Source organism: Paenibacillus plantiphilus (assembly GCF_927798095.1).
GTDB classification, from domain to species: domain Bacteria; phylum Bacillota; class Bacilli; order Paenibacillales; family Paenibacillaceae; genus Paenibacillus_Z; species Paenibacillus_Z plantiphilus.
The window spans coordinates 1-50,286 of sequence record NZ_CAKMMF010000036.1 but is presented as its reverse complement, the minus strand read 5'-3'; the positions used below and the strand labels follow the sequence as shown (position 1 = coordinate 50,286).

Below are 50,286 nucleotides of genomic sequence, written 5' to 3'. Positions count from 1 at the left end.
CGCTTGAACTCTTCATCAAAATGCTGACGGATATCGCCCATGACACACCTCGACCTTTTCATTTGTTTTTATTGTAACAGGTCGCTGATACAGCGTGTCTACTTTCTAGTCTACAAGCAGAGTAGCGCTGTAAGGCTGAAAAATCCTCTTACAGATGACAAGCCGCCAGGGAAACCTCTTCGGCATTCGCTGTAAGGTGGAAAATTTCAGCGTTACAGCGCGAAAAAATGGATCGAGTAGCGCTGTAAGGCTGAAAAATCCTCTTACAGATGACAAGCCGCCAGGGAAACCTCTTCGGCATTCGCTGTAAGGCGGAAAAACCGCGTTACAGCGCGAAAAAATGGATCGAGTAGCGCTGTAAGGCTGAAAAATCCTCTTACAGATGACAAGCCGCCGGAGAAACCTCTTCGGCATTCGCTGTAAGGCGGAAAAACCGCGTTACAGCGCGAAAAAATGGATCGAGTAGCGCTGTAAGGCTGAAAAATCCTCTTACAGATGACAAGCCGCCGGAGAAACCTCTTCGGCATTCGCCGTTAGGCGGAAAAACCGCGTTACAGCAAGGAATGGTAAACATGAGGTTCGCAAGCTGTATTTATACGTAAATTTCAAATAAACCCCAAATCACGTTTTCATTCCGGAGGATGTAGTGGGGCTGTATGACCTAAAGAAGGAGAATAACATTGAAAAAATTAACGATATACGAATATCCCAAATGCGGAACATGCCGCAGCGCAGTAAAATCGCTCAAAAGCAAGGGCTATGAGCTTGAATCGCATAATGTGTTCGAAACCGCACCTTCCGTCGAAACGCTGACATCGATCATCGAACGGAGCGGATTGGAAATTAAGAAATTTTTTAATACCTCCGGTGAGGTTTACAAGGAAATGAATCTGAAGGACAAGCTGCCAGGCATGTCAGATTCGGAGAAGATCGCCCTGCTTGCTTCCAATGGCAGACTTATTAAGCGGCCAGTTGTTACTGATGGCAGCACTGTTACTGTTGGCTACAAAGAGGACGAGTATGTCCGAGTATGGGGCGAATAAGCGCATGGAAGGTGAAGCAACGGTGACTACGCGGTCATGGCGGGCGGATCGACTGAACAAGCTCGGTTCATCGATTTTTGCGGAAGTAGCGGAATGGCTGGAAGCAGCGCGAAAACAAGGGCAGGATGTTATCGATCTCAGCATTGGCAGCCCGGATATTCCGCCATCTGATGCGATCAGGAAGGCTCTCAGCGAAGCGGTGCTTCGAGAGGATGCCTATGGTTATCCCGGATCTAAAGGGAGCGCTGCGTTTCTGCAGCAAGCGGCCGATTGGCTACTGTATCGTTTCGGCATTGCAATGGATCCCAGTAGTGAGGTGCTGTCATTGATGGGCTCGCAGGATGGACTTGGTCACCTCGGGCTCTCCCTATGCAACCCTGGGGATGTTGCGCTTGTGCCGGACCCCGGCTATCCTGTCTATTCAGCAGGGCTTGCTCTTGCAGGAATCGAGCCCTACTATATGCCGCTCAGAGCAGAAAACAACTTTCTGCCTGATTTCGAGGACATCCCGCAGGAAGTATGGCAGAGGGCGAGGTTTATGCTTCTCAACTATCCGAGCAATCCGGTATCAGCCGTTGCGGATGAGGTATTCTACGCCAAGGCAATAGCAGCAGCGAAACAGCATCATGTGCTGATTGTTCATGATTTGGCTTATTCGGAGATGGCGTTCGACGGCTACCGGCCTCTCAGTATTTTTCAGATTGAGGGAGCTATCGATGTTGCCGTTGAATTCCACTCTCTTTCCAAAAGCTTCAATATGGCAGGATGTCGAATCGGTTTCCTGATCGGCAATAGGGAAGCGGTCGGCGCACTGCGTGAGTTGAAGGCCAATATCGACTACGGCGTGTTTCTTCCGATACAAGAAGCGGGAATTGTTGCGCTGCAGGAGGATATGAAGGGGAATAAGGGGTCCGTTGGTCCTGTGTACGAAAAAAGAAGAAATGTGCTGCTGGATGCGCTGCGAGACGAGGGATGGGATATCGCGAAGCCCAAAGCAACAATGTTCGTGTGGGCGCCGCTGCCGCCTATGAGATGGAATTTGTCGGAAAAATGGAATTCTCGTCGCATTTCCCGGGAAATGTTAACTCATGCAGGTGTGGCAGTAGTGCCAGGCGATGCGTTCGGAGCAGAGGGTGAAGGTTATGTGCGGATCGCTCTGGTTGAGGATGAGCAGAGATTGATAGAAGCTGCGCGGCGAATCGGGCATTTTATACGCGGGGAACAAATCATTAACAAATGACAAAGGGGAACGAGCAGATGGAGCTTCAGATGGAATTGGAGATGGATGGGGAGAAGGGGAATAGACTGCTGCTTGTCGACGGGATGGCGCTGCTGTTCCGGGCGTTCTTTGCCAACTCCTATGGCGGAAGCGTTCGTCGGACGAGTACGGGTGTACCTGTGAATGCGATATATGGATTCGTGAAATATTTTATGGATGCGGTGCAAAGGTTTCAGCCTACTCATGTGGTCTGCTGCTGGGATATGGGAAGTCAGACGTTCCGAACGACTCAATTCGAGGGCTATAAAGCGAATCGTCCTTCGGCGCCGGAGGATCTTGTTCCGCAATTCGACCTTGTGAAGGAGGTCGTTGAGAGCTTCGGTGTTCCCAATGTCGGCATTGTTGGCTATGAGGCGGACGATTGTATAGGCACACTGGCTAAACGCCATCGTGACGATGCTCATGTGTTCGTTCTGTCGGGAGATCATGATTTATTGCAGCTGGTAGATGACCGGATTACGGTCGTTATTATGAAAAAAGGGCAGGGCAACTACGCCATCTACACCCCTGAATTCCTGCTTGAAGAGCGGCAGTTGACGCCCCAGCAGGTTATCTGTGTGAAAGGGCTAATGGGAGATACGAGCGATAATTATCCAGGTGTTCGCGGTATCGGCGAGAAAACGGCTCATAAGCTTATACAAGAATTCGGCTCCGTTGATGGCGTGTTATCGAATCTGGACAGCCTGTCCAAAACCATTCGGGCGAAAATCGAAGCTGACCTCGACATGCTCCATTTATCTCGCGAGCTTGCTTGTATTCACTGTGAAGTACCGGTTGAGCTGGATTTCAGCGCGAGCAGTTGGGCAGTCAATCGTGCGCAAGTGGTCAGCAAGTTCGAGGAGCTGGAATTCCGTAGCTTAATGGCACTCATAAGTTAATTGCAGGACAGATCAATGACAGGAATTGAGCATAGGAATTGAACGTAGGAATTGATTATAGGAATTCAATATAGGAATTCAATATAGGAAATGAACATAGCAAATGAATATAGCAAATGAACATAGTAAATGAACATAGCAAATGAACATAGCAAATGAACATAGTAAATGAACATAGCAAATGAACATAGCAAATGACCATAGCAAATGAACATAGAGATTGATCATAGCAATCGAATACAGCAATCGAATACAGCAATCGATCATAGCAGTTGAACAAACCCGATGATAGTAGAATGACTACTATCATCGGGTTTTTTAATGCAGAATTTCATTGTATTTAATCGTTTGATAGCTCTACCAACAGCGGGCCGAAACGATCCTCACGTCCAGCAAGCCTGTCATTAAGCAGCAGCTCAAATTGATCTTCGTCAGCGACCGCGCCGACACCTTCGGGTGTGCCGGTATAGATAATATCTCCTTCTCCCAGTCCTAATCGTGTGCCAATGAAATCGACTAGCGTATCGAGAGTAAACAGCATGTCCGTTGGTGAGCCATGTTGAACGGTTTCGCCATTCTTAATGAGACTGAACTCCAACTGCTCCAAGCTTGAGCTGTCTGTAAAGGGGCGGAATTCGGTTAATACGGCTGAACCGATGAAGCCTTTGGCTAGCAGCCAGGGATGCGCTTTGTCTTTCAGCTTGGTCTGTACGTCTCTGGCTGTCCAATCAATGCCCAGCGCAATACCGTCGATCAATTGATCAAGCGGCATTCCTTTGTGAAAGGTCTTGGCGATTCTGACGACGACCTCTATTTCGTAATGGATTTCACCGATATCGCCTGGCAGCAGCAGCTTGCCAGTAGCCGGACTCAACGCATGAGTTGGCTTGCCGAAAATCATCGGCTCCTTAGGCGCTTCATTGCCCAATTCCTGAGCGTGCAGTGCATAGTTGCGTCCAACGCAATAAATATTGCGAATGGCTTCAAACGATTGCGGCATGATTCAATCCTCCAATTGTTACAGCAAAGTTTATTTTATCTCCTATCCATCGTATCGGATTCTTCGCCCCATTTCCATTGCTCTTCAACAATTCGAATATTTTTGCAGAAGGAGGGAGGGGAGCCGTTATAATGTTTCATCTACAAGCTGCTTCTATGAAAATTGAGACCAAAGTATTAATAATCCACGGAATATTTCCGAAAACATAACAATATAGGTCTAACAGCTGAGATGAGGAGAATGGAATATGGGTAGATGGAACTTTAAAATGTTTGCGATAAGCACGATAGCGGCAGCTTCGTTGGTAGGGACGACTGTAGGGGCGGACGTTGTTTTTTCTGGTGAAAGAGCGAAGTTTGCGAATAATGAGACACAGCGGGAAGCGGTCAAATTGTCCTATCCAGCTTCCAGTATCGAGCTATCGCTGGGATCGCGCCTGATGATCGGCAATAAATTGACTGCATCTGTGCCGGTATTGCTCAAATATGAGGTTGGCAATCCTGCGGTTGTCAAAGTGAATCAACAAGGTGTGCTTCTTCCGGCCACTGCCGGTAAAACAACAGTAACGGTTTCCGTTGTTTCTGCCGGTTACACGGGCCAGCTGAAGCTGCCGATTACGATTTCGGCACCGAAGCCGGCAGCAGGTGCAGTAAAGCCAACCTTCGAGGTTCGAAAGGTGAAGGCGGGAGGCAGAACATATTCGGTTAACACAGTAACGATTCCTAAGGGAACGCCGGTAACAATCGGGGCAGCAGATCGAGCTGTAGGCTCCACCCAGCCGCTTGCCGGTATTGCCAAGGCGTACAATGCGGATATCGCGATTAACGGAACATTCTTTGAAGCTTATGGAGGGGCGCCTGATCCATTCGGGAATCTTATCATTGACGGGATGGCCGAGCATATGGGCAACTTGGGGACAACGATTGGCTTCAAGTGGGATGGAAGCACAGTAATGGATTCGCTGCGGCTGAAAATTTCCGGAGAAGTGGAAGGCAGTGGAGGCGGTAAACGGGGCTGGTACACCTATTTTATTAACCGCAAGCCGACATCAGGAACGGCAGCAACATTATTTACACCTAAGCGCGGCGGTAAGCTGGGTTTTACGGCGGAAAAGGCTATCGTGGTGCAAAATGGCATCGTCACACGTATTGCGAGCAATGAGAATGCTGCGATACCTAAGGATGGCTATGTGCTCGCCTATATGGGCGCGGAGCTTGGACAAGCGAGCCGTTTTGAAGTGGGCGATAAAGTATCGTACACCGTCAAATATGAGGATATGAACGGCAATAAGCTGGATTGGAGCGATGTGCACACTGCTGTCGGTGCTGGACCAAGGCTTGTGAAGGATGGCAAGGTGGCGGTGAATGCGGCTGCAGAAGGGTTCCGCGACCCGAAAATTTTGACTGGCGGCGGTGCTCGCAGCGGAATTGCCATACGGAAGGATGGTTCAATCCTGATTGTAACGGTGTCAGGCGCGACCATGAAGCAATGGGCGCAGGTTATGGTCGCGATGGGGGCGCAGCAGGCAATGAATTTGGATGGCGGGGCATCGTCCGGCATGTGGTACAAGGGAAAGACGATTACATCGCCTGGGCGCGAGCTAAGCAATGCGTTGGTATTCGGTGAACGGTTGAAATGGTAAAATAGAGATAGGGGCTGTTGCAAAGTAGTGTGCTACTTTGCAACAGCCCCTAAAGTGCAGTGGGCGCTGATGTGTTAATCAGGGTTCATCCAGCGCATCTGGAATGGCATTGCCGTGACCGCTATCGCCGGGATATTCGCGTTCCATGCCAGCGTGCAGCTCGCGATTCTCGTAGTCGAACCGATTGGACGGCCGCTGATCGATTCGCCAAGGCTTGCTTTTGCCCAATACAAGCACTGGTATATCCGAGCCATAAGGCCCCTCGGGAAATTCCTCGGCGGTAAGATCGTTGCGCTGTGATTCGACTGTCGACAGATCGGTGTAGGGCTGGCGATTCTCATCAATGAAACGGCTCAATGTGAATTCCTCCTGTAACAGCAGTCTATTACTGTAACAGTGTACCCCGATTAATCGGTAAAATTCACCGTTCCCACTATGAGGCTCAAAAATTCACTGAGCTCGGCTGCCTCTTCCTCTGTCAGCTTGAAGGTATATTCGATGTAGCCTTCCTCTTCAAGATCGTCTGGACCGATGATAGCGGTGCGGCCATTCTGGAGATCGGTTACTAGCATCTTGCCGTAGAATCGGCTTGTCGAGGTGATAGCCAGATCAAACCTTTTGTAGCCGGGCGTGATGAACGTAACAAAGCGAGTCGAAGTATTCTCAGTAGAATCAGACATAAAATCATAATCAGGCAGCAGCATTTTGCAGTTTCCTCCTTCAATTGCTGAACAAAGCATCATATTCACGCGCATTGCATGTTCGTACTATCATAGCATTGCGCGCCAACAGGGGGCAACCGAGAGTGTGCGATTCCTGATAAAAGCAGCAGCATACCAATTCATTCATTGTATGCTATTGCTAAATCAAGCAGTATTATGCTATGATTGCAGCAATCGAATCGTTGAACGGGAGGAAGCACCTCTCTGGTCACTATGTGGCTGGGGAGGTGCTTTTTTTGTTGTCCCTGCTCCTGGCTTCTACGGTCGACATATTTTTTGGAAAAATGATGAAGATGGAGGTTGGTGTATGCATATCGTTTTTTTGAACACGTTCGAGAGGGCTTGGGAGGGCGATGGAGGCGCTGAAGCGCAGCTGTCCATTTGTGAAGAGGAAGGAACATGGTCCGTCATATGGACCGAAGGGCACGGAGAGCAGAATGCTGACGGGCAATCGATTTGGTTCGAGGGCGGATCTTGGGAAGAAATGATGACCGCATTTCGTCATGGAATCGCCGTGCAGATGGGACGTGGTTTTACACCGCTGCTGGATGGCATGCTGGATGATCGGCGTGTGGATAACGGCAAAGGGAGCTCTTTCGCCTTGATGCAGTGCTACGGGGAGAAGAACGCGAATCCTATGTTGTATGATGCATTGAGAGAATGGCGCAGAAGCAGAGCGATAGCGGATAAGAAATCCGCTTATCTCATTGCAACGAATCGCATTCTGTTGATGATCAGCGCTTTTATACCTCACGAGCTGCATGAGCTGGTGCAGATTCCGGGCTGGGGAGAGACGAAGCAGTCTGCTTATGGAGATGAAGTTATTGCGATTACACGCGACTTTCAAGGGACAGCTTCATTTCCATTGGACTGGGTCGAGGAAGCGCTGGATGAGAAGGATTATATAAGATGGATGCTTAAGCAGAAGGAGGGCAAGTACAAGCAGCAGATGGACAGGCAGCAGGAGAAGCGAGCGTTGCTGGATGCTATAGCGGCAGGGAAAACGCTGGATGAGCTTCAGGCGGCGCTTCAATTGCAGCGGCGTGATCTGTTGGAGCGAATTGAGAAGCTGGAGAGCGAGGGCTATGATTTGGAGCCTTTGATCGAGCGTGAGCTGGAGCATGTGACTGAGGCTGAGCAGCGACTCGTATGGGATGCGCTGCTCAGCGTTGGCGACCGCTATTTGAAGCCGGTGCTGCACAAAGTATACGGCGATAATTCCGAGCAAGGCAAGCCAGTTGATTCCTTGTATGATCGCCTGAGACTGATTCGGATTCGCTATCGGAGAACGAAGGCTTTGGCTGTATAGAGGGGGACATTGCGAAAGCGGCTGGCAGGGGACTAACTCTGCCAGCCGCTTTTAAAAGTAGCGTATAACTTTACCATGCAAGTTCACGGAACAATTCCTGGCAGATAGGCTGGTTCAGTCGTAGCTATTTGGCAGCTGGCCAGATCGGATCAGCATGCCGTATTGCGGCTCCACTGTCGCAAGACAGCCCGGTTTCATAGGAACGGCTGCCGATTAGCGCTGCGGCTGCTTCGCGCAATGGCGCTGTTAGAGTCAGAGATTCGCTGCTGCGAATCAACTGCTGTTCCCCCTGCTGCTGTCCCTGAAACCACGCAAGAATGGCAGCAATTACAGCTTTGCCGTCATCCATCGCCTGATCCCACAGATCCCAGACGCTATCTGTATTCTTATGCTTGCCCGCTACGGGATCGAGCCAAGGACTGCGTGACTCGTTCAAGATATCCAGGGGAGGGACATTCCGTTTATACACCAAAGGCGTTATCTGGCCGAAGGTCAGCAGTCTGCGAATGCCGCTTGGATCATGGAATAGCCGCTGTGCGCGAACCATATCGCGGATGGCTCCCTGCCAGTATTCCCTTCTGACCTTGGGGCTGAGCTCGGGGTAATAAACGGCTGTAATTTGCTCAAAGGCGTCTATAATCGTCTCAGGAAGCGCCCCGTCTATATTAATTTCACGCCAAACCTCTGTTTTCCACGTTTCTATGCCAAGAAGCTTGCGGACAATGAGAGTGTCCATCATGACCTCGAAGCGCTGATGATCCCATTTGCGAAAGCCGGACCGACTGAACACATAAGGATGCATATTGCGATCCAGCACATGATGAAGCACAAAGCCCAGCACATACACAAGCGCGGGATCCGAATCGGACCGAGCCGAGCCGCTGACAGCATCCAGCAAGTCCATAATGACAGGGCCACAGCTGTAATTGTGCATATCACTGCCCAGCTTGTTCATTGTTTTATCCCTCTGCCAGGGCAGGAAATGATGGTAGAAAAGAAAGTCGGGTCCCTGACATCCCATATTGAACATACGAAGCTGATGCGGGGCTGCAATAAACTGCTGCTCACCTAGCGACTCCATAACCTTTTGCCCGAAAATTAAATGAGTCCAAACGTTTGGCATGCTTAACCTCCTGTGGGTCTTAAGTTCTACAAGGTCTATGAATTTTAGCTCAGATATATAAAAGGAATAGTATACTTGTCCTAACTATTTTAGTATAATAAATTGTAACAAGTCGATACACGAATCTAGTCGAAAAGGGGTGCAACTTCACGATGAATGCTGAATACATTAATCCCTTCTTAGAGTCCGCAAGGGTTGTCATCGAGCAGGTGATTCAAATTCGACCGGCCACCGGTAAACTGGGCGTTAAGGACGTAAAGTTCGTTGAGAACTATATTTGGATTCAGATAGGCCTGAACGGGCAGATGAACGGTGATATTGTATTCGGATTAAGTGAAGAGGTAGCTCTGAAAATGATATCTGCGATGATGGGCGGTTACACCATTTCTGAAATTGATGATATTGGCAGAAGCGCAATCTCAGAGCTTGGCAACATGATCAGCGGCAATGCAAGCACAATACTGTACAATCAGGGAGTGCGAGTTGATATCACTCCTCCCAAAGTCATGCATTCCGCGCAATCAGCCGGATTCACAGCGCAGAGGGCACTTACAATTCCACTGATAATGGAGGGAATTGGAGAGCTGGACATCCAAGTGTTAGTTGCATCGTAACATGTTTTAAGCTCCTGCGGGAGCTTTTTTGTTTGTTTTCAGGCGATATCAGGCTTATTGCTTTGCCTATTTGTTCAGCATGAAGTAAACTTGAATGCAGGTGATATGCGGTGATAAATGGAAAAATCGTGCTTATAACAGGTGCGACCAGCGGCATAGGCGCTGAGACAGCCAAGCTGCTGGCAGCGCGCGGAGCTATTCCGATTCTGACTGGGCGAAATGAACGCAAATTGTTGGAAGCTGCGGCTTTTATTCCGTCCGAACATGGCTGCTTCAAGCTGGACGTAACCGACAGGGATGAAACCGCAAGGGTCATTAACGAGATTGCTGAGAAATACGGGCGAATTGATGTCCTGCTGAACAATGCAGGCTATGGATTATTCGAGCCTTTCGCTGAGGCATCGATCGAACGGTTCGAGCAGATGATGAATACGAATTATATGGGGATTGTACGGTGCATTAAAGCGGTGCTTCCGATTATGGAGAAGCAAGGCAATGGCCACATTATCAATGTCGCTTCGATGGCAGGCAAGCTCAGCACGCCCAAATCCTCGGCCTATGCAGCGACGAAGCATGCGGTGCTGGGGTTGACGAATGCTTTGAGACCTGAGCTTGCTGCCCTTGGCATTGCGGTATCAGCGGTCAATCCTGGTCCTACAGACACCCCGTTCTTACATACTGCCGACCCGCAGGGAACCTATGCGAAGAAGGTAAGCGGTTATATGCTGCAGCCTAAACAGGTGGCAGAAGCAATCGTTAAAGTAATCATGCGGAGGACGCCGGAGGTTGATCTGCCGCTCTCCGCATCGCTTGGCATTCGGGTCTATGGCCTGTTTCCCAGATTGGCAGATCGCTTGGCAAGCAGGTGGCTGCACCGAAAGTAAGCTTATATATTGAAAAGAGGGACTTGCATGAATGACAACAGGGATCAAAGCGAAGACATATCTTGGGAAGCGCTTGGCGTCCATCAAATACTGATCGACCAGCTCAGGACAAATGGGCTGAATACGCCGACACCGGTTCAGGCTGCTGCTATTCCAGCGCTGCTGGAAGGCTCGGATGTGTCTGCGAAGTCGCAGACAGGAAGTGGCAAGACGCTGGCCTATATGCTGCCAGCGCTGCAGAAGGTCGATACATCCAGCTCATTGGTTCAAGTGATGGCGATTGCGCCAACACAGGAGCTTGCCATGCAAATTTTCCGTGTAGCGGAGAGCTACGGGGAAGCGCTGGGTGTCAAGGTGCATCAGTTAATCGGAGGCGCATCCATGCAGCGGCAAGTGGACAAGCTCAAGCAGCATCCGCATATTGTTGTCGGCACACCTGGTCGAATTCATGAAATTGTAGCAGCAGGGAAGCTGAAGCTGCATCATATACGTCTGTTGATCGTGGATGAAGCGGATCAGGTATTCAGCCTTGGCTCCACCAAGGAAGTAAAGATTCTGCTTAAGGGCATGGTGCGTGATCGCGGGCTTGCATTCTTTTCGGCGACTCGTCCTCCCGAGATAGTGACGATTGAAGAGCAATGGATGCGCGAGCCTAAGCGGGTGGATGTGAGCGCCGAGCAGGAAGTGCCCAGCCAGGTGAATCATTATTACCTCGTCTGCGACAAGCGGGACAAGGTGGATACTGCACGCAGGCTTATACGGCTGTTGAATCCATCTTCCGCATTGATGTTTATTAACGACACGGATGAGATCGCCAACTACGAATCGAAATTCGGCTATGAAGGCTTCAATATTGCAACGATATACGGAGATGCGGACAAGCAGAAGCGTGCTGCAACGCTTGCGCGCTTCCGAGATGGACGCTGCAAGCTGCTGCTGGCGACAGATGTCGCTGCAAGAGGGCTGGATATTGTGGATTTGCCGCTGGTCGTTCAGCTCGATCCGGCTTCAGATACGGATCATTATGTGCATCGTGCCGGCCGAACCGGCAGAATGGGCAAGCCAGGGACGGTAGTTACGATAGTGACGCCGCAGCAGATTTTTATTATGAACAAGTTCCGCAAGCAGCTTGGAATCAACCTGCAGGAAAAGGTGATGTATCGCGGACGGCTGTGTGATCCTGAGGAGCTTGGAAGTGACCGCAGTGGAAGCCGCTCTTCGTCGAGCAGCCGTGACGGGTCGCGTTCATCGTGGAATGATCGCAACAGCGGGGGGCGCCCTTCGTCATACGGTCGCGAAGACGAGGCGCGTTCCTCGTGGAGTGATCGCAGTAGCGGATCGCGCCCCTCATCAAGTGATCGCGACGGGTCGCGCTCTTCGTCGAGTGATCGCGATGGGTCGCGCTCTTCGTCGAGTGATCGCGACGGGTCGCGTTCCTCATGGAGTGATCGCAATAGCGGATCGCGCCTTTCATCGAGTGGCAGCGACGGGCTGCACACGCCGTCGAATGAACGCAGCTCTTCGACGCTGCCTGCAACAGGAAAGCAGCTGGATAATCGTCGCAGCGGCCAGCCATTCATCCAGGGGCAGCCTGCTGATCGTCTCAGTGAACAGGGCGGGGAGAGACTGCCTCGCGAATTCGGAGCAAGGAAAGGTGCTGCCGCGGCTCCGGGGAGCAGAGGGAAGTCGGCTCCATCCGGTAAAGCCGGCAAATCTGCTCCAACTGATAAAGCGGGCAAGCCTGCCAAATCAGTCAAACCGGTTCAATCGAAGCGGGAGCAGGAACGCAATCGCAAAAACAAGGGCGCTCCAAAGTGGTTGAAAGCGAAGCAAAATGAGGAGCAAAAACCGCAGAGCTAACAGGCTTAATCAACAAGCAAAAACCGCAGAGCTACAAGCGTTTTAGACGAATAAGGAGGCAGCGAGTTTCGCTGTCTCTTTTTTGCGTCACAATTATTTTTGTGCGGCTACCCCCCGAAACCGGCGGATGGATAGCGAACGTTATTTGCGAAGGTGAAAAAAAGCGGCAATGACCGCATCGTAAAAGGAGAGTGGCAGAACGATGAATAAATCTTTCATGAAAAAAGCAGCCATAACATCGATTGCATTACTGACGCTTGCGAGCGGCGCAACGGGCGCATTTGCAGACGGTAAAGGAAACGGGAAAGGCAAAGGAAACGACAACCACCGTGAACAAGGGAAAAACGGAAAAAATAAACAAAACAAAAAACAGGATGTAGACATCCATTTGCATTTTAAAGATGAGAAGGAATTAAAATGGGCATTGGAGCACATTATTCGCCTGGCTTCCAAAGGTGTCTTCAACGGTTATGAGGATGGCACCTTCAAGCCTAATCAATCGATCACCCGCATAGAATCCATCGTAGCAGCCGTTCGTCTCATGGGATTGAAGGAGCAGGCTGAATCTACGGAAGAGATGCAAACTGCGCTTAACTTCAAGGATGCGGATCAGCTTAAGAAGAAATATCCTTGGGCAGTGGGCTATGTCGCTGTGGCGCTTGAGAAGGATTTGTTCAATGAGACTGATGACGCGATTCAGGCTGAAAAGCCCGCGACTCGCTTGTTCGCTGCGACACTGCTCGTGAAGGCGTTGGGACTTGAAGCTGAAGCGAAGGCAAAAGCGAATTCGACGTTGGGCTTCAAGGATGCAAATAAAATACCAGCAGGCTCTGTCGGATATGTAGCGGTCGCGCTGGAAAAGAATCTTATTACAGGCTACAACGACAACAGCTTCCGTCCTAATCAGCCGGTTACCCGCGCTGAGCTTGCAGCCTTGCTGGACCGCACGGATTCGCAGCTGCCGGATCATGACGCGCAAGCGATTACAGGCAAGCTAAAGGCTTCACCTGCCAATGGCTCGATCGTTATTGTGAAACCGGATAACAAAGAGGTTGCCGTTGCGTTGAGCTCTAATGTATTTATTTTCCGCGACAATGTGAAGTCCACTGTAGCTTCGCTGCAGGCCGGTGATGAAGTACTGGTCCGTACGTATGAGAATAAAGCTGTCTTCATAGAAGTAACGAAAGCTGCAGCACAGCCTACTTTCACGAAGGAATCAGGCAAGTTCAATTCCATTTCGTTGAATGCGCAGGGTAAAATTGCGACGATCTCCATCACGAAGGAAATCTCATCGGGAACACAAGCGCTCGTGCTGAATGTATCGCCTGACGTGACTATCGTGGGCAATGCGGCTCTTCTGACATCTGGCCAAGCGGTTGAGCTAACTGTTCTGGGAGGCGTAGTCTACTCCATCAAGGTCGGTTAAGCTAGGAATGCAATGACGGAATCATATCGTTTATAGCAGGCTTAACAAGCTTCTCTTGCTGCCAATTGGCTGCGAGGGGAGCTTGTTTTATTTCGCTGGAAAGCAGCGGCGGATCTCTTTATTGGCATTGAGCGGGGAGAAAGTTTTATTTTGCCTCATAATTTGGTAGTATCATGGAGAGAACAATGGGGTGAATAGATGACGGAACCAGTCTTACAGGTACGAAATTTAACAGGCGGCTACAGTCCGCGCAGACCAGTGCTTCATGGACTTTCTTTCGAGGTCAAAGCTGGTGAGATGGTTGGTCTGATTGGCTTGAATGGCGCAGGGAAGAGTACCGCGATTAAACATATTCTAGGGCTCATGCAAGCACATGAGGGCAGTATTCGCATTCAAGGCCACACGCTGGAGCAGCAGCCTGAGCTGTACCGCAGCGCGCTCGCTTATGTGCCGGAGTCGCCGCTGCTGTTCGATGAGCTGACGGTGCAGGAGCATTTGCGGTTAACGGGAATGGCTTACGGTGTTGAGGAAGGGCTGTATGCGGAGCGCAGTGAAGGTTTATTGGATGAATTCTATATGACGGGCAAACGCGATTCGTTCGCGGCTCATCTGTCCAAAGGCATGCGGCAGAAGGTGATGATTATGAACGCATTGCTTGCGCGTCCCGCGCTCTATGTCATCGATGAGCCCTTTCTCGGGTTGGATCCGCTCGGCATCCGGTCGCTGCTGGACAAGCTGGTAGAGGTGAAGCGGCAGGGCTCTGCCGTATTCATGAGCTCGCATATTTTGTCCACGGTTGAATCTTATTGCGACCGGTTCATCGTGCTGCATGGGGGCAGAATAATCGCTCAAGGTACTCTTGATGATGTCTGCGCCACTGCAGGAGTTCGCAGCGGGGTGGGTTCGCTGGAGGAGGCATTCTACCTCATGGTAACGGATGGAGGACGTCATGAACCGAACGGTTGACGCGATCTGGCGGGAGCGGGCAGGCGCGTTCTGGCGGGAAACGATGCCGTATATCCGTTATATGGCGCAGAGCGGGGTCCCGCTAGTTGCATCTATGCTGCTGTTTACCGGCATAGCCAGCTATATCGGACTGCTGCGAAATGTGCCGTCTTCATTTCCTTTCACATGGATCGGTGTTGCGGCATTGCTTCCGATTATCTGCTGGAGTCCGCTGCGGACGTGGCTGCGTGAAGCAGATACTGTCTTTCTTATGCCTCGTGAAGCGGAAATGACGACCTACCTGCGTCATTGCTTCCGATACAATGGCATAGCCGGAAACGTCTGCTTAGTTATTCTCTGCCTTATCCACAGCCCTCTATATGTACAAGGTCCGGGACAGCTCCATTGGCTGCTGCTCCTTCTAGCTGCAGTTGCATTGAAGGTGCTGAACGGAGCAGGCGCATGGCAGGAGCGGAAAATGCTCTGGAGCGGAGCGCGAATTGGGATGCGTTTGCTCAGGTGGGCGGCTACAGCAGCTGCATTGGCACTGCTGCTGCAGACAGCGCCATGGCTGGCGCTATTGTTCCTGTCGGCAGCTGCGCTGCTGATGGGATTGCTCTACAGAGGCCAGAGGCAGTATCATCTGCCGTGGCTGCGGCTAATAGCAGAGGAATCGCGAACGCGCCGAAGGTATACTGTGTTTTTTAGCGCCTTTACGGACGTGCCGTCGGAGAGTGCGCAGGTGGCGGCAAGACGATATCTTTCATGGTTCGGGGCATTAACCCGTTACAGAAAAGAACATGCATTTGTATACTTATATGCCCATACGCTCATTCGAACAGAGCTTGGAGGCATCATGATGAGGCTGACGGCTCTTGGCATTCTCGCTGGATGGCTTGCAGCGCATTCTGGTCTATGGATGGGCTGGGGGGCCGCTGGCGTTTATATGCTGTTCGTATGGCTGATAGGGGTACAGCTAGGATCATTGGTGCAGTCGCATCGTCATTCTGTATGGCGGCATGTGTACCCGCTGCCCGATAATTCGCGGCTCGCCTCGCTCCTGCGGATTGACCGGACCGCGATGCTGCTTTGTGCAAGCATATTGTGGCTGCCGCTCATTATACTTTTGCCGGGACCAGGCTTCATGACTTCGGCTGCAGCAGCAGCCCTTCTGGGACTTGGATATATTGTCGTTATAAGACCGATTGGGCTGAAACGTAATTTCACTGATTCGGATGATGATTGAATAGGTATGCTAAGAGGCCGATTGTGCTCAGCAAAACTTTTGGGAGGTTGATCGTATGGGAGATCCGCGTATTGAACAATTGGCTGAGGTGCTCGTCGGACATTCGGTGAATGTTCAACAGGGCGAGAAGGTATTGATTATTGGCGCTTCTGAGACTGCGCCTCTTATTAAAGAGGTTTACCGCCGTGTACTGCGTGCTGGTGGACATCCAATGACATCGATCACCCTGGCTGAGATGGACAAAATTTTCATGGATGAGGCGAGTGATGAGCAGCTCTCGAATATTGAAGTCATGGAATGGATGTATCATCAGGCCGATGCCGTTATTCGAATTCTGGGAGGAGCCAACAATAAAGAGCTGACAAACGTGAATCCGCAGCGGATTCAGCAGCGCCGCAAAGCAACGGCTCCATTGTCGCAATATTTGATGAAGGGCGGCGCAAGATGGGTGCTGACGATGTTCCCGACGCAAGCGCAAGCTCAGGATGCGGACATGTCCTTAGAAGAGTACGAGAACTTTGTCTACAGCGCAGTTAATGTAGATTATAAAGCGATGGAGCAGTCGATGCTCGCCGCGGCAGAGCGCTTCAATGCTGCGAAGAAAGTTCGAATTGTAGGCAAGGAAACGGACCTGACTGTTGATATTGAAGGACGCAAGGCTGTCATATGCGCAGGGACGCATAATGTGCCGGATGGCGAGTTCTTCTTCTCGCCGAATCATCTGCTCACGGAAGGCCATATCTATTATGAGTGGCCAACGATTTATGCCGGTCGGGAAATATCGGGGATACGGCTTCAATTCGAAGCCGGCCGTATTGTAGCCTGCTCTGCTGAGAAGGGCGAGGAGGCGCTTATTCAGGCGCTGGATACGGATGAAGGCTCGCGTTATCTCGGGGAACTCGGAATCGGCGCGAATTTCGGCATTCAGAATCCGACGAAGGATATTTTGTTCGATGAGAAGATAGGCGGCTCTGTCCATCTGGCAGTCGGAAGAGCGTATGAGGATGCCGGAGGGGGCAACGAATCGCTTATTCACTGGGATATGATTAAAAACCTTCGGGACGGCGGAGAGCTATATCTTGATGGCGAATTGGTGCAGAAGGACGGGAAGTGGATATTTTAGAATAGAAGATGAATGTTTAGGAGCGCTGCCTGCGGGGAGCGCTTTTTTTCTATGGGTTTGGCAGAAGGGCGATGAGCGGGGATTATGTAGAGGTGAGAGAAGAGTGAGAGCCTCAAGATAAAATAATTGTTGTAATTTTTTAGAACTTTTTCGGGTTATCATACGTCTAGTATAGATGAGGGAAAAATTCCCTCTATTTAAAGATGTGCAACGGGTTTGATAGAGGTTGCAAGAATTGACAAGAATTGACAAGAACTAGGGGGTTAATGTGTGAAGAGATTATGGACGTTAGGTATTCTGTTGGTCGCATTTGTATTCATTGTGTCTGCGTGTTCTTCGGGCAAGTCTACAGGGGTTAAGCCTCTGGATAAGGAAGAGAAGGCTGTAGTAAGGGTCATGTTCTATGATGAGCAGCAGTTCTATACGCAATACGGCAACTTGTTCGCCAGTAAATTTCCGAATGTTGAAATTCAAGTGGTCAGCATGGAATCAGTCAACGGGATGGCTGTGACAGATCGTGAAAAAGCGTTCAAAGACTTGATTGAGAAGGAAAAACCGGATGTCATGATGCTCGATACGAAGCAGTATGAGGATCTGGCCGCAGATAATAAGCTTCTGGATCTCGGCAGTCTCATTGAAGACGAGGAATTCCTTGGTGCAGAAATCCTCCCTGCTGTTGTTGATGTGCTGAAGGAAAAGGGAGGCGGCAAGCTCTATGGATTAACGCCGTCCTTCTATAGCCAAGCGCTTTTCTATAATAAAGATTTGTTCGATAAGCATCAAATTGAGCTTCCAACTGACAAAATGACTTGGGAGCAAGTATTGAACCTGGCGAAGAGGTTCCCAACGACTGGCGACAAGGACGACAGAATTTACGGCTTCAGCATGATGTACGGCAATGCTCACGCTATAGGTGATATGGTTGGATCAACAGAAGGCCTCACCTTTATTAGTCAAGACGGCAAGAAGGTGTCCTACAACACCGAGGGCTGGAAGAAAGCGTACCAAATGGCTATCGATGCCTGGAAAGCAGACGTTATCTATACACCAAGCGAAGAGTCGATGGCGTCTAATTCCTATGAAGATTACTTGAAGAGAGACTTGTTCACGATGGGCAGAGCGGCTATGACGCTTAACGGATCATACATAATCGATCAGATGAAGGGGGCAAAGGATAATCTGAAGGATTATAAGCCATTCAAATTGGGCGTTGTGACGGTACCGATTGATCCAAGCAATCCGGATGTCAGCACGACCTTTGGCGTATATAATATTTTCAGTGTTAATGCCCAATCACCGAACCTTAGCGCAGCGTTGGAACTGGTCAAATATATTAATGGCGATGAGACGGCAAAGCTGCAATCGCGTTCCCAACGATACGGCGATTTGTCAACGCGCACGAAATATATTAAAGCTGTAGATGGTGTAAGCTTGGAGCCGTTCTTCTCCCTCAAGCCGAAGGTTGATGTTCTTGAAAGATACAGTAATATACCGACAAGCTTCTATCAGCCGTTCCAGGAGCTGCTGAATGCGGAGATCACAAAAGTAATTGATGACAAGCAGTCATTGGACGAGGCATTGAAGAACATTGATGAGAAAGGCCAGCAGGAGCTTGATAAAGCGTCATTGGCGGATAAAGCGGAAAAAGAGAAGGAAAAGACAGAGGAAACAAGCGATACGACCGAATAGCAATGAGAATCCATACGGAATGGAATATAGAAAGGCCGCGGACACGAGTTGTCTGCGGCCTTTCTTCTATGAAGTGAGCCCTTTATTTGATTGCTGCCGCAACATCCAGAACTGCCTTGTGAATCGTATCGAACAGATCTTCAAGGTCAACTTCCTCGATGCAAGAGAATGCGACGCGCAGGTCGGTCTGACCTAGAGCGATTGTTCCAACGCCATATTCGTTAAGCAGACGCTGACGGACGGTGTCTGCGTCTACATCGCGCAGCTTGAGACACATGAAATAGCCGGAATTGAAAGGGTAATAGGACCAGGTATCGCCATAGCGTCCGCTGTCCAGCAGCTCCTTGACCCGGTTGGCGCGTCCTTTCATAATGCCGGCTTTCTCTGCTTTCTGAGCATCGAATTCCGGCGATTGCAGTGCCCGCAGGACGAAGGTCTGCGATGGATGAGGTCCGCTTGAGATCGTAGCGCGAATGATTCCAAGCGTTTTCTGCTCCAATGCACTCAGCATAGCTTCACTTTGTGCTGCGAACGTAATGAAGCCTACGCGGAAGCCCCATACGAATTCTTCCTTCGTGGCGCCGTCAATCTTGACCGCCAGCACGCGCGGATGAAGATCAGCGAGCTTCCCGAACAAGGATTCATGCATAGAATCCTCGAAGAAAAGACCAAAGTAGGCATCATCTGTAACGGCAACGACATTCACGCCTGCTTCTGCAGCATCACGGATTGCAGCGACGATTTCTTCGCCTTCTTGCACGCCAGGGGTGTAACCGGTCGGATTGTTCGGGAAGTTGAGCACGACAATTGCTTTGCCCTTGCCCTTCTGAGCGAGCAGCGCTTCGCGCAGTCCTGCGCTGTTAAAGCGGTTCGCATCGTTGTACAGCGGATATTCGATAATTGCCGCGCCTCGGCGAACGCCGAACGTCAGCTCGTAGTTCTCCCAGTTCTTGTCGGGGATCACAACGGCATCGCCTGCATCTGCGAACAGGTCAGCAACGATACTCAGACCGTGAGTCAGCGCGTTCGTAACGACCGGGTTGCCATATCGTTTGCCTTCTATGGAAGGGTTCTCCTTGAGCATCTTCGCCCGCCAAGCGGAACGGAGCTCAGGCTTGCCCGCAGGTGGCGCATATTCATAAATGTCCTTGGGATTATAAGCGGACAGCGTGTCTTGTATGATCTTCAAGTGCATCGGCGCTCCGCCTTCTGTGGCGATCCCGATCGTCGCATTGTACTTTGTAGCTTTGGCTTTTGCTTCCGCAGACTGGCTTAATATGCCCTCCTTCGGAAAAAAGACGGCTCTGCCAAGCGATGAAAGCATGGCATACACATGCGCATTCTCACGTTCGATTGTCGTGTTTAACTGCTGTGCAAGTGGGTTCATGGAATTCATTCATCCTTCCAATGTGTTCATTTCTTATTCTTAAGCTTACCTGTACAGAAAACCATTTAGCTCATATTATATCACTTTATTGGAGTGGAAGGCCATTAAAGAAAATGAAATAGCAAACAATTATTTCTATTCGCAATCGATGGCCTGTTGGGCTTGCGCGTGTAAATTATGCTGTTGTATGATGACAACAACAAGGCCAGTCCGCAGCGACTGGGAATCCAATCACTGCTATTGATTTAAAGGGGAGGGAGCCACCATGCTGCATTGTCCGCCTTCATCCATTAAATTGCTGTCGGCATTCGCTAAAATTGTTTGCGAGCCTGGATGGAAATGGCAAAAAAGAGAAAAACCAATGGCCAACTTTGATCTTTTTTATGTTTGGAGCGGCCAGGGAGAGCTTGAATTGAATGGTAGGGTATATGAAATCGGACCAGGAAGCTGCTTTCTATTCCGTCCGAATGATCATCCAAGCGCCACCCATAACCCGCAGAAGCCACTAGTGCTCACTTATATTCATTTTGATGTAACGGAGCAGGTTGATCTTATCCCGCAATCCTATCGTATTCTGAACGAGACCGTTGATTTCGAAAATTTATTATCAAGGTATGTACGGCTCTTCCTTGTTAAGACTTATGCTGCAGAGGAGGAAGCTCAGCTCATATTGAAGCAGTTGATGATTCATTTATTGCGTGTAGATTACGAGGGGCCCAAAGAGCGGAAGGCGAGCAATCAATTGACCGAGGAGATTCACGAGGTGGCGAATTTTATTCGTCAGAATCCTAGTATTGCGCATCGTGTAGAGGAGCTGGCACAGCGCGCGCAGCTTTCGCCAAGATATTTCTCAATCAAGTTCAAGGATATTATAGGGACGTCTGTGCAGACGTATTTGATTCGCACTCGAATTGAACGGGCGCAGCATCTGCTCATGCATGCGGGGATGAACGTGACGGAGGTCGCGGATGCGCTTGGTTATCGGGATATATTTTTCTTCAGCCGGCAGTTTAAGCAATACACGGGTAAAAGTCCATCGGAAATCAGATGACGGATGATGTTTATTTGGAATGGAACAGGTACAATCTCATACTCGTATTCGTATAGAGCTCGGAAATAATAACGCCGCTGCTAAGCATCGTCCGTAAAGAGGATGCTTGCAGCGGCGTTGTTTTAGTATGAGCGGTCAAATATAGACGTGATCAGCTTTCAATAATGCTCCCAAGCTTCTCACCCATTCTTACCTTGACGCCTGTCATAAGATCGCTTCTCGGAGCGAAAGTATCATCCTCTGTAAGCAGCACGACAGTTGATCCGAATTCGAAGTATGCAAGCTCTTGGCCTTTACCAACCTTGTCATGGAGGGGCTCCACATATTTGATGCTGCTTACATTCATCGCACCGACTTTGACCACAGCTGTCTCGCCGCTTTGATGCTGAATGTAGGTGATAAGCCGCTCATTCCGGCTCAGCACCTTCGGCATATGCCGAAGGCCGAAATCATTGACGGGATAAACCTTGCCAGGAACATGCTCGCGCTCGATAATCCTGCCGTCCACAGGGGTATGAATACGGTGATAGTCCGTAGGGCTCAGATAGAGAACCATGTAGTAGCCGTCTCTGTAATTCTCTGTTCGCGGGGAATGGTTAAGCAATTCCTCGACCGTGTAATCCTGACCTTTGACATTTATAATTGTACCCGCATGAATCGGTCCGATACCAGTGATGAGCGCATCAACAGGGCTGACAAGTGAGGCAGTTGCGGAATCTATTGTCCGAGCACCGGATTTCAACCGTCTGGTGAAAAATTCATTCAGCGTACTGTATTCGTCAAGCCGTTTCTCGGCCTCTTCAACTTGAATGCTGTATGTCTTGGCAAATCGGGGGATAAAACGCCGGCTTGCACGCGATTGGGCGAAGCGTCCGGTTATACGCGAGATCCATTTGCGAGAGCTGAGCTCGGTCATCGATCGTAGCAGCCATTTGGCCATGCTGCAAATTCACGTCCTTTCTAAATTACCATGCATCGTGTTATGCAGGTCTCCGACTAGTTTGACATATCGCGTTCCATTAATCAATACAGTTTGTCATAAGCGGTTGCAATAACAATTCACTGCCGGGGGATGTTTAATGAATTCATTTCTGGCGAATGCTGGATATTGAGGTGATTGACAATGCTGGCTGTCTTATTAATTGGATTAGCCGCTGGAGCATTTCTATGCTGCTGGGCGCGCAGCAACAGCCGAACGGCGCAGATCGGCATAGATATCGCAGCAATGCTTGCGGTTGCGGGCTTCTTCATTCCGGCATCAGCTACGATTATCGAGACATTGGCGGATGATACAGTTTTTATGACCAAGGTTCATGAGGTGCTGCTTAATCCGGTGTTTCTTGCAAGCGGCGCTTACCTTGGCCCTTACATAGCTGGAAGACTGCTGGAGAGCGCTCGATTGCCTGCACAGCGCTGACCATTTGGAGATGGCTCGCAGGAGGTGGAGCTGGTAGTCTGGGATAGATGCTGCCATTGAAAAGCTCGAAAGGCAGTGTACAAAAGGCGTCTCTACTGGGGGAATGACGGGTTCATGCATCAGAGTTTTACGTATGCTGTAACAGCAAAACAAGCATGTGTGAGAAAGGAGCTGATGCATCGATGACGCGACCTCGAATCGCGTTTGTAACTCCTGGCGCTTTTCCACTTCCTTCGCCTAACAGCAGCTCCGTCGAGCGTGTCGTAGAGAAATTCGTACCGCTGCTTGTACCAGATGTTCAAGCACGTATTTATGGCAGGGCCGGCAGGTCGCTGCCGAAGCGGGGCATGCTTGGCGGCGCTACCTGTGAACGGTATCCGGCAGGCGACAAACGGAAGTATGTAGATCGAATCGGCAAGGCGCTGCTGCAATATTCACCGGACGTTATTGAAGTGGAGAATCGTCCAGGGACTGTCCTAATACTGAAGAAATCAAGGCCTGGCAGCCGGGTATGGCTGCACTTGCATTCGGCAACATTTATTGGGAGAAAGGCAATTCGACCGGAGACGTTGACGAGAAGCATGCAGTCAGCCGAGAAAATACTTGTAAACAGCGAGTTCCTCAGAGAGGTTGTTGCTGCTCGTGTTCCAAGCTGTGCCCATAAGCTGAGAGTCATATACCCCGGTGTTGACACGGATCGATTTCGGTCGCAATTCTCTGTAGAGGGAGAACGGCATCGGGCTATATTGCGAGATGAGCGAAGATGGAGCGGGCGCAGCGTGATATTGTTTATGGGCAGATTAATCGGGAAGAAGGGTGTGCATCACCTGCTGCAGCTTATGCCTGAGCTTATAAAGCGGCATCCATCGGCGCTGCTCGTAGTTGTAGGAGGGGCGTTCTATGGTTCAACCAGACAGACAGCCTATGTACGGAGACTTCATCGGCTTGGGCGAAGAATGTCCGGGCATGTGCAATTTGTCCCGTATGTGCCATATTCAGAGGTGCCAGACTGGTTTCTTGGCGCAGATGTGGCTGTAGTACCTTCAGGCAGCCGGGAGGCATTCGGTTTAGTTAACGTTGAGGCGATGTCTTGCGGGCTACCTGTCGTTGCAACACGGGCAGGAGGAATGAAGGAAATAATCGAGGACGGCGTTACAGGCTTTCTTGTGAATCCGGAGGCTGTAGAGGCGGAGACACGAGAACGACTGCTGCAATTGCTGCAGGATGAACAGCTGCGGCTATCTATGGGCAGGCGAAGCAGAGAGCGTGTGGAGCAGCAATTCACTTGGCATCATACAGCGGTTCGTTGGCTGAATGTACTTCGGGAAAATAGGGATATGTAAAATATAGGTTGAAATTCTAGCCGAGTTTGAGTAAGATAAATGTAATTGAACGAAATGCTTGTATATGACTTATAGCAGGAAGCACCTGCTTGTAGGCTGATTTTCGGCTTGCAGGCGGGTGCTTTTTTTGTTGTAAGGTATCGTCGAATGATAGAAGAGGTGGTAAAATATCCTAAACAATGTATTTAATTGTTGATTTATAAAGGGGGATGAGAAGAATCAATAGGATGAACGGATAGCAGCCAGCATTGCTGCAACGTTCTGAAACGATTCATTATCGAGTTAAGGGAGATCTATTACTGATGAGAAAGATTAGTTTTAGTTTAATCGCAGCTGTGTTATTTCTACTTGGTTCACAAATTTCAATCACTACTAGTTCTGCGACTGCTGAAGGCTTCAAGGATGTGAAGTCGTCGGACTGGTTCTATTCATCTGTTGCAAGTCTCGTGCAGCGAGGAATCGTGAATGGATTCTCTGACGGAACATTCAAACCTAAACAAACGGTAACACGCGCAGAGTTAATTAAGATGGCGGTCACAGCGCTTAAGCTTGACGTTGCAGAGCGCAAGGAAGGGCAATCCTGGTATGTACCGTATGTTGAGGCCGCAAAGACTGCAGGCGTTTATACGACGAAGGATTTCGCTGCTGGATGGGATAAGCCGATTACACGATTGGAGACAGCCAGAATTGCGGTGCGTGCGGTAGACAGAAGCTTGAGAGATGCGAAGGACACAGAGTTGATGTATGAAGCGACGAAGCGTGGTCTTATTACGGGTGTAGCCAATGGGGAGTTGGGGAAAGACGAGTCTTCTACCCGCGCTCAAGCTGTCGTTATTATCGATCGTGTGCTTCAAGCTCTTGCTGGTCAGACTTTAAAAATGGATAAGCGTGCTGCTTCTTATGCGGAAGTGGAACTGCGTGGAACGAATATGGAGACGATGTGGGGCGGGAAGATGAATGATCTTCCTCAAAAACATAGTTTATACACATCAATAACCGGTACTTTCGAGCAAATTCTGATCATCGACCTTGAAGATTCAGAAAGCCCTTATCGTAGTTGGGCTACAACAGTAAAAAAAATCAATGGGGTTGAAACAAATAAGGATTATTTAGTAGCCTTTAAAATTGTACTAGAGAATACAAAAGTAACTCCAAAAGGTTTTTTCTATTTTAATAACCTTGCTAGTGCACCTCATTTCATGGATGCCTATATACCTTTAAATAAAGAAAAACCATCCCCTTTTGGTCAAAAAAAATATATTCTACAAGATACGTTAAATAAAATTACTACCTGGGATCTACAGGTAATAAGTAAAGATAAACTTTCAGACTTTAAGAAATCGAATATGGCATTGTTATATTTTACGCTTACAAATGGAAAAGATATTGATCTTGCTCCAAAAGGAAAGATTTTTGGGAAGTAGGTGGAATAATTGAAACGTACCCTCTCTATTATCACTTTAGTAACAATTATTACTTCATTACTAATACAATTGTTTTCATTCAAGAGGAGGCGGAAAAATATTCTAAACAATGTACAGGATGAACGGATAGCAGCTAGCATTGCTGCAACGTTCTGAAACGATTCATTATCGAGTTAAGGGAGATCTATTACTGATGAGAAAGATTAGTTTTAGTTTAATCGCAGCTGTGTTATTTCTACTTGGTTCACAAATTTCAATCACTACTAGTTCTGCGACTGCTGAAGGCTTCAAGGATGTGAAGTCGTCGGACTGGTTCTATTCATCTGTTGCAAGTCTCGTGCAGCGAGGAATCGTGAATGGATTCTCTGACGGAACATTCAAACCTAAACAAACGGTAACACGCGCAGAATTAATTAAGATGGTGGTTACAGCGCTTAAACTTGATGTTTCTGAGCGCAAGGAAGGGCAATCCTGGTATGTTCCGTATGTTGAGGCCGCAAAGACTGCAGGCGTGTATACGACGAAGGATTTCGCTGCTGGATGGGATCAGCCGATTACACGACTGGAGACGGCTAGAATTGCGGTGCGTGCGGAAGACAGAAGCTTGAGAGATGCGAAGGACACAGAGTTGATGTATGAAGCGACGAAGCGCGGTCTTATTACGGGTGTAGCTAATGGGGAACTGGGTAAAGACGAGTCTTCTACCCGCGCTCAAGCTGTCGTTATTATCGATCGTGTGCTTCAAGCTCTTGCTGGTCAGACTTTAAAAATGGATAAGCGCGCTGCTTCTTATGCGGAAGTGGAACTGCGTGGAACGAATATGGAGACGATGTGGGGCGGGAAGATGTACCCGCTACCGTTGAAACAGGATTTGTCTTACGAAGTTAAAGGTACTTTTGAGCAAGTGCTTATAATTGATCTCGATGATAAAAATAGTCCATATCGGGGGTGGGTGCCAGAACTATTAAAAATTGATGGTAATCCATGGAAAGGGGATTATCTGCTCGCATTTAAAGTGACAATGGAGAATACAAAAATCATCAAAAAAGCCGAAATTCTTTATAGCTTTATGCTTATTGGAAATCCATATATGGTAAGGGCAGTTATTCCAGAAGAACATACAAAATCAAGCCCAATTGCGATTCAAAAGTATATTTCCTTTAATTCGATGAACAAAGTAACGACGTGGGATCTGTTCACAATAAGCAAAGAAAAGATCGCAGAGTACAAGGCTAAGAACAGTTATTTTTGGTATTTTGATTGGAATATTCAGAAATCATTCTTATTAGCACCAAAAGGGAGAGTGTTTTCATAGGCGGTGGTGAAATATTCTAAACAATGTATTTAATTGTTGATTTATAAAGGGGGTGAGAAGAATCAATAGGATGAACGGATAGCAGCCCGCATTGCTGCAACGTTCTGAAACGATTCATTATCGAGATAAGGGAGATCTATTACTGATGAGAAAGATTAGTTTTAGTTTAATTGCAGCTGTGTTATTTCTACTTGGTTCACAAATTTCAATCACTACTAGTTCTGCGACTGCTGAAGGCTTCAAGGATGTGAAGTCGTCGGACTGGTTCTATTCATCTGTTGCAAGTCTCGTGCAGCGAGGAATCGTGAATGGATTCTCTGACGGAACATTCAAACCTAAACAAACGGTAACACGCGCAGAGTTAATTAAGATGGTGGTCACAGCGCTTAAGCTTGATGTTGCAGAGAGCAAGGAAGGGCAATCCTGGTATGTTCCGTATGTTGAGGCCGCAAAGACTGCAGGTGTCTATACGACGAAGGATTTCGCCGCTGGATGGGATCAGCCGATTACACGACTGGAGACGGCTAGAATTGCGGTGCGTGCGGTAGACAGAAGCTTGAGAGATGCGAAGGACACAGAGTTGATGTATGAAGCGACGAAGCGCGGTCTTATTACGGGTGTAGCTAATGGAGAGCTAGGTAAAGACGAGTCTTCTACCCGCGCCCAAGCTGTCGTTATTATTGATCGTGTACTTCAAGCTCTTGCTGGCCAGACTTTAAAAATGGATAAGCGTGCTGCTTCTTATGCGGAAGTGGAACTGCGTGGAACGAATATGGAGACGATGTGGGGCGGGAAGATGAATGCTTTGCCTCAAACGCACAAGTTTTCCGATGTTGTGGAAGGTACATTCGAGGAGATTCTATTCGTCGATTTAGATGATAAGAATAGCCCGTACAGAAATTGGGTTATCGATTTTGTGAAAATAGATAGTAAGAGCTGGAAGGGTGATAATCTTATTGCCTTCAAGATTACAATGAAGAATTCCAAGATTATCCCTAAAGCATGGTTTTATTCTGACATGCTTATAGGTAACCCGGATTTTCGAAGAGGAGTAATCTCACCAGATACTAAGACAGCATTTAGCAAAAGAATACCCATCATATTGAATAAATTAAACCAAGTAACGACGTGGCATCTAGTTACTATTAGCAAAGAAAAACTTGCGCGCTTCAAAGAAAAAAACTGGCCATTTTTTAACTTTCAGCGCAATAACCAAAGTGTAATTCATTTAGCACCTGAAGGACGAATTTTTTATAAGGAGGAGTGAGAATTGGAACAATGAAAAAACAAATAATCAGTTTCAGCAGCAGCAGAGCCTGCACGAACTGTAAGATCTTCCAATATGAGAGGCTATCAAAAATATTCAGCCTCATATCTACGGGATCTATCTGTCAGCATTCCTGCTAGCCAACTACAATATTCAAAACAATGTAATTAATTGTTGATAGATGAGGAGGGATGTGAAGAACCATCAGGATGAAAGGAATAGCTGCCAGCATTGCTGCAGCATTCTGAAACGGTGTTCATTAACGAGATAAGGGAGAGATATTAATGTTAAGAAAGATTAGTTTATTTGTAGCTGTGTTAGTTCTGCTTGTTTCACAAATTTCATTTACTACTAGTTTTGCAACTGCTGAAAGGTTCAACGATGTGAAGTCGTCGGACTGGTTCTATTCTTCTGTTGCAAGTCTCGTTCAGCGAGGAATCGTGAACGGATTCTCTGATGGCACATTTAAACCTAATCAAACTGTAACACGCGCAGAGTTAATCAAAATGGCGGTCACAGCGCTTAAACTTGATGTTTCTGAGCGCAAGGAAGGGCAATCATGGTATGTACCGTATGTTGAGGCCGCAAAGACTGCAGGCGTTTATACGACGAAGGATTTCGCTGCTGGATGGGATAAGCCGATTACACGATTGGAGACAGCCAGAATTGCGGTGCGTGCGGTAGACAGAAGCTTGAGGGATGCGAAGGATAAAGAGTTGATGTATGAAGCGACGAAACGCGGTCTCATTACGGGTGTAGCTAATGGGGAGTTGGGTAAAGATGAGTCCTCCACTCGCGCGCAAGCTGTAGTTATTATCGATCGTGTACTTCAAGCTCTTGCTGGTCAAACTTTAAAAATGGATAAGCGTGCTGCTTCTTATGCGGAAGTGGAATTGAGTGGAACAAACATGGAGACGATGTGGGGAGGTAAGATAAATCCCTTGCCTCAAACACATGCTCTTTCGGATGCGGTAAAAGGTACATTCGAGCAAATCTTAATTATTGACCTTGATGATAAGGATAGTCCTTATCGGAAATGGGTTCCTGAACTCAATAAAATAAGTAGGAGCGATTGGAAGGGAGATTATTTAGTTGCGTACAAAATTACGATGGAGAATGTAAAAACAGTTCCGAAAACAACATTATTTTTTGACATGATGACTGGTAATCCTCATTTTATTAGATCATATATTTCACCAGAATTTTTAAAGACGACCCCATTAGCGTTAAGAGTACCGATAAAATTAGACACACTTAATAAAGTGAATACATGGCATTTGGCCACAATAAGCAAGTCAAAATTGAACACATTTAGAGAACACAATAAAACATTCTTTTACTTTGATTGGACGATATCAAGAAACTTCTTCTTTTCAAAAGAAGGGAAGATATTTAGATAAGGTGGGTGACAGATTTGAAACGTTTTATTTCCATACTATTATTTCTAGCAATAGTAGTCACATTGTTTCCGATGCCTACAATGGCGGCAGAAGCAAGCACGATGACGAAAACAATATCGTCAGCTAATATGACAGGGTATCAGAAATATAGCCCTATACTTCTTCGCAATATTTCTGTACTAGTTCCCCAGTTCACGAACTATAATGTAAAATCTTATAATTTGAAAAAAAACGGTATAAGTAAGGGGCAATTGGGAGAATATAATGAATCTACTAATAAAATTATTGTCGGGGGATTAAATGGAGATATGGTCCCTTTAACTGGTACAACAGATTCACATATGTACCATGCGATCTGGCGGACTAGCTCAGGTAAGAATTGGCGAACTAGTTTGCCGGAAATAGGAACATATGAATTCCCTGGAGCTGTTGCATCGATGAGTAATGGAATATCGCAGTATCCAGGGCTGTTTCCGGATAAAGATATTAGTGGAAGGAAGATCCCTGAACAACTTCGGTTTCCTGATGGATCAGCAGCTTCTTGGTCGGATGCAATAATGCCCCCAGCAACATTTGAAACGAAGGATATGGTTGTTATACCTAAATCTTTAATCTACCCTCCATCCTTCAATATTATAGACGCTATTCCTGTTGGGGATCTAGATGAAAACGGAAAAAGAATTTGTGAAACGAAAGATCAGTATGGAAATTGTGAGAGTAAGACTGGAATTATAGTCGATGAAAAAGGAAAAGGTAAAGATGGTTTCGGCTATATCAAGCTTCATAAACCTATGATAGAAAAGTTTAATAAACCAATTGGGGATTATGAACCTGATTATTCGTTACCATATCCGGTAGAAGGGCGCATTTATAGATTAGATACAGTGACACAATGGATCGCATTAACATACATCATGGAATTTGAAATTGATGTCACCTATGAAAGAATAGTTGAACCAACCCAACCCGATCTTGTTGCAATTGATATTGTAAGTGCGGAAACACCTGAGATCGGCAAAACCTCAACCTTCAAAGCCCAGTATCGCAATGAAGGCCCAGCTATCAACAAATCGTTCAACCTAAAAGTATTGGACGAAACGGGTGCGCAGCTGCATCTAAGCACGCTGTCTTCTGTTCCATCCAATAGCTCTACAAGAGATATTTCATTCGATTACAAATTCACTTCCGCTGCAAAGAAAACATTCCGATTCATTGTGGATTCTGCGAATTCAATCGATGAAGAATCGGAAAGCAACAATGAAGTATCAAAAGAATTCAAGCCTGGCGACCCTGGCACGAAGACATTCACTGGTGACTTCGATATTGACCCTAACAAGATTAATTATCGTGATTCGTTCACATTAATTCCGAAGGACTTCCTTATGAATGGCTGCACCTATCAATCGCACTCGTTCAAGATCGAACGGGGAATAACATGGACAGGCCCAGAGGTATATGGACACACGAAAGACTCCACCTTCACGCACAGCACCTATCCATCGATTATCGGTGTTGGTTCGCATAATGTGTACATGACAATCAAAACAAGCTGCGGTGAGAAGGTAGTCGGACCGAAACCGCTGGTTGTACAAGCTCCTGATAGTGACAATAACCCACCTCAATTTCAAATCGCTTTTGTACGGCCGGAAGAACCGACTAAGCCAGTACATCATATCGTAGAAGGGACGAAATTAGATCTCATTGTCATACAAAATCCCAGTATTCCGACACCAAGCGATCCAGATGGTGATCGGATTTTTTTTGACGAATTTTTCTTCAGCCAGAGCCAGTCCTCCTGGATAAGGTCACTGCCAACCAAGTATCCGGTCCATGACTGGGCCATGCTCAACATTACGATGGAGAAGGGCTTCCACAATATTTCCGCTCAGATTCGCGATGAATGGGGATTAACGGCGCAGTCTTCGACGTATATCAATGTCGTCTCCAAAAATCCGGTTGCTGTTCTCGAATGTCCGCCATTCGTCATTGAGAATCATCCTGTGCCCGATTCTGCCTTCAATTCGAGCAGAAGCTATAGTCCGATAGGCAAAGGGATTAAGCACAGCCGCGATGAATGGACGAATAAGAACAACTCGTACACGAATGGGACGAGCGAAAATATTACTGTAACTGTGTCGCTCGATGTCTATGATACAGATGGCTTGAAGTCCGAATCGCCAGCCACCTGTACAATTATCGTCAAGCCGGATCTGCCGCCGATTGCCAAGCTCAAAGTGCCGTCACTCGGCATACGCAATGAACCATCCGTTATCCTCAACGAGTCCTACAGTCCGGATGGAGATGAAATCGTTCTGGCAGAGTACAAGTACAAATATGATGCGAAGAATAACGGCTTCGCAGACGATGCTTGGCAGTCCATCGATGGCAAACTGCAGAATGTTGTCATTAACCCTCCGAAGGTGGGTAAGTATTTGTTCTATGTGAAGGTAACTGAAAACTATGGAAAGGCAGGGGATACGTCGGCTGCAGCCGAATCGACGCTTATACTGGATGTCGTGAACAATGCTCCGGAGGTTTCGTTCGAGGTAGAAGGCAAGAATCCGCAGCCGGATCTGGACGCATCAACGACCGTAAGAGTGAACGATATGCTGAATTGGCCGGTATATGTGACGAACAGCCACGAGCAGGTTTTTAACAAATCAAACCTGTGGCACGCGGAGGGTGGCAGCCTCGTTGGCGGCGAAGGGAGGAACTTCGGCGATCAAGGCGATAATATTTACAAGGTAACGGGGTACATGGGCAGTAGGACGTTCAACAGTTTCCCGTTGATCAATAATGGCTTCGGTACAAACCGATTGTCGCCGTGGAGAGCAGCGACCAGCTTTAATACGAGTCTGATCCATCCCTTGATAGATAACACCGGGAATATAATTAAGGAAGATCAGGAAGCGAAGCTGCGTTCCAATAAAAAGCTGTTTTATTTCCAAAGCCAATTGTTCACATCGACCAATGGCATATACGCACTTGATCCCAAGCGGCTCTCACCGGTAGAGTCCTATATCGATGACAAAACCCGGAGCCTCAAGCACAGGTACAAGAACGGCAGTCCCTATGCATTCGTGATCCGCAATAAAGGCCAGATACTGGATTGGGACATTGCCGATCAATATTTGTATATCCTTGATATGATCGATGTGAGCATCAATCTGCGTGTCCATAATGCGTATACAGGCGCATTGCTGAAAGAAAAAACAATGATCTATGATCTGGGCCGGGGCGACATGAATGGCTGGTCCAACTGGAAGATAGACCATACGAAAGGCAGCAACGTTATGCTGCGTTCGGATTACTCGACTAGTATGAACCATTCTGCCGGTATTCCGGTAACGAAATGGATTGAGCTAACGCCGGATCTGACTTTGACGAATAAGCCGGACTGGACGATACCTGCGCCAAGAGGACCTTATATTAATAATCATGGGGCAAAGTATAAGGTAGGAAAATTGTTCCGCGATCCTTATGGAAACCTGTTCGCACAGGGAGGCTTCGCCTCTCGCAACGGAAACATAGATCAATATTACGATCTCAGTGTAACGAAATATAACCCGGATTTAACTGTTGCCTGGCGCACTTACATGACGCCGCCATCAGAGCTTGGTTATCCGACAAGGGGCTCTCTGGGCGGATATGGAAGCATGTATGATTTCGATTCGTATATCGGGCTGGCGATCAATCCGTTCAAGGCGGAGGTAGCGGCAAGATTTTATCAAAATCGGTGGGAAGGAATGTTCAACTTCCCGACAGACGGCATCCTCGTATTGGATATGCATACGGGTGCTCTGAAACAACGCTATTCCGAGCTGCAGGGAGACAGTGTATCGGCAGTTCAGTTCGACAATTATTATGTAGATTGGAATGGGAATTCCGCAGCAGGCAAAGGGTCTGTAACCGTCGAGGGTCATCGTACCGACTTCGGCAGCGTGTACAGTCCTTCCGGCTCGCTTATAAGCAAGCTGGAAATCAGTAATGCGATCCGTTACGGCGAATATTTCGGCGACGGGTTTTACGTCTTTTTTACAGAGTTGAGCGAAGGATATTACGGTATAAATGCTGTTGCTGGCACGCCGTCAACGGCGCCGATCGTTCGCAAGGCATACACGAATGGTCAGTTCATGTCCAACCTATCACTGAATGATGCCGAAATGAGATTCAGTCTGCGGATGGTGGATATTCCATATGACAACGAGACGATGGGCTTCTCCTTCCGGATGCAGGACCCGAAGAATCGATATGCGGTGGAAACCGACGGAACCTCGTTCAATCTCGTCAAATATGTGAATGGCCAACAAACAGTCCTTCAGACTGGCAGCTACGCATTTGAATCGGATAAAAGCTATGGTATGCGCATTAAAGCGGTAGGCGATGAAATCGAGGTGTTTCTGAATAACATCCCGATCTTGTCCGCGAAGGACGGCGCATATAGCGAAGGACGCTTCGGTTATTATAGCGATAAGTCCTTTGTGCGGTTCAGCTCGCTTACGTACAAAGCTGTGCGTCATAAGGTGGAATGGTCGGACAGCTATGCGATTTGGGACGAAGGAACCGCGACGGCTGATGTAGCGTATAAGAACATCCTCTTCCTCGATCCCGAAGGCGATCCGAAGGCTGGCTCCTATCGCTGGAGCATCCAGCACACACCAAGGTTTATTAACAATGGGGGCGTATCGGCACTGAACGGCCAAACCTTCGATTCCGAGCGGTTGGGCTTTGATAAGGTCGGCGACTACCAGGTGACGCTAAGGGCGAAGGATGATCCGCATCCGGACTATCTCACGCCGGACATGACCTTTGACAACTATCGAAAAAATTCCAATCCGTTCATGAAGCAGGTCACGGTGCATCGCCGTCCGATTTCGAAGTTCACGGTTGTTCCAGCGGCAGACGGCAAGCTGATCTGGAGTGACAGCAGCTTTGACCCGGATAGATATGAAAGCAGTACGAAGTATTCAACTGAAGCTACAGGTTTGGACTATCTGCGGACAAAAGGGATCGTCGAGAAGAAGTTCTTTTACACAACACCTTCAGGAGCAACGATCTATGAGAAGCTTGTAACACCGCAGGAGAAGGGGCCTTATGATATTGGGCTTGCTGTGAAGGATGAATACGGGGCTTGGTCGGACTACACTGTCGTGACGTTGGATGTATCATCTATTGCAACGCCAAACACACCGCCTGTTCCAGGCTTCACGACATCCCATATCAACACGTTCCGCAACGTGCCGATCACGATCAATTCAACAGCCTATGATGCAGAGGATGGCGGACGCCAAAATCTGCCGCATGAGTACTATATTCGCAATATGACTACTGGCGGGGCGGAGTCCATACAGAGCACATCGCGCACCAATTGGTCAAAGACATTCAGCAGCTTGGGTTCTTTTACCATTCGTCAAATAGTGACAGACTCGGCAGGAGCGGAAGCGCAGTTCAGCCGCCAGGTGAACATTGTGAACCACAAGCCTGTGGCTCAAATTACAGTGCCAGAGAGTGTGGATCAGAACAATCCGACGAAGCTCACTGAGCTGCGTCCAGCTTTCATGTGGAGCTATTCGGATGCGGATAATGACCCGCAAACCCGCTATGAGCTCAAGCTCTACAGGTATGGCGGAATGCAGCTGTTTGAATCCGGCGTGAAGCCGGGGGCTTCACTGAATTGGCGGCCCAGCGTTGATTTGCCGGAGCATGTCCCGATGTATGTCATAGTTCGGACCTATGACGGATATGATTGGAGCGAGTGGAGCGCTCCCAAGTACTTTTATATCGAGACGAACCGGCCGCCGACAGCTGATTTTGACTGGCTGCCCAAACCGGTCTATGAGGGGGATATGATCCGAGTATCGCATGCGCTGGATGACCCGGACAGAGACATGCTAAGCGTCAGCTATAAAGTGACGGACCCCGATGGAATGGAGCAATCTTTTGCCTATCATGTTAATCAGCCTTATTCAACTACAGGGCCGGTATTCAGAGGAGCCGAGCCAGGGGGATACAAGGTCGAGCAAATGGTCTCGGATGGCAAAGCTCCAGCAGTTGTCGTTGTTAAGACAATTACAGTGCTGCCGCTGAAAGTTGAAGGACAGGTGGACCACACAGCTCTTTGGAATGAGAGACGGAAGTCCTTCAATAATAAGGAGAGTGGTACCGATAATAGTCCGCGAGGATACGATGTATTCTGGGCCGGTGAGAAATTTGTTCTGGCAAGCGGCACGACGGCAACGGGTACAGCTACGCGGACGGAACAGGTTGAAGTGACGATGGGCGGTTTTTCAGTAGATATGACACCCTCCAATGCAGCAGGTACGAGCTGGACTGGGGAGATGTGGGACGAGAGCTTCGAGCATTTGCCGGACGGTCCTCTCATCTTTACGTTTACTGCCACTTACAGCAATGGAACGATTAAAACAACGACAGTGCCAATTGCGATCAGGGGCAATATTCAGCAAACGGTTGGTGTTCATCGAAGGCAATAGCGGAGGATGATTAAACCTGCTATATAAATTGAACGATTGAAATGAACATACAGGCCGCTGCGCTGGGGAAGGACAAGTATGAAGAATAAAGATTGACAATGTTTGTTCATCAGCGGTATAGTCGAACCAGGAAATCCACTAGGGGCGCCCATTAAATGGGCTGAGATAAGGCACGCAATTGCCTTGGTCCCTTCGAACCTGATCTGGGTCATGCCAGCGTAGGAAAGTGGGATTGTGCGTGCCAAGCAAGCATGCGGACCGTTGTGATTGCAGATCATGACAGGCCGAATGACTTGTGTGCCCGCGAGTGTGAAGCGCATGCTTCAGCTTGCGGGCAGCAGACCGCGACATTCACCGCTCCTTCGCCGGAGCGGTTTTTTTGTGCGCTCTGACGAAGGACGGCTAACGAAGCGCTGCAGCATTGCCCGTCCGCACCCTCTATACGACATGCGCCTTCTAGGGATTATCCGATAATCATACCTTGGGAGGTTTTTTATTTATGACGATTCTTACGACACCGCTGCCGGGCAGCCGCAAAGTTTATGTACAGGGCAGCCGTGCTGACCTCCGCGTACCTATGCGCGAAATTGAACTTTCTTCGACAGCTGGGCGCAATGGCGGCGAGGATGTGCCCAATGAAGCAATTCGTGTCTACGATGCAAGCGGTCCTTATACGGATACTGAATATAAGTCTGACGTTCGCCGTGGCTTGCCTTCGCTTCGCCGTGCATGGATCGAGGAGCGCGGTGATGTAGAAGCCTATGATGGGCGCGATATCAAACCGGTGGATAATGGCTTCGTTACAGAGGAAACGATGGCGAAGAAGGGTGCTGAGCAGTTCCCTGCTCTGGAGCGCAGGCCGCTGCGGGCTAAAGCCGGAAGCAATGTGACGCAGCTTCATTATGCGCGCAAGGGGATCATCACGCCCGAGATGGAATATATCGCGATTCGGGAGGGCATGGAGCCGGAATTCGTGCGCAATGAAATTGCAATTGGCCGTGCTATCATTCCGGCGAATATTAATCATCCCGAAAGCGAGCCGATGATTATCGGAAGACATTTTCATGTCAAAATCAATGCGAATATCGGCAACTCTGCTGTAGCCTCCTCGATTGAGGAAGAGGTGGAGAAAATGACGTGGGCGACTCGCTGGGGCGCGGACACGATTATGGATCTATCAACAGGAAAAAACATCCATACGACGCGTGAGTGGATTGTCCGCAATTCTCCAGTTCCGGTCGGTACGGTTCCCATCTATCAGGCGCTGGAAAAGGTGGACGGCAAAGCGGAGGATCTGAGCTGGGAAGTATTCCGCGATACGCTAATTGAACAGGCCGAGCAGGGCGTGGACTATTTCACCATTCATGCTGGCGTTCTGCTTCGTTACATACCGCTTACAGCGAAGCGTGTGACCGGCATTGTGTCGCGAGGCGGCTCAATTATGGCGGCCTGGTGTCTCGCGCATCACAAGGAAAACTTCCTGTATACGCATTTTGAGGATATTTGTTTGATTATGAAGCAATACGATGTTTCGTTCTCGCTGGGGGATGGTCTGCGTCCGGGCTCCATTGCAGACGCCAATGACGAAGCCCAGTTCGGTGAGCTTGAAACGCTTGGCGAGCTGACCAAAATCGCCTGGAAGCATGATATTCAAGTGATGATTGAAGGACCGGGCCACGTCCCGATGCATCTGATCAAGGAAAATATGGACCGCCAGCTTGAGGTTTGCCAAGAGGCTCCTTTCTATACGTTGGGGCCGCTTACGACGGACATTGCTCCTGGTTATGACCATATTACTTCGGCAATCGGAGCGGCGATGATCGGCTGGTTCGGAACGGCCATGCTCTGCTACGTTACACCGAAGGAGCATTTGGGACTACCAAATAAGGAGGATGTGAAGGAAGGCGTTATTACGTATAAAATCGCAGCTCATGCTGCAGATTTGGCAAAAGGCCACCCACGCGCTCAAATTCGCGATAATGCGCTCTCCAAGGCCCGGTTTGAGTTCCGCTGGCGCGATCAGTTCCATCTGTCGCTTGATCCTGAGCGAGCGATGTCCTACCATGACGAGACCTTGCCGGCAGACGCGGCCAAGTCGGCTCATTTCTGCTCGATGTGCGGACCTAAGTTTTGCAGCATGCGAATCACACAGGACATTCGGGATTATGCGGCTGAGAACGGTCTTGAGACGCAGGAGGCTATCGAAGCAGGGATGAAAGAAAAGGCGGATGCATTCAAGGCAGCCGGCAGCTCGATCTATGCTTGAGAGAAGCATTGAGGCTGCAGTAGCTGCAGACTCGTCAAGTGTATCGAATTCGGATAATCAGAATGAATGGGCTGCTCGATATTCACGTCAAACCCGATTCTCGCCTATTGGCCTCAGCGGGCAGTCAAAGCTGAGGGACGCCTGTGTGTTCATTGTGGGCAGCGGAGCGCTTGGCGCTTCGCTTGCCCAGCACATGGTCCGCATGGGTGTCGGCACTGTGAAGCTTACGGATCGTGACTTTGTAGAGCCGAGCAATCTGCAGCGTCAAATGCTCTTTGACGAGGAGGATGCGCGCTTGGCGCTGCCCAAGGCGGTTGCTGCTGTAAACAAGCTGAGGCGCATTAACAGCGACATCTCCATTGAGCCATTCGTTGCTGATGTAACGGAGAGCAATGTGCTTCAGCTAATGGAAGGCGCCGATTTGGTGCTGGATGGAACTGATAATGCGGCAACACGGCTGCTCTTGAGTGATGCGTGCTTCCAACTGGGTATTCCTTTCTTCTACGGCGGAATTGCAGGCGCGCAAGGGATGAGTGCTGTCCTCGTGCCGGGTGAAACGGCTTGTCTGCGTTGTTTAATAGGCGGCGCAGAGCAAGGTGATGGAGCAGAAACTTGCGATACGATAGGCGTGATCTCCCCTATCGTAGAATGGATTGCATCCATGCAGGCGGTTGAGGCGCTGAAATGGCTGAGCGGCAACGGGGAGGCGCTCAGAGGAACATGGCTGACGGCTAACCTGTGGCCTTTTCGACTGAAAGAATCAGCAGTGCCAGCACCGGTATCAAGCTGTTCGATATGCAGCCCAAGTGCACTGGCCTTGCTGAGGTCCAGCAAGCTGGAGCAGACGAGTAGTGGGATTTCGATGCGGCAACCGGCAGTTGAGGATGAGCAGGGTGCCGTCCCTGGCGAAGAGGATTACAAGGGGCTTGTATATATGGAGCGTCCAAGGGCGATAACGCTTTGCGGACGCGACAGTGTGCAGGTAACGCTCGGTCGCCATATTGATTTGCGAGATCTGGAGCACGCTCTTGTCTCACTCGGCTGTACGGTGACGGCTAACCCTTATCTTGTCAGAGCCCATATTACGGACGAAGAGCGACTCGTTATTTTTCCCGATGGACGAATTCTAGTGCAAGGCACACAGGACCCGCTGGTAGCTGTGACGCTATGCAGGCGATATGTGGTGAACACGCTGGATATATAGATCAGGATGCGAAGAAGCTGTTCTGGAAAGAGACAGTTGGGAGGCGAGCAACGAGGTGAAAAGGCTGAACGATTGCCGGTTATATGTGATTACAGGTGAGAATTACCATCCCGGTCGAACGATGCTCGATGTGATGGAGCAAGCATTAATCGGCGGAGCAGATATTGTGCAATTGCGGGCAAAGGATACGCCCAAGCGCGAAGTGCTTGCGCAAGCTTATGCGCTTCGCGAGCTGACACAGCGTTATGAGGTGCCGTTCATTGTCAATGACCATCTTGATATTGCGCTGGCGGTTGGCGCAGACGGCGTGCATCTGGGGCAGGACGATCTGCCGCTGGCAGAGGCAAGGCGCATTCTCGGCCCGGACAAAATAATCGGGATATCGACTCATGGTATCAAACAGGCGCTGGAAGCCGAGCGTGGAGGCGCGGATTACATCGGTGTCGGTCCCGTCTATCCGACTGGAACGAAGCCGGGCAGAACGGCGGTTACGACAGACTATGTTCGCGAAGCGGCTGAGAGGGTGAAGCTGCCTTTCGTTGCAATCGGCGGTATTACGCTTGATAATGTGAATGCTGTGCTTGATGCGGGTGCTGCTTGGATATGCGCGGTCTCAGCTATTGTCGGGAGCGAGGATGTAGCGGGGGCATGCCGTTCATTTCTGCATCACATACGATTAAAGCAAATCGACAGCATGATAAGCAGCTCTCGCAAGGTTTGCGTCAACGGACGCGAAGAGCGGACGACTGCGCGGACTGTGCTGGAGCTGGTGGAGCAATTGAATCTGCGCGATAAACGTATTGTCGTCGAATTGAATGGCGAGATCGTGCCGATAGAGAGCTGGGTGAGCGCTCCTCTTACTGAGGGAGCCGTTGTGGAGCTTGTTCATTTTGTAGGAGGAGGTTGAGCGGCGTGATCACGGCAGGCCATGAAGATCCGCTAGTAATTGACGGTAAAAAGCTTTCTTCGCGATTTTTCTTAGGAACGGGGAGATTCCCGAGTCCGGCAGTGCTTCAGATGGCGCTCCATGCTTCTGGAGCTGAGGTGATTACTTTTGCAGTTCGCCGAGTCAATCTTGCAAGTGTCGAGGATGACTCGATTTTGCAGCATATGACGGATCGTGAGCTGGTTTTTCTGCCGAACACATCCGGCGCGAGCAACGCAGAGGAAGCGATTCGCATCGCGAGATTGGCCAAGGCAGCCGGGCTTGGCAATTGGATTAAGGTTGAGATTAGCGCAAATCCGCGAACGCTGCTGCCCGATCCGATCGAAACATTGCGGGCGACAGAGCAGCTGGCAAAAGAAAATTTTGTCGTTCTACCCTATACGTCAGACGATCCCATTCTTTGCAAAAGGCTGGAGGAAGCGGGAGCTTCCGCAGTCATGCCAGGAGGTGCGCCTATCGGCTCCGGGCTTGGCATTCTCAATCCTTATAATATCGGGCTTATCGTGGAGGATGCGAAGGTTCCGATTATTGTGGATGCGGGGATCGGTTCGGCGGTTGATGTCGTTAGGGCGATGGAGCTTGGCGCAGATGGCATTCTTGTCAATACACCGGTGGCGAAGGCGAATGATCCTGTTGCGATGGCTCGTGCGATGCGTCTTGCCGTGGAGGCTGGACGGCTTTCCTATCAGGCTGGCCGCATTCCGCAGCGCAGGTACGCCTCCGCGAGCAGCGTGCATGAGGGTATTTCAATGCCGATGGCGGCTGTGGCGGCTGCTTCGCAGGAAGGGAGCCATTGACGTGGCGGGCCATTCTGTTGTCATTCTCGGCGGCGGCATTATTGGACTTTCTTGCGCTTTCGAGGCTGTGCAAGGCGGTGCGCGTGTAACAGTGGTCGAGCCCGGAGCAATCGGCGGTCAAGCATCAGGAGCGGCAGCGGGCATGCTGGCGCCTTATACGGAAAATGCAGAGCAGCCGGACACTTTCTTCCGGCTTTGTCTGGATAGTTTGAAGCGATACCCTGAATGGGTAGAGCGCATTGAAGCTGTGTCGGGATTGAGCGCCGAGCTTGTGTCATCAGGCAGCTTGTCGGTTGCGATGCATGAAGCAGATGTGCTGCCGCTGCAGACAAGAATGGCTTGGCAGCACAGATTCGGCGCAGATGCCGAGCTGGTGGAGGCAGGGCGTCTTCACAAGATGGAGCCCGCATTGTCAAGTCGTGCGGTCGCTGCGATTTACAGTCCGCATGAAAGTCATGTGTATGCGCCCAAGCTTGTAGAAGCATTGGAGGCGGCATGCAGAAAGCTGGGGGTTCAGTTCGTTGCCCATGCAGGCGATATAACTGTTCATAATACCGATAACGGTATTCGCATCAGAATCGGTTCCGGCGAGCACATTGATGGCGACAAGCTGGTAGTTTGCGCTGGGGCATGGGCATGTTATTATGCAGAGCTGCTCGGGTTCCCGATTCCGATTCATCCTATACGGGGCCAGATTTGCGCATTCGATGGAACGCTGCCGGATGTCAAACATATGGTGTTCTCAAGTCAAGCCTATTGGGTAGGCAAAAGGAACGGCTCGCTTGTATGCGGCGCCTCCGAAGATGTAGCGGGCTACGATAATTCAGTGACGGAACGCGGCATAAACAGGCTGCTTCGCTGGGGGCCGGGGCTGTTTCCTTTTCTGGAGGGCAAACAGCCGTATCTCCGCTGGGCTGGATTAAGGCCAGCGACGCTGGATGGCTATCCGCTTATCGGAACGGTTCCAGGTCAGCCGAACATCATCATTGCTGCCGGACATTATCGCAATGGCATATTGCTAAGTCCAGCCACTTCGGCGATAGTTGGCGACCTGTTGGCAGAGCGGCGGATTGCTTCGGACTTGCTGATGGCCTTCGCGCCGGATCGTTTCGCCCTTGCGTCAGCACGAGGTGCGCGGTGATGGCAGTGGGAGAACGCTCGTATGTTGCTGGAGCTGAACCGCCAAGGCTTCTTATCGTTGCTGGTTCAGACTCCGGCGGTGGAGCGGGCATACAGGCTGATCTCAAAACTTGTCAGGAGCTCGGCGTCTTCGGCATGACGGCGATTACGGCCGTTACGGCGCAGAACAGTGTCGGCGTACAGGCTATCCATCCTGTCCCCCTCGATATGGTAGAAGCACAGCTGAGCTCCGTACTGGAAGACATTGGCGCTCCAGTGATGAAGACAGGCATGCTGCTGTCATCGGAGGTGGTCCAGCTTGTCGCAAAGGCGATTAAGCATCATCCTATCGCTCATGTTGTTGTTGATCCTGTCCTTCATGCGAAGGATGGATCAGCCCTGCTGCGAGCAGAAGCGATATCATCCATGCGGACAGTGCTGTTTCCGCTTGCTGAGGTGATCACGCCTAACCTACCGGAGGCTTGTGAATTGCTTGGCTGGAAGGAATCGGATATTGTCGGTGTAGATGATATGATTCGGGCGGCGCGGGAGCTGTTGGCGCTAGGGTCTCGTTATGTGCTGCTGAAGGGCGGACATTTGAATGACAAGGCAAGGGCAGATTATAGGATAGCTGAGGAATGCCATTCGGCAGAAGATAGTGAATACATCGATTTCGCAATCAAGGGCCGTGTCAATAGCAGCGAGCTTGAAACGGAGGGCTTTGCAGTAGACGTGCTTGTTGGCGATTCACTGGCAGCGCCGCTCATATTGCGTTCGCCTCGCTTGCTCACTGCGAATACGCATGGAACGGGCTGTACAACAGCATCTGCTGTGGCCGCATGTCTGTCTCTCCGTATGTCTGTGCCGGAAGCGGTCATAGAAGCAAAGCGATTCGTCACCGACGCAATTGCATGCTCGATACCGCTTGGCAAAGGTGCTGGCTCGCTCTGGCATGCAGCTGGCCGCAGGAACAGCATGTAAGTCGAGGTTTGACCGCCGACGTGTGACCGAGCACCGTGTGCCGCGATGGCACCGCGCACCGGGAGGCGCACGCGGTGCGGAAAGGCTTGAACAAAAATGCACCGATGCAGGCTTGGTAATTGGGTGTGTCTCGACCACCGTGAATACCAGTATGCGAGGTGTTTTTTTATGTAGGGGCAGATATGCGGGGGACTAAGGGCTTTCCAGTAGCATGAAGCACGGGCCCCAGAATAAACGGTGAAATTACAAACATGCAGGATCATTTGTGTTGGATGTAACGCAAGCAATTGCAACTTGGTGAACCGCAGCAACACGCGTTATAATATGGGGAAATAAATTTGAGGTGAGTGCCATGGCGAAGAAGAGAAAACACACCCCCTCCCCGAAAGCTGCTGCCCAGGATAAACCTGCCACACTGAAGGATCTTCTCAGTCCTGATGTTCTGAGCAAGCTCAAAGCGCAGGCCGATGAGCTGAGCGCGGCAGAAGAGAGGCAGCTAGAGGAGCAGAGAAAGCAGGCAGAGGAGGAGCGCAAGGCCGAGCAGAAGAGACTGGATAATAATTTTGAGTACCTGCTGAATAATAGCAGCTCGGACTGGCGCAAGTATAAATAACGGTAAGCTGCAGAACAAAAAATACCAAGCTGTTGAAACAGTCTATGGAACATTTTTCCTCCGTAATCTGCTTCAACCGTTGCTTGCATCCCCCCGTGGCTGTAAAAATGCAGGTAATATGGCCCGAAAGGACCCTTTCAAGCCATCTAACTGCCGAAAGTACAGCAAAAAATCAGAAGAGTGCGTTATACGCGGGGTTCTGGCAATTGTTGATGTATTGCAGCTGATCCGGCTGAGAACAGCTATATTGGATGCAGGAGATGTACTTTTGCAGGTATGGTATGGGCGATTGCTAGCAGGTAGAGTAGGAGCTTGCTTGAAAGACACGGTTCTTTTGAGCTGTGTCTAGTTTTTTGTGAGAAGAAATTACCTTCCAGCCTCCTGACACCGGAATCTCTCAATCCACCATGCTGGCTGCCTATAGTAATGGCAATGTCTGCATTCAGGCAATCATTATATTTGACATTGATAATCATTATCACTACAATAGAAGATGAATGATTGAACGAATGATATGATTCCTACAAGGAGTTGACGAATAATGTCTCCTGATTTCTATAAAAGCTGGCAGTCCAGTCCAATTCATTTCTCCTCTGTCAAGGTACGCTCGGATCGCTCTCTTATTGCGGCGTCTCCAGGGCGGGGGTTGTTTCAGAAGACCGAGGATGGGGACTGGAGCGGATTATCCGAAGGTCTGCATGAAGGATCGACGATAAATCGGCTGCAGCTAATTGGCGGAAGACCCTATGCTTGCACAAGCAGAGGACTCTATGGCCTGCTTAACGATTGCTGGATACCTACGGATGTTAGTACTCCTTGCTATCAGTACAAGGAAGAATGGGGTTATGGTTTTGCGGCTACAGGCGATGGCCTGATCTATAATGACGGACAGAAGTGGAAGAAATCCGCTTTTGAAGGATCTACGGTATATGATTTCTTGTTTACCCCGCAATATTTGTATGCCGGTCATGATAAAGGCATTAGTATGTATGATCGAATAACGGATCGCTTCGCTGAATTTAAGCTTGGTGTCGGAGTGACGAGCATTGCGGCATCCAGAGATTATTTGGTCGGCGCAAGCGAGCGTGGCGAGCTTATGGTCGGCGATGGCAAGGGGGGATTCGATGCGATACAGTACAACGATATTTTCGTATTCGGAGTTGTCTCGAAGCATTCACAGGTGTATGTATGCACGGATCGGGGACTATATCGGATAGGACGTCTGGGCAAGCAATTTACGCTATTCTCGGTCAAGCCCGGTGTGCCTGTCATGGATATTGATTGGCATGGATCAGAGCTGTATATGGCGACTTTGTCCAAAGGGATTCAAACGATGCGAGCGGCGTCAGGCTGTTCCAGCGAGAACAACAATTAAACGGGGATATCAGCCCCAATACAATGCACCGCAGCGTCATACCGAATGCGAATGGAAGCTTCCGTTCAGTCATTCTAATGGACGCGCGGTGCATTGTTTTTTTCTGAGGGGAGTATGCGGAAGCTTAACTTTATCCTTTCATAGCTAGTGACCTGCCCATGGCCCGGTGCATATGATACCTATGACATTTCAAGATGGAAGAAGGAGAGGGCTATGGCGAAGAGCAGGAAAGGGAAGAGCTCCGCAGGACGGAAGCCGCTATTTTATGTCGATAATCCGAACACTTCGGAGTTGAAATGGCTGGATGATTTGAAGAAAAGGGAAGCCGCTGCCGCGCGTTTATCAAGCAGGAAGCCGGTACAAGTCAATGCATCAGCACCCGCTGCAGTTATCGACGAGCAGCCGCAGGTCAATGATCGCTCACCCGAGGAAAATGAGCAGCCTGCTCCCGAGCAGGAGGATACGGATGCATTGCCTGAACCCGAAGAATACGAGGAATTCAGTGTGGGAGAAGGGGATGCTGAAGAAGCAATCGACGAAGCAATCGACACAGCAGTAGAGCTTTCCGAGGAACAGGCGAAGCTTGACCAGGCGAGCAAGGAGGAACGTGTTGAGGAAGTACGCATGCCTGAGGGACCAACGCCATTCGTATACACTGATGATATTGCGGACAATGCGGTAATAAGCGAGAAATTGGCGCCAGGTTCCGTGGATGCAACGAAGCTGAAGAAAGGCTCCATTGTGACGGGGTCGATAGCTGACTTTGCGGTTGAAAGCATTAAAATCGCAGATGGCGCAGTTCAATCGTCCAAAATTGCGCAGGAATCCATCACAAGTGATCATTTGGCCCGCAACGCGATCTCAGGCTCGAAAATTCGTGACCGTTCCATTACTACCGAGAAGCTAAAGGACGGCAGTATTGTGTCTGCGAAGCTGGCTGACCGCACAATAAGCGCGGACAAAATTGCAGAGGGCTCGATTGAAGCGAAGCATCTGAAACCTTTTGTAGTAACGAATGAATTGTTGGACGATCAAGCCGTTACTTCGAACAAAATTAAAAGCGGTACGATTCGCACGGAGAATATTGCCAATGATGCCATTCACACCTCTAAATTGGCTGACGGCTCAGTCACTCGTTCCAAGCTGCGGGATGGAGCGATTACTGGCGAGAAGCTGGCTCAAGGTTCGATTGACGCCATTCATCTTAAACCCGGTATGCTGCTCGCAGAGCATGTCGCGGATGGTATACTGCTGGGAAAGCATCTGGCCCCAAGCGTAATAACCGCCGAGCACTTAACCGAAGGAGCGGTAGGGGCAAGAGAATTACAGGCCACATCCGTAACGATGGAAGCAATCGCGCACGGGGCGGTAGGACCGGACCAGTTGCAGGAAGGCGCTGTAAACGGAGATCATCTCAAAATAAATGAAATCGGGGCCGAGCATCTGATGGATTCTGCTGTGACTTCGCCCAAAATTGCCAATCAGTCGGTATCTACAATGAAGCTTGTTGATCAATCGGTCACAGCCTCCAAGCTCGCGGATCAAAGCATAACGGCTGCAAAGCTCGCGGATGAATCCATCAATGAAAGGCATTTGGGCCGTTTCAGTATTACGAGCGAAAAGATTGCAAACGATGGCATTGAAATGCGGCATCTGTCGGTAAGCTCTGTAGGAGCGAAGCAGTTGGCGGAATCTAGTGTGGGAACCCCCCATCTGACTGAAGGTGCCGTGACGGATAATAAGATTGCTACTGGAGCTGTGCTGCAGAAGCATATTAGTCCTGCTGCTGTTGGACAGCAGCAAATTGCCGAAGGCGCTGTTACGTCGCGCAAGCTCGCTGACGGAAGCATCAGTGCGGCTAAGCTTGCTGAAAATGCGGTGGAAACGAAGCATTTGGCAGATGAAGCGGTCACGTTTGACAAGATATCCTCGGAAGCGATTCGCCCGTACCATTTGTCGCCCGGTGCAATAACAGAGGAGTCGCTGTCTTCTAAAGCTGTCGGTTCTGCCCATTTGCAGCAGGGGCTGATTGAGAAGGAGCATTTGTCCGACGGGGCTGTCGTTACCGCCGCGCTTCAGGATGGGGCTGTCAAGTCTTCAAAATTGGCGAACGGCTCTGTGACAGAGCGGCATTTGACAGCCGGGTCGGTCTATTCTCATCATCTTGCCGATCATGTAGTCAATTCACTTAAGCTCTCTCCAGAGAGTGTGTCAACGGACAAATTAACAGATTGGTCGGTTACGTCGAATAAGCTCGCCGAGAATAGTGTCACCTCTTCAAAGCTGGCTCCGAACACGATTGCAGGCGTTCATTTGTCCACTGGCTCGGTGGAAAGCAAGCATCTTGTCGAGGGCGCCGTCGATTCATCCCATCTTGCCGAGGGCAGTGTTGAAGCCAATCATTTGACCGCAGGAAGTGTGAATACCATTGCCATTGTTGATGGTGCTGTGACTGTGAATAAGCTGGCGAAGGGTGCGATTGAAAGTGCGCATTTGGCGGATGAAATTATTAGCAGCCGTCATCTGTCAGAGCAATCTGTGCTTGGCGTGCACCTTAAAGAAGGAAGCATCCGAGAGCAGCATCTTACCGCATCTGCCGTAACGGAAGAGAAGCTTGCCGGGGCAAGCGTGGGCAGCAATCATTTAAAGGATGGTTCAGTTGGAAGGTCAACGATTCAAGCAGAAGCTGTCCAATCTGAGCATATATCAGGAGGGGCTATCGGATCGCGCCAGCTAGCTGAGGCGGCAGTGAACAGCGTACATTTGCAGCCGGAGAGTGTGCTTCAATTGCACCTGTCGGAGCAATCAGTCGGTACAGAGCAGCTGGCTGATCGTGCTATAACCGGCGCCAAGCTTGCTGGATTATCGGTTACGGGTGAGCATATTCTGCTGGAGACGATCGCAGGCAAGCACATGAAGGCAGATGCGGTACAGGGCTATCACATTCGGAAGGGATCGATTACGCAGGCGCACTTGGCGGGAGAATTGTATGCATTCGACAGAGCGCCAGACGGCATTATTCCCGGCAGTAAAATCAAACCCGGTTCAATTGGCCAAGGCCATCTGGAGCAAGGCGCCATCGGAAGCGCGCAGCTTGCTGAACAGTCTGTTGGCGAAGTACAACTGCAATCGGGCGCGATCACAAGCTCGAAGCTTGCCAACGGAGCTGTGGTACATGCGTCGCTGAGCGATGGAGCTGTGACAAGCTCGAAGCTTGCTGCTGGAGCGGTGAGCAAGGCTGCGATTGAAGATGGCTCGGTAATTAGCTCGAAGCTTGCATTTGGCGCAGTAGTTGAAGCTGCGCTTGGTGAAGGAGCAGTAACGAGCTCGAAGCTGGCGCAAGGAGCGGTAGTGGGGGAGTCCATCGGTGAAGCTTCGATCACGAGCGGGAAGCTTGCCAATGGTGCAGTGGTCGAGGAGAAGCTTGACGATGCCGCGGTAACGAGCGCAAAGCTGGCCCGTGGAGCGGTAGTGGAGGAGATTCTTGCCGATGGCGCAGTTACCGGCAGGAAGCTGGCGAAGGGGGCTGTCGAGGGAGAAGTGCTCTGTGACGGAGCAGTAACGAGCTCGAAGCTGGCAGCTGGAGCGGTATGTGAGGAAACGCTTGGTGAAAGTGCGGTTACAAGCTCGAAGCTTGCGTATGGCGCAGTCGTGGAAGAGACGCTTGGAGAAGGCTCCGTAACCAGCGCGAAGCTGGCGTTGGGGGCAGTCGTGGAAGAATCGCTCGCCGCAGGCTCTGTAACGAATGTAAAGCTGGCTAGAGGTTCGGTGACAAGCTCGAAGCTTGCGCTTGGTGCGATCGTGGAGAAATCGCTTGGCGATGCAGCGGTCACTAGCATAAAGCTGGCCAGGGGTGCGGTAGTAGAGGAATCGCTTGGCGAAGCAGCGGTGACGAGAACGAAGATCGCACACGGCGCTGTTGTCGATGAATCACTGAGCGAAGGCTCCGTAACAAGCTCGAAGCTTGCAGACGGCGCGGTAGTAGAAGATTCGCTGGGCGAAGGCGCAGTGACGAGTTCGAAGATTGCACGCGGGGCGGTAGTGGAAGAGACGCTTGGAGATGGAGCGGTGACGAGCCTGAAGTTGGCGCTCGGAGCGGTAGTAGAGGAGTCGCTTGGCGAAGGAGCAGTGACGAGCTCGAAGCTAGGACGCGGAGCGGTAGTGGAAGATACGCTCGGTGAAGGTGCGGTGACGAGATCGAAATTGGCATTCGGAGCGGTAGCGGAGGAATCGCTTGGCGAAGGTGCAGTGACGCGCTCGAAGCTTGGTCATGGGGCGGTAGTGGAAGAGACGCTTGGCGATGGAGCTGTGACCAGCTCGAAGCTTGGACACGGAGCGGTAGTAGAAGAGGTCCTTGGTGAAGGTGCAGTGACGAGATCGAAGTTGGCGTTCGGAGCGGTAGTAGAGGAATCGCTGGGCGAGGGTGCAGTGACGAGTTCGAAGCTTGGTCGCGGGGCGGTAGTAGAGGAGACGCTTGGCGAAGGTGCAGTGACGAGTTCGAAGTTGGCGATCGGAGCGGTAGCAGAGGATTCGCTAGGCGAAGGTGCGGTGACGAGCTCGAAGCTTGGTCGCGGAGCGGTAGTGGAGGAGACGCTCGGCGAAGGAGCAGTGACGAGCTCGAAGCTGGCATTCGGTGCGGTAGTAGAGGAGACGCTAGGTGAAGGTGTAGTGACGAGCTCAAAGCTTGGTCGGGGATCAGTGCTGGAAGAATCACTGGGTGATGACTCCGTAACGAGCTCGAAGCTTGCCCGAGGCGCGGTGGTGGAACATTCACTAGCCGAAAAAGCGGTGACAAGTTCGAAGCTGGCGCGCGGAGCGGTGGTTGAGGAGTCACTGGCCGAAGGCGCAGTGACGGGTTCGAAGCTGGCGCGCGGAGCGGTGGTTGAGGAGTCACTGGCGGAAGGCGTAGTGACAGGGTCGAAGCTAGCGCGCGGAGCGGTGGTTGAGGAGTCACTGGCGGAAGGCGCAGTGACAGGGTCGAAGCTGGCGCGCGGAGCGGTGGTTGAGGAGTCACTGGCGGAAGGCGCAGTGACAGGGTCGAAGCTGGCGCGCGGAGCGGTGGTTGAGGAGTCACTGGCGGAAGGCGCAGTGACAGGGTCGAAGCTGG

At 49.9% G+C, this 50,286-nt stretch carries 36 protein-coding genes and 1 riboswitch; of the genes, 30 read left to right on the top strand and 6 right to left on the bottom strand.

Going from position 1 to position 50,286, the window contains the following annotated elements:
• The first annotated feature begins 680 nt into the window (after positions 1–680).
• From L6H65_RS23400 to L6H65_RS23390, 3 genes are read left to right on the top strand one after another with little or no spacing between them, the layout of a single operon-like run.
• On the top strand, positions 681–1,043 hold the full coding sequence (locus L6H65_RS23400; RefSeq protein ID WP_236345553.1) for an arsenate reductase family protein: 363 nt from the start codon (positions 681–683) through the stop codon (positions 1,041–1,043).
• Positions 1,021–2,283 carry an aminotransferase class I/II-fold pyridoxal phosphate-dependent enzyme gene (locus L6H65_RS23395; protein ID WP_236345550.1) on the top strand — a complete coding sequence of 421 codons (1,263 nt, stop codon included), beginning with the start codon at positions 1,021–1,023 and terminating at the stop codon, positions 2,281–2,283. Before L6H65_RS23400 ends, L6H65_RS23395 begins: the two co-directional genes overlap by 23 nt.
• A gap of 17 nt (positions 2,284–2,300) precedes the next feature.
• Complete coding sequence (locus L6H65_RS23390) at positions 2,301–3,200, top strand: 5'-3' exonuclease (RefSeq protein ID WP_236345536.1); 900 nt, start codon at positions 2,301–2,303, stop codon at positions 3,198–3,200.
• Between the two features lie 340 nt (positions 3,201–3,540).
• Here L6H65_RS23390 and L6H65_RS23385 read toward each other — a convergent pair whose 3' ends face one another.
• Positions 3,541–4,200: a fumarylacetoacetate hydrolase family protein gene (locus L6H65_RS23385; RefSeq protein WP_236345533.1), complete on the bottom strand. Its 660-nt coding sequence runs from the start codon at positions 4,198–4,200 to the stop codon at positions 3,541–3,543.
• A 247-nt stretch (positions 4,201–4,447) separates the two neighbouring features.
• Here L6H65_RS23385 and L6H65_RS23380 point away from each other — a divergent pair, with 247 nt between their 5' ends.
• A complete protein-coding gene (locus L6H65_RS23380) occupies positions 4,448–5,842 on the top strand; it encodes a phosphodiester glycosidase family protein (protein ID WP_236345530.1) in 1,395 nt (464 codons plus the stop codon).
• Between the two features lie 78 nt (positions 5,843–5,920).
• Here the strand turns inward: L6H65_RS23380 and L6H65_RS23375 are convergent, their stop codons facing one another.
• Together L6H65_RS23375 and L6H65_RS23370 are read right to left on the bottom strand one after the other, a co-directional pair.
• On the bottom strand, positions 5,921–6,199 hold the full coding sequence (locus tag L6H65_RS23375; RefSeq protein WP_236345499.1) for a hypothetical protein: 279 nt from the start codon (positions 6,197–6,199) through the stop codon (positions 5,921–5,923).
• 50 nt (positions 6,200–6,249) lie between these two features.
• On the bottom strand, positions 6,250–6,546 hold the full coding sequence (locus L6H65_RS23370) for a DUF3055 domain-containing protein (RefSeq protein ID WP_236345496.1): 297 nt from the start codon (positions 6,544–6,546) through the stop codon (positions 6,250–6,252).
• A 325-nt stretch (positions 6,547–6,871) separates the two neighbouring features.
• Here L6H65_RS23370 and L6H65_RS23365 point away from each other — a divergent pair, with 325 nt between their 5' ends.
• Positions 6,872–7,873: an HRDC domain-containing protein gene (locus L6H65_RS23365; RefSeq protein ID WP_236345493.1), complete on the top strand. Its 1,002-nt coding sequence runs from the start codon at positions 6,872–6,874 to the stop codon at positions 7,871–7,873.
• A 124-nt stretch (positions 7,874–7,997) separates the two neighbouring features.
• Here the strand turns inward: L6H65_RS23365 and L6H65_RS23360 are convergent, their stop codons facing one another.
• Positions 7,998–8,996 carry a zinc dependent phospholipase C family protein gene (locus L6H65_RS23360; RefSeq protein ID WP_236345490.1) on the bottom strand — a complete coding sequence of 333 codons (999 nt, stop codon included), beginning with the start codon at positions 8,994–8,996 and terminating at the stop codon, positions 7,998–8,000.
• A gap of 152 nt (positions 8,997–9,148) precedes the next feature.
• Here L6H65_RS23360 and L6H65_RS23355 point away from each other — a divergent pair, with 152 nt between their 5' ends.
• The 8 genes from L6H65_RS23355 (at position 9,149) to L6H65_RS23320 (ending at position 18,783) form a co-directional block, all read left to right on the top strand.
• Complete coding sequence (locus tag L6H65_RS23355) at positions 9,149–9,610, top strand: chemotaxis protein CheX (RefSeq protein ID WP_236345487.1); 462 nt, start codon at positions 9,149–9,151, stop codon at positions 9,608–9,610.
• 110 nt (positions 9,611–9,720) lie between these two features.
• Positions 9,721–10,494 (top strand): SDR family NAD(P)-dependent oxidoreductase, encoded by a 774-nt coding sequence (locus tag L6H65_RS23350; protein WP_236345485.1) that lies wholly within the window; start codon positions 9,721–9,723, stop codon positions 10,492–10,494.
• Between the two features lie 27 nt (positions 10,495–10,521).
• On the top strand, positions 10,522–12,354 hold the full coding sequence (locus L6H65_RS23345; protein ID WP_236345483.1) for a DEAD/DEAH box helicase: 1,833 nt from the start codon (positions 10,522–10,524) through the stop codon (positions 12,352–12,354).
• Between the two features lie 202 nt (positions 12,355–12,556).
• Complete coding sequence (locus tag L6H65_RS23340; protein WP_236345480.1) at positions 12,557–13,780, top strand: S-layer homology domain-containing protein; 1,224 nt, start codon at positions 12,557–12,559, stop codon at positions 13,778–13,780.
• 198 nt (positions 13,781–13,978) lie between these two features.
• Positions 13,979–14,746: an ABC transporter ATP-binding protein gene (locus L6H65_RS23335; protein ID WP_236345478.1), complete on the top strand. Its 768-nt coding sequence runs from the start codon at positions 13,979–13,981 to the stop codon at positions 14,744–14,746.
• Positions 14,730–15,971, top strand: a complete 1,242-nt coding sequence (locus tag L6H65_RS23330) for an ABC transporter permease (RefSeq protein WP_236345476.1) — start codon at positions 14,730–14,732, stop codon at positions 15,969–15,971. Before L6H65_RS23335 ends, L6H65_RS23330 begins: the two co-directional genes overlap by 17 nt.
• A gap of 55 nt (positions 15,972–16,026) precedes the next feature.
• Positions 16,027–17,094: an aminopeptidase gene (locus tag L6H65_RS23325; RefSeq protein WP_236345466.1), complete on the top strand. Its 1,068-nt coding sequence runs from the start codon at positions 16,027–16,029 to the stop codon at positions 17,092–17,094.
• A 270-nt stretch (positions 17,095–17,364) separates the two neighbouring features.
• The gene (locus L6H65_RS23320; RefSeq protein WP_236345463.1) at positions 17,365–18,783 is read left to right on the top strand and encodes an ABC transporter substrate-binding protein; all 1,419 of its coding nucleotides are present in this window, start codon (positions 17,365–17,367) and stop codon (positions 18,781–18,783) included.
• A gap of 82 nt (positions 18,784–18,865) precedes the next feature.
• Here L6H65_RS23320 and L6H65_RS23315 read toward each other — a convergent pair whose 3' ends face one another.
• Positions 18,866–20,170 carry an aminotransferase class I/II-fold pyridoxal phosphate-dependent enzyme gene (locus tag L6H65_RS23315; protein ID WP_236345453.1) on the bottom strand — a complete coding sequence of 435 codons (1,305 nt, stop codon included), beginning with the start codon at positions 20,168–20,170 and terminating at the stop codon, positions 18,866–18,868.
• 265 nt (positions 20,171–20,435) lie between these two features.
• Here L6H65_RS23315 and L6H65_RS23310 point away from each other — a divergent pair, with 265 nt between their 5' ends.
• Positions 20,436–21,221, top strand: a complete 786-nt coding sequence (locus L6H65_RS23310; protein ID WP_236345451.1) for a helix-turn-helix domain-containing protein — start codon at positions 20,436–20,438, stop codon at positions 21,219–21,221.
• A 151-nt stretch (positions 21,222–21,372) separates the two neighbouring features.
• Here L6H65_RS23310 and asd read toward each other — a convergent pair whose 3' ends face one another.
• Complete coding sequence (asd, locus tag L6H65_RS23305) at positions 21,373–22,161, bottom strand: archaetidylserine decarboxylase (RefSeq protein ID WP_236345448.1); 789 nt, start codon at positions 22,159–22,161, stop codon at positions 21,373–21,375.
• Positions 22,162–22,344: 183 nt separating this feature from the next.
• Between asd and L6H65_RS23300 the strand changes: the two genes are divergently transcribed.
• From L6H65_RS23300 to L6H65_RS23220, 16 genes are all read left to right on the top strand, one after another.
• Complete coding sequence (locus L6H65_RS23300; protein ID WP_236345443.1) at positions 22,345–22,638, top strand: hypothetical protein; 294 nt, start codon at positions 22,345–22,347, stop codon at positions 22,636–22,638.
• A gap of 182 nt (positions 22,639–22,820) precedes the next feature.
• Complete coding sequence (locus L6H65_RS23295; protein ID WP_236345440.1) at positions 22,821–23,981, top strand: glycosyltransferase family 4 protein; 1,161 nt, start codon at positions 22,821–22,823, stop codon at positions 23,979–23,981.
• Between the two features lie 302 nt (positions 23,982–24,283).
• A complete protein-coding gene (locus tag L6H65_RS23290) occupies positions 24,284–25,405 on the top strand; it encodes an S-layer homology domain-containing protein (protein WP_236345429.1) in 1,122 nt (373 codons plus the stop codon).
• A 193-nt stretch (positions 25,406–25,598) separates the two neighbouring features.
• On the top strand, positions 25,599–26,720 hold the full coding sequence (locus tag L6H65_RS23285; RefSeq protein WP_236345427.1) for an S-layer homology domain-containing protein: 1,122 nt from the start codon (positions 25,599–25,601) through the stop codon (positions 26,718–26,720).
• 145 nt (positions 26,721–26,865) lie between these two features.
• Positions 26,866–27,987 carry an S-layer homology domain-containing protein gene (locus L6H65_RS23280; RefSeq protein ID WP_236345416.1) on the top strand — a complete coding sequence of 374 codons (1,122 nt, stop codon included), beginning with the start codon at positions 26,866–26,868 and terminating at the stop codon, positions 27,985–27,987.
• Between the two features lie 284 nt (positions 27,988–28,271).
• Positions 28,272–29,387 carry an S-layer homology domain-containing protein gene (locus tag L6H65_RS23275; RefSeq protein WP_236345407.1) on the top strand — a complete coding sequence of 372 codons (1,116 nt, stop codon included), beginning with the start codon at positions 28,272–28,274 and terminating at the stop codon, positions 29,385–29,387.
• 884 nt (positions 29,388–30,271) lie between these two features.
• Complete coding sequence (locus tag L6H65_RS23270; protein WP_236345403.1) at positions 30,272–35,878, top strand: CARDB domain-containing protein; 5,607 nt, start codon at positions 30,272–30,274, stop codon at positions 35,876–35,878.
• Positions 35,879–36,008: 130 nt separating this feature from the next.
• A riboswitch (TPP riboswitch) is annotated at positions 36,009–36,120 on the top strand.
• A 257-nt stretch (positions 36,121–36,377) separates the two neighbouring features.
• Complete coding sequence (gene thiC / locus L6H65_RS23265; RefSeq protein ID WP_236345394.1) at positions 36,378–38,144, top strand: phosphomethylpyrimidine synthase ThiC; 1,767 nt, start codon at positions 36,378–36,380, stop codon at positions 38,142–38,144.
• Complete coding sequence (locus L6H65_RS23260; protein ID WP_236345392.1) at positions 38,137–39,348, top strand: ThiF family adenylyltransferase; 1,212 nt, start codon at positions 38,137–38,139, stop codon at positions 39,346–39,348. The genes thiC and L6H65_RS23260 overlap by 8 nt, the downstream gene beginning before the upstream one ends.
• Before the next feature lie 55 nt (positions 39,349–39,403).
• On the top strand, positions 39,404–40,255 hold the full coding sequence (gene thiE / locus L6H65_RS23255) for a thiamine phosphate synthase (protein WP_307728385.1): 852 nt from the start codon (positions 39,404–39,406) through the stop codon (positions 40,253–40,255).
• 5 nt (positions 40,256–40,260) lie between these two features.
• Positions 40,261–41,091: a thiazole synthase gene (locus tag L6H65_RS23245; protein WP_290370466.1), complete on the top strand. Its 831-nt coding sequence runs from the start codon at positions 40,261–40,263 to the stop codon at positions 41,089–41,091.
• Positions 41,030–42,232, top strand: coding sequence for a glycine oxidase ThiO (gene thiO, locus L6H65_RS23240; protein ID WP_236345389.1), 1,203 nt, complete (start codon positions 41,030–41,032; stop codon positions 42,230–42,232). Before L6H65_RS23245 ends, thiO begins: the two co-directional genes overlap by 62 nt.
• The gene (gene thiD, locus L6H65_RS23235) at positions 42,232–43,191 is read left to right on the top strand and encodes a bifunctional hydroxymethylpyrimidine kinase/phosphomethylpyrimidine kinase (RefSeq protein WP_236345386.1); all 960 of its coding nucleotides are present in this window, start codon (positions 42,232–42,234) and stop codon (positions 43,189–43,191) included. Before thiO ends, thiD begins: the two co-directional genes overlap by 1 nt.
• Before the next feature lie 352 nt (positions 43,192–43,543).
• Positions 43,544–43,804 carry a YqkE family protein gene (locus tag L6H65_RS23230; protein WP_236345380.1) on the top strand — a complete coding sequence of 87 codons (261 nt, stop codon included), beginning with the start codon at positions 43,544–43,546 and terminating at the stop codon, positions 43,802–43,804.
• A 541-nt stretch (positions 43,805–44,345) separates the two neighbouring features.
• On the top strand, positions 44,346–45,179 hold the full coding sequence (locus tag L6H65_RS23225; protein ID WP_236345375.1) for a hypothetical protein: 834 nt from the start codon (positions 44,346–44,348) through the stop codon (positions 45,177–45,179).
• Between the two features lie 213 nt (positions 45,180–45,392).
• Positions 45,393–50,286, top strand: a 4,894-nt coding sequence (locus L6H65_RS23220) for a hypothetical protein (RefSeq protein ID WP_236345371.1), incomplete at its 3' end; no start/stop codon positions are given.

Coding starts and splice junctions, on each gene's coding strand:
- thiC (WP_236345394.1), top strand. CDS start 36,378: ATGACGATTCTTACGACACCGCTGCCGGGCAGCCGCAAAGTTTATGTA.
- L6H65_RS23340 (WP_236345480.1), top strand. CDS start 12,557: ATGAATAAATCTTTCATGAAAAAAGCAGCCATAACATCGATTGCATTA.
- L6H65_RS23310 (WP_236345451.1), top strand. CDS start 20,436: ATGCTGCATTGTCCGCCTTCATCCATTAAATTGCTGTCGGCATTCGCT.
- L6H65_RS23295 (WP_236345440.1), top strand. CDS start 22,821: ATGACGCGACCTCGAATCGCGTTTGTAACTCCTGGCGCTTTTCCACTT.
- thiO (WP_236345389.1), top strand. CDS start 41,030: ATGAGGGTATTTCAATGCCGATGGCGGCTGTGGCGGCTGCTTCGCAGG.
- L6H65_RS23355 (WP_236345487.1), top strand. CDS start 9,149: ATGAATGCTGAATACATTAATCCCTTCTTAGAGTCCGCAAGGGTTGTC.
- L6H65_RS23395 (WP_236345550.1), top strand. CDS start 1,021: ATGTCCGAGTATGGGGCGAATAAGCGCATGGAAGGTGAAGCAACGGTG.
- asd (WP_236345448.1), bottom strand. CDS start 22,161: ATGGCCAAATGGCTGCTACGATCGATGACCGAGCTCAGCTCTCGCAAA.
- L6H65_RS23290 (WP_236345429.1), top strand. CDS start 24,284: ATGAGAAAGATTAGTTTTAGTTTAATCGCAGCTGTGTTATTTCTACTT.
- L6H65_RS23230 (WP_236345380.1), top strand. CDS start 43,544: ATGGCGAAGAAGAGAAAACACACCCCCTCCCCGAAAGCTGCTGCCCAG.
- L6H65_RS23360 (WP_236345490.1), bottom strand. CDS start 8,996: ATGCCAAACGTTTGGACTCATTTAATTTTCGGGCAAAAGGTTATGGAG.
- L6H65_RS23260 (WP_236345392.1), top strand. CDS start 38,137: ATGCTTGAGAGAAGCATTGAGGCTGCAGTAGCTGCAGACTCGTCAAGT.
- L6H65_RS23380 (WP_236345530.1), top strand. CDS start 4,448: ATGGGTAGATGGAACTTTAAAATGTTTGCGATAAGCACGATAGCGGCA.
- L6H65_RS23385 (WP_236345533.1), bottom strand. CDS start 4,200: ATGCCGCAATCGTTTGAAGCCATTCGCAATATTTATTGCGTTGGACGC.
- L6H65_RS23315 (WP_236345453.1), bottom strand. CDS start 20,170: ATGAACCCACTTGCACAGCAGTTAAACACGACAATCGAACGTGAGAAT.
- L6H65_RS23390 (WP_236345536.1), top strand. CDS start 2,301: ATGGAGCTTCAGATGGAATTGGAGATGGATGGGGAGAAGGGGAATAGA.
- L6H65_RS23325 (WP_236345466.1), top strand. CDS start 16,027: ATGGGAGATCCGCGTATTGAACAATTGGCTGAGGTGCTCGTCGGACAT.
- L6H65_RS23225 (WP_236345375.1), top strand. CDS start 44,346: ATGTCTCCTGATTTCTATAAAAGCTGGCAGTCCAGTCCAATTCATTTC.
- L6H65_RS23275 (WP_236345407.1), top strand. CDS start 28,272: ATGTTAAGAAAGATTAGTTTATTTGTAGCTGTGTTAGTTCTGCTTGTT.
- L6H65_RS23345 (WP_236345483.1), top strand. CDS start 10,522: ATGAATGACAACAGGGATCAAAGCGAAGACATATCTTGGGAAGCGCTT.
- L6H65_RS23365 (WP_236345493.1), top strand. CDS start 6,872: ATGCATATCGTTTTTTTGAACACGTTCGAGAGGGCTTGGGAGGGCGAT.
- L6H65_RS23370 (WP_236345496.1), bottom strand. CDS start 6,546: ATGCTGCTGCCTGATTATGATTTTATGTCTGATTCTACTGAGAATACT.
- L6H65_RS23335 (WP_236345478.1), top strand. CDS start 13,979: ATGACGGAACCAGTCTTACAGGTACGAAATTTAACAGGCGGCTACAGT.
- L6H65_RS23330 (WP_236345476.1), top strand. CDS start 14,730: ATGAACCGAACGGTTGACGCGATCTGGCGGGAGCGGGCAGGCGCGTTC.
- thiD (WP_236345386.1), top strand. CDS start 42,232: ATGGCAGTGGGAGAACGCTCGTATGTTGCTGGAGCTGAACCGCCAAGG.
- L6H65_RS23285 (WP_236345427.1), top strand. CDS start 25,599: ATGAGAAAGATTAGTTTTAGTTTAATCGCAGCTGTGTTATTTCTACTT.
- L6H65_RS23280 (WP_236345416.1), top strand. CDS start 26,866: ATGAGAAAGATTAGTTTTAGTTTAATTGCAGCTGTGTTATTTCTACTT.
- L6H65_RS23300 (WP_236345443.1), top strand. CDS start 22,345: ATGCTGGCTGTCTTATTAATTGGATTAGCCGCTGGAGCATTTCTATGC.